54 protein-coding genes and 5 pseudogenes are annotated in these 55,573 nt (G+C 64.8%); 35 read left to right on the top strand and 24 right to left on the bottom strand.

The window, feature by feature from the left end; translation table 11 throughout:
* The first annotated feature begins 161 nt into the window (after positions 1-161).
* Positions 162-719 carry a helix-turn-helix domain-containing protein gene (locus FOM02_RS09265; RefSeq protein WP_265441676.1) on the top strand — a complete coding sequence of 186 codons (558 nt, stop codon included), beginning with the start codon at positions 162-164 and terminating at the stop codon, positions 717-719.
* Between the two features lie 50 nt (positions 720-769).
* Here FOM02_RS09265 and FOM02_RS09260 read toward each other — a convergent pair whose 3' ends face one another.
* Both FOM02_RS09260 and FOM02_RS09255 read right to left on the bottom strand, forming a co-directional pair.
* On the bottom strand, positions 770-1,993 hold the full coding sequence (locus FOM02_RS09260) for a hypothetical protein (RefSeq protein ID WP_265441675.1): 1,224 nt from the start codon (positions 1,991-1,993) through the stop codon (positions 770-772).
* Between the two features lie 2 nt (positions 1,994-1,995).
* On the bottom strand, positions 1,996-3,363 hold the full coding sequence (locus tag FOM02_RS09255; protein ID WP_092213696.1) for an APC family permease: 1,368 nt from the start codon (positions 3,361-3,363) through the stop codon (positions 1,996-1,998).
* Between the two features lie 326 nt (positions 3,364-3,689).
* Between FOM02_RS09255 and FOM02_RS09250 the strand changes: the two genes are divergently transcribed.
* Positions 3,690-5,042, top strand: a complete 1,353-nt coding sequence (locus FOM02_RS09250) for an alpha/beta hydrolase (RefSeq protein WP_265441674.1) — start codon at positions 3,690-3,692, stop codon at positions 5,040-5,042.
* A gap of 234 nt (positions 5,043-5,276) precedes the next feature.
* Positions 5,277-5,603 (top strand): GrlR family regulatory protein, encoded by a 327-nt coding sequence (locus FOM02_RS09245; protein ID WP_265441673.1) that lies wholly within the window; start codon positions 5,277-5,279, stop codon positions 5,601-5,603.
* Between the two features lie 17 nt (positions 5,604-5,620).
* Here the strand turns inward: FOM02_RS09245 and FOM02_RS09240 are convergent, their stop codons facing one another.
* Both FOM02_RS09240 and FOM02_RS09235 read right to left on the bottom strand, forming a co-directional pair.
* The gene (locus FOM02_RS09240; protein ID WP_027560045.1) at positions 5,621-5,998 is read right to left on the bottom strand and encodes a hypothetical protein; all 378 of its coding nucleotides are present in this window, start codon (positions 5,996-5,998) and stop codon (positions 5,621-5,623) included.
* A gap of 92 nt (positions 5,999-6,090) precedes the next feature.
* Positions 6,091-7,260 (bottom strand): MFS transporter, encoded by a 1,170-nt coding sequence (locus FOM02_RS09235; protein WP_265441672.1) that lies wholly within the window; start codon positions 7,258-7,260, stop codon positions 6,091-6,093.
* A gap of 185 nt (positions 7,261-7,445) precedes the next feature.
* Here FOM02_RS09235 and thrS point away from each other — a divergent pair, with 185 nt between their 5' ends.
* The 3 genes from thrS to FOM02_RS09220 all read left to right on the top strand — a co-directional run bounded on the left by thrS (position 7,446) and on the right by FOM02_RS09220 (position 11,484).
* The gene (thrS, locus tag FOM02_RS09230) at positions 7,446-9,488 is read left to right on the top strand and encodes a threonine--tRNA ligase (RefSeq protein ID WP_051377732.1); all 2,043 of its coding nucleotides are present in this window, start codon (positions 7,446-7,448) and stop codon (positions 9,486-9,488) included.
* Positions 9,489-9,585: 97 nt separating this feature from the next.
* A complete protein-coding gene (locus tag FOM02_RS09225) occupies positions 9,586-10,149 on the top strand; it encodes a nitroreductase (protein WP_027560048.1) in 564 nt (187 codons plus the stop codon).
* A gap of 66 nt (positions 10,150-10,215) precedes the next feature.
* A complete protein-coding gene (locus FOM02_RS09220; RefSeq protein WP_027560049.1) occupies positions 10,216-11,484 on the top strand; it encodes a serine hydrolase domain-containing protein in 1,269 nt (422 codons plus the stop codon).
* Here FOM02_RS09220 and FOM02_RS09215 read toward each other — a convergent pair.
* Positions 11,470-13,933 (bottom strand): annotated as a pseudogene (locus tag FOM02_RS09215) (putative bifunctional diguanylate cyclase/phosphodiesterase). The gene FOM02_RS09220 and the pseudogene FOM02_RS09215 overlap by 15 nt on opposite strands.
* Positions 13,934-14,227: 294 nt before the next feature.
* Complete coding sequence (locus FOM02_RS09210; protein ID WP_092213684.1) at positions 14,228-15,076, bottom strand: LysR family transcriptional regulator; 849 nt, start codon at positions 15,074-15,076, stop codon at positions 14,228-14,230.
* Positions 15,077-15,180: 104 nt separating this feature from the next.
* Between FOM02_RS09210 and FOM02_RS09205 the strand changes: the two genes are divergently transcribed.
* The gene (locus FOM02_RS09205; protein WP_265441671.1) at positions 15,181-16,173 is read left to right on the top strand and encodes a zinc-dependent alcohol dehydrogenase family protein; all 993 of its coding nucleotides are present in this window, start codon (positions 15,181-15,183) and stop codon (positions 16,171-16,173) included.
* Between the two features lie 23 nt (positions 16,174-16,196).
* On the opposite strand, the gene FOM02_RS09200 is transcribed toward FOM02_RS09205, so the two are convergent.
* Both FOM02_RS09200 and FOM02_RS09195 read right to left on the bottom strand, forming a co-directional pair.
* Positions 16,197-16,436: a hypothetical protein gene (locus FOM02_RS09200; protein ID WP_231164077.1), complete on the bottom strand. Its 240-nt coding sequence runs from the start codon at positions 16,434-16,436 to the stop codon at positions 16,197-16,199.
* A 380-nt stretch (positions 16,437-16,816) separates the two neighbouring features.
* Positions 16,817-17,887, bottom strand: coding sequence for a hypothetical protein (locus FOM02_RS09195; RefSeq protein ID WP_092213680.1), 1,071 nt, complete (start codon positions 17,885-17,887; stop codon positions 16,817-16,819).
* 233 nt (positions 17,888-18,120) lie between these two features.
* Between FOM02_RS09195 and FOM02_RS09190 the strand changes: the two are divergent.
* Positions 18,121-19,151 (top strand): annotated as a pseudogene (locus FOM02_RS09190) (patatin-like phospholipase family protein).
* 105 nt (positions 19,152-19,256) lie between these two features.
* Here the strand turns inward: FOM02_RS09190 and FOM02_RS09185 are convergent.
* Together FOM02_RS09185 and FOM02_RS09180 are read right to left on the bottom strand one after the other, a co-directional pair.
* Positions 19,257-19,685, bottom strand: a complete 429-nt coding sequence (locus FOM02_RS09185) for a CBS domain-containing protein (RefSeq protein WP_027560055.1) — start codon at positions 19,683-19,685, stop codon at positions 19,257-19,259.
* 188 nt (positions 19,686-19,873) lie between these two features.
* The gene (locus tag FOM02_RS09180; protein ID WP_265441670.1) at positions 19,874-20,692 is read right to left on the bottom strand and encodes a rhomboid family intramembrane serine protease; all 819 of its coding nucleotides are present in this window, start codon (positions 20,690-20,692) and stop codon (positions 19,874-19,876) included.
* 452 nt (positions 20,693-21,144) lie between these two features.
* Here FOM02_RS09180 and FOM02_RS09175 point away from each other — a divergent pair, with 452 nt between their 5' ends.
* Together FOM02_RS09175 and FOM02_RS09170 are read left to right on the top strand one after the other, a co-directional pair.
* Entirely contained in the window at positions 21,145-21,699 is a 555-nt protein-coding gene (locus FOM02_RS09175) for a PAS domain-containing protein (RefSeq protein ID WP_027560057.1), read from the top strand.
* A 169-nt stretch (positions 21,700-21,868) separates the two neighbouring features.
* Complete coding sequence (locus tag FOM02_RS09170; protein WP_027560058.1) at positions 21,869-22,696, top strand: Crp/Fnr family transcriptional regulator; 828 nt, start codon at positions 21,869-21,871, stop codon at positions 22,694-22,696.
* Positions 22,697-22,973: 277 nt separating this feature from the next.
* Here the strand turns inward: FOM02_RS09170 and FOM02_RS09160 are convergent, their stop codons facing one another.
* Positions 22,974-23,459 (bottom strand): phasin, encoded by a 486-nt coding sequence (locus FOM02_RS09160; RefSeq protein WP_027560059.1) that lies wholly within the window; start codon positions 23,457-23,459, stop codon positions 22,974-22,976.
* A gap of 424 nt (positions 23,460-23,883) precedes the next feature.
* On the opposite strand from FOM02_RS09160, the pseudogene FOM02_RS09155 reads away from it, so the two are divergent.
* Positions 23,884-25,006 (top strand): annotated as a pseudogene (locus tag FOM02_RS09155) (DJ-1/PfpI family protein).
* A 54-nt stretch (positions 25,007-25,060) separates the two neighbouring features.
* Here FOM02_RS09155 and FOM02_RS09150 read toward each other — a convergent pair.
* Positions 25,061-25,450 carry a hypothetical protein gene (locus tag FOM02_RS09150; RefSeq protein ID WP_092213670.1) on the bottom strand — a complete coding sequence of 130 codons (390 nt, stop codon included), beginning with the start codon at positions 25,448-25,450 and terminating at the stop codon, positions 25,061-25,063.
* A gap of 146 nt (positions 25,451-25,596) precedes the next feature.
* Between FOM02_RS09150 and FOM02_RS09145 the strand changes: the two genes are divergently transcribed.
* Together FOM02_RS09145 and FOM02_RS09140 are read left to right on the top strand one after the other, a co-directional pair.
* Positions 25,597-26,103, top strand: coding sequence for a GNAT family N-acetyltransferase (locus FOM02_RS09145; RefSeq protein ID WP_092213828.1), 507 nt, complete (start codon positions 25,597-25,599; stop codon positions 26,101-26,103).
* Between the two features lie 126 nt (positions 26,104-26,229).
* Entirely contained in the window at positions 26,230-26,529 is a 300-nt protein-coding gene (locus FOM02_RS09140; protein WP_027560063.1) for a hypothetical protein, read from the top strand.
* A 71-nt stretch (positions 26,530-26,600) separates the two neighbouring features.
* Here the strand turns inward: FOM02_RS09140 and FOM02_RS09135 are convergent, their stop codons facing one another.
* On the bottom strand, positions 26,601-28,535 hold the full coding sequence (locus tag FOM02_RS09135) for a DEAD/DEAH box helicase (protein WP_092213668.1): 1,935 nt from the start codon (positions 28,533-28,535) through the stop codon (positions 26,601-26,603).
* Between the two features lie 179 nt (positions 28,536-28,714).
* Between FOM02_RS09135 and FOM02_RS09130 the strand changes: the two genes are divergently transcribed.
* The 4 genes from FOM02_RS09130 (at position 28,715) to FOM02_RS09115 (ending at position 31,155) form a co-directional block, all read left to right on the top strand.
* Positions 28,715-29,410, top strand: coding sequence for a hypothetical protein (locus FOM02_RS09130; protein ID WP_265441669.1), 696 nt, complete (start codon positions 28,715-28,717; stop codon positions 29,408-29,410).
* Positions 29,410-29,775 (top strand): nuclear transport factor 2 family protein, encoded by a 366-nt coding sequence (locus FOM02_RS09125; protein ID WP_027560065.1) that lies wholly within the window; start codon positions 29,410-29,412, stop codon positions 29,773-29,775. The genes FOM02_RS09130 and FOM02_RS09125 overlap by 1 nt, the downstream gene beginning before the upstream one ends.
* A gap of 222 nt (positions 29,776-29,997) precedes the next feature.
* Entirely contained in the window at positions 29,998-30,738 is a 741-nt protein-coding gene (locus tag FOM02_RS09120) for a metallophosphoesterase family protein (RefSeq protein WP_027560066.1), read from the top strand.
* A 63-nt stretch (positions 30,739-30,801) separates the two neighbouring features.
* A complete protein-coding gene (locus FOM02_RS09115; RefSeq protein WP_265441668.1) occupies positions 30,802-31,155 on the top strand; it encodes a cupin domain-containing protein in 354 nt (117 codons plus the stop codon).
* Positions 31,156-31,174: 19 nt separating this feature from the next.
* Here the strand turns inward: FOM02_RS09115 and FOM02_RS09110 are convergent, their stop codons facing one another.
* The 4 genes from FOM02_RS09110 to FOM02_RS09095 form a co-directional block, all read right to left on the bottom strand.
* Complete coding sequence (locus tag FOM02_RS09110) at positions 31,175-31,687, bottom strand: hypothetical protein (protein ID WP_235545426.1); 513 nt, start codon at positions 31,685-31,687, stop codon at positions 31,175-31,177.
* A gap of 104 nt (positions 31,688-31,791) precedes the next feature.
* Complete coding sequence (locus FOM02_RS09105) at positions 31,792-32,208, bottom strand: VOC family protein (protein ID WP_265441667.1); 417 nt, start codon at positions 32,206-32,208, stop codon at positions 31,792-31,794.
* Between the two features lie 138 nt (positions 32,209-32,346).
* Positions 32,347-33,498 (bottom strand): zinc-binding dehydrogenase, encoded by a 1,152-nt coding sequence (locus tag FOM02_RS09100; protein ID WP_265441666.1) that lies wholly within the window; start codon positions 33,496-33,498, stop codon positions 32,347-32,349.
* A 126-nt stretch (positions 33,499-33,624) separates the two neighbouring features.
* Positions 33,625-34,263: a glyoxalase superfamily protein gene (locus FOM02_RS09095; protein ID WP_265441665.1), complete on the bottom strand. Its 639-nt coding sequence runs from the start codon at positions 34,261-34,263 to the stop codon at positions 33,625-33,627.
* A 381-nt stretch (positions 34,264-34,644) separates the two neighbouring features.
* On the opposite strand from FOM02_RS09095, the gene FOM02_RS09090 reads away from it, so the two are divergent.
* The 7 genes from FOM02_RS09090 (at position 34,645) to FOM02_RS09060 (ending at position 41,058) form a co-directional block, all read left to right on the top strand.
* Positions 34,645-35,583, top strand: a complete 939-nt coding sequence (locus tag FOM02_RS09090) for an acyl-CoA desaturase (RefSeq protein ID WP_265441664.1) — start codon at positions 34,645-34,647, stop codon at positions 35,581-35,583.
* Positions 35,573-36,052: a GNAT family N-acetyltransferase gene (locus FOM02_RS09085; protein ID WP_027560072.1), complete on the top strand. Its 480-nt coding sequence runs from the start codon at positions 35,573-35,575 to the stop codon at positions 36,050-36,052. The genes FOM02_RS09090 and FOM02_RS09085 overlap by 11 nt, the downstream gene beginning before the upstream one ends.
* A gap of 36 nt (positions 36,053-36,088) precedes the next feature.
* Positions 36,089-36,904, top strand: coding sequence for an alpha/beta fold hydrolase (locus tag FOM02_RS09080; RefSeq protein ID WP_265441663.1), 816 nt, complete (start codon positions 36,089-36,091; stop codon positions 36,902-36,904).
* 51 nt (positions 36,905-36,955) lie between these two features.
* Positions 36,956-38,203, top strand: a complete 1,248-nt coding sequence (locus FOM02_RS09075; protein ID WP_027560073.1) for an MFS transporter — start codon at positions 36,956-36,958, stop codon at positions 38,201-38,203.
* Positions 38,204-38,256: 53 nt separating this feature from the next.
* Positions 38,257-39,435 carry a CynX/NimT family MFS transporter gene (locus tag FOM02_RS09070; RefSeq protein WP_265441662.1) on the top strand — a complete coding sequence of 393 codons (1,179 nt, stop codon included), beginning with the start codon at positions 38,257-38,259 and terminating at the stop codon, positions 39,433-39,435.
* A gap of 57 nt (positions 39,436-39,492) precedes the next feature.
* Positions 39,493-40,104, top strand: a complete 612-nt coding sequence (locus FOM02_RS09065; protein WP_027560075.1) for a PilZ domain-containing protein — start codon at positions 39,493-39,495, stop codon at positions 40,102-40,104.
* 330 nt (positions 40,105-40,434) lie between these two features.
* Positions 40,435-41,058 carry a transglutaminase-like cysteine peptidase gene (locus tag FOM02_RS09060; protein ID WP_027560076.1) on the top strand — a complete coding sequence of 208 codons (624 nt, stop codon included), beginning with the start codon at positions 40,435-40,437 and terminating at the stop codon, positions 41,056-41,058.
* 116 nt (positions 41,059-41,174) lie between these two features.
* On the opposite strand, the gene FOM02_RS09055 is transcribed toward FOM02_RS09060, so the two are convergent.
* The 3 genes and pseudogenes from FOM02_RS09055 to FOM02_RS09045 form a co-directional block, all read right to left on the bottom strand.
* Positions 41,175-42,938 (bottom strand): CYTH and CHAD domain-containing protein, encoded by a 1,764-nt coding sequence (locus FOM02_RS09055; RefSeq protein ID WP_265441661.1) that lies wholly within the window; start codon positions 42,936-42,938, stop codon positions 41,175-41,177.
* Between the two features lie 450 nt (positions 42,939-43,388).
* A pseudogene (locus tag FOM02_RS09050) lies at positions 43,389-44,680 on the bottom strand (amidohydrolase family protein).
* Between the two features lie 270 nt (positions 44,681-44,950).
* Entirely contained in the window at positions 44,951-45,658 is a 708-nt protein-coding gene (locus FOM02_RS09045; RefSeq protein WP_092213650.1) for a GntR family transcriptional regulator, read from the bottom strand.
* A 257-nt stretch (positions 45,659-45,915) separates the two neighbouring features.
* On the opposite strand from FOM02_RS09045, the gene FOM02_RS09040 reads away from it, so the two are divergent.
* The 7 genes from FOM02_RS09040 to FOM02_RS09010 all read left to right on the top strand — a co-directional run bounded on the left by FOM02_RS09040 (position 45,916) and on the right by FOM02_RS09010 (position 51,891).
* Positions 45,916-46,902: an ABC transporter ATP-binding protein gene (locus FOM02_RS09040; RefSeq protein WP_027560080.1), complete on the top strand. Its 987-nt coding sequence runs from the start codon at positions 45,916-45,918 to the stop codon at positions 46,900-46,902.
* A gap of 42 nt (positions 46,903-46,944) precedes the next feature.
* The gene (locus FOM02_RS09035; RefSeq protein WP_167380672.1) at positions 46,945-48,231 is read left to right on the top strand and encodes an ABC transporter substrate-binding protein; all 1,287 of its coding nucleotides are present in this window, start codon (positions 46,945-46,947) and stop codon (positions 48,229-48,231) included.
* Positions 48,232-48,236: 5 nt separating this feature from the next.
* Positions 48,237-49,190, top strand: coding sequence for an ABC transporter permease (locus tag FOM02_RS09030; protein WP_092213646.1), 954 nt, complete (start codon positions 48,237-48,239; stop codon positions 49,188-49,190).
* Positions 49,190-50,068: an ABC transporter permease gene (locus tag FOM02_RS09025; RefSeq protein WP_265441660.1), complete on the top strand. Its 879-nt coding sequence runs from the start codon at positions 49,190-49,192 to the stop codon at positions 50,066-50,068. Before FOM02_RS09030 ends, FOM02_RS09025 begins: the two co-directional genes overlap by 1 nt.
* A 5-nt stretch (positions 50,069-50,073) precedes the next feature.
* Positions 50,074-50,805, top strand: a complete 732-nt coding sequence (locus FOM02_RS09020; protein WP_027560084.1) for an aspartate/glutamate racemase family protein — start codon at positions 50,074-50,076, stop codon at positions 50,803-50,805.
* 114 nt (positions 50,806-50,919) lie between these two features.
* On the top strand, positions 50,920-51,111 hold the full coding sequence (locus FOM02_RS09015) for a hypothetical protein (protein WP_027560085.1): 192 nt from the start codon (positions 50,920-50,922) through the stop codon (positions 51,109-51,111).
* 285 nt (positions 51,112-51,396) lie between these two features.
* Positions 51,397-51,891 (top strand): hypothetical protein, encoded by a 495-nt coding sequence (locus tag FOM02_RS09010; protein ID WP_027560086.1) that lies wholly within the window; start codon positions 51,397-51,399, stop codon positions 51,889-51,891.
* A gap of 183 nt (positions 51,892-52,074) precedes the next feature.
* On the opposite strand, the pseudogene FOM02_RS09005 reads toward FOM02_RS09010, so the two are convergent.
* Both FOM02_RS09005 and FOM02_RS09000 read right to left on the bottom strand, forming a co-directional pair.
* Positions 52,075-52,468 (bottom strand): annotated as a pseudogene (locus FOM02_RS09005) (hypothetical protein).
* A gap of 104 nt (positions 52,469-52,572) precedes the next feature.
* Entirely contained in the window at positions 52,573-52,830 is a 258-nt protein-coding gene (locus FOM02_RS09000) for a hypothetical protein (RefSeq protein WP_265442175.1), read from the bottom strand.
* Between FOM02_RS09000 and FOM02_RS08995 the strand changes: the two genes are divergently transcribed.
* Together FOM02_RS08995 and FOM02_RS08990 are read left to right on the top strand one after the other, a co-directional pair.
* Positions 52,742-52,951 carry a hypothetical protein gene (locus tag FOM02_RS08995; RefSeq protein ID WP_265442300.1) on the top strand — a complete coding sequence of 70 codons (210 nt, stop codon included), beginning with the start codon at positions 52,742-52,744 and terminating at the stop codon, positions 52,949-52,951. The genes FOM02_RS09000 and FOM02_RS08995 overlap by 89 nt on opposite strands.
* 87 nt (positions 52,952-53,038) lie before the next feature.
* The gene (locus FOM02_RS08990; RefSeq protein WP_167336492.1) at positions 53,039-53,203 is read left to right on the top strand and encodes a hypothetical protein; all 165 of its coding nucleotides are present in this window, start codon (positions 53,039-53,041) and stop codon (positions 53,201-53,203) included.
* Here FOM02_RS08990 and FOM02_RS08985 read toward each other — a convergent pair.
* Complete coding sequence (locus tag FOM02_RS08985; protein WP_027560089.1) at positions 53,200-53,730, bottom strand: gamma carbonic anhydrase family protein; 531 nt, start codon at positions 53,728-53,730, stop codon at positions 53,200-53,202. The two genes, FOM02_RS08990 and FOM02_RS08985, sit on opposite strands and share 4 nt — an antisense overlap.
* Before the next feature lie 85 nt (positions 53,731-53,815).
* A complete protein-coding gene (locus FOM02_RS08980; RefSeq protein WP_027560090.1) occupies positions 53,816-54,145 on the bottom strand; it encodes a DUF6949 family protein in 330 nt (109 codons plus the stop codon).
* Positions 54,146-54,289: 144 nt separating this feature from the next.
* On the opposite strand from FOM02_RS08980, the gene FOM02_RS08975 reads away from it, so the two are divergent.
* On the top strand, positions 54,290-54,892 hold the full coding sequence (locus FOM02_RS08975; RefSeq protein ID WP_265442174.1) for a hypothetical protein: 603 nt from the start codon (positions 54,290-54,292) through the stop codon (positions 54,890-54,892).
* Between the two features lie 192 nt (positions 54,893-55,084).
* Positions 55,085-55,480, top strand: a complete 396-nt coding sequence (locus tag FOM02_RS08970) for a PaaI family thioesterase (RefSeq protein ID WP_265441658.1) — start codon at positions 55,085-55,087, stop codon at positions 55,478-55,480.
* Positions 55,481-55,573: the final 93 nt, after the last annotated feature.

Genomic DNA, 55,573 nt, shown 5'->3' with positions numbered 1-55,573 from the left:
AGCCTGCTCACATTATCCGCGTCATTGCCTGAAATTTCCGCGCAAGAGTTTTCTATTGGAATACCCTTGCGGGCAGCCGGACCGGCCGATCCGCGCCATCGGGCTGGCAGTTGGGCGGCATCTGTTGCAAAAGAAGCCCTAGCAGTTCGGGAGATTCATGCGTGCTTGACGTCAGCAAAGCGACGGCGGTCGGGGCCAATATCCGCCAGGCGCGGATTGCCAAGGGCCTGACGCTGGACCAGCTTGCCAAGCAGAGCGATCTCACCCGCGGCTACATCTCCCTGGTCGAGCGCAACCTGAAGATCCCTTCCCTCGCCGCGCTGCTGCGGATGGCCGCTGCGCTCGAGGTCAATGTCGCGAACTTCTTCGATCCGAACGCCGAGCCCGCGCCGCGCTATACGCTGTTCCGCCGCGAAGGCAGCAACGTCCCGCTGTTTCAGGACACGTTTGGTGTCGTGCCGCTGGCGACCGGCCGCACCCGCAAGATGATGGAGCCGTTCCTGCTGAGCCCGCCGCACAAGGCGGCAACGCGCGCCTCGCATGCCGGCGAGGAACTACTGTTCGTCATCAACGGCAAGATCGCGATCAAGCTCGACGGCGAGGAGCTGACGCTTGGCAAGGGCGATTGCCTGTATTTTTCAGGAGAGACCCCGCACGAGGTCAGGAGCCTCGGCCGACAGAAAGCGGAAGTGCTCGTCGTCGTGGCCCAGACGCCCTGACGCCTGATTTCAGCAAACAGCCCAAAACGCGATGAGGTTTGGATGAACCGTCATCGCGCTTTAGCTTGTTGTTTACGCATGATCTTTCCGGAAAACCGCTTCGCACTTTTCCGGATCATGGGCCGCTTCGGGCGCGGTGGTCTCGGCGGCGGCTCCGCGGTGGCCTCCGCGGCAGGCACGATTTCGCTGCCCGGCACCTTCACCGACAGCAGCAGATTCGATTCATTCATGCGCCAGCGATAGCCGACGCCGAAGTCGATCGGCTGGGCGCGCGTGAACAATTCGGCGTAGCGCTCCTGATAGCGCCCGGGGAATTCGTCGATCGGTCCGAGATAGCGGCCGAACGGGAAAAACCGCCACTGCCGCGCGCTGTAGTTCGCAAGCGGAATGCCGGAATCGTCCTGGATGATGGTCGCGCTGTTGGCGAGCAGCCAGTCGCGCGTGACAGTGAAATTGCCGGAGTGCAGCAGATACGACGCGCTCTTGAGCAGGCTGTTGCCGGGCCCGAGCGTCTCGCAGAACCTCAGGAAGCCCGCCGCCCGCGCGCTCGCGTTGGAGAGATCGGCGGAGAAATAATACAGCGTGCGTGCCTCGCCGTCGGGGCCTGCAAAGGTGATGCGGACGCCGCGCGTCGCGTTCCGTCCCGGATTGTCGTTGCCGACATGCATTCCGCCCACGTTGTCGAGCGCGACCATCTCGACGTTGCGGATGGTCTTGCCGGAGCGCGCGAGGAAGACATAGAGGATCGGCAAGGTGCCGCTGACCTGGTTGGTGTGCAGGTCGACCTTCATCTGCTTGGTGATGAAGAAGGAGAAGCTCAGGATCGAGCCGAGCGAGCGCTCGACGTTGTAGAGCGCGGCGCCGACCGAACCGCGCGGCAACCGCGTCAAATCCGGCACGGTGCCGACCGGCTCCAGGGCGCCGAGCACATAGGTGCTGGCCTTGGAATAGAAGGCATCAGCGTAGAGGAAGTCAGGTCCGCTGAACAAATAGAACATGGTCGGCCTGGGCGCGGCCAGATTGACGTCGGCCCAGCTCCGGATCTTCGCGAGCTGGCGCTGCTCGAGCTGGGCGAAGGCGCCGTCGAAGAATTTGGCGTGGCGTTGCCAGCCTGGGTCCCTCGTGAGCGGCACCAGCGGCGAATCCGCCGAAGGCTGCATGCCCGCAAGGAAGCGCGCGGTGTCGTCGAAGGTGACCTCGGCCGCACGCGCCGACGCGATGGCCGCAGCCAGGAGGGCAAGAGCGACGGCCGCAACTCTCATGGGTCGAAACATGTCTATTCGCGATTGTGTGACGTGCCAGCGGCGACCGGCCGCCTGCGGAAAATAGCATAAATCAACAAGCCCGAGACCATGACGAGCATCCCGGCGAGCGACTGAATAGGCCGCTCGGTCAACAGGTAGTACATCATGAAGGCGGTCACGAGCAGGAAAACGAGCGGCGTGAACGGGTATCCCCAGGTGCGATAGGGCCGCGGCAGCTCGGGATTGGTGATGCGCAGCTTGATGACGCCGGCAACCGTGAAGAACGAGCAGAACAACAGCGCGAACTGGATGAAGTCGAGGACAGCCTCGAAGCTGCGCGTGAACAGCAGCAGGTTGGCCACCGCGAGCTGAAACAGGATGGCATAGGCCGGCGCGCCGCTGACCGACCGCTTCGAGAACACGCGCAGCGCCGGAATGTCCTCCCCCATCGTCATCATCACGCGCGGGCCGATCCACATCATCGCGCTGATCGAGGAGATCAGGCCGACGCAGATCATGGCACCGACGATGCGGCCGCCGAGGCTGCCGAAGATCGCTGTGCCGGCGACGCTGGCGACGTCGAGCTGGCCGGCGAGCGCGCTGACGGGCGTTGAGTAGAGGAATACGGCGTTGAGCGCGACATACAGCACCAGCACGATCAGCGTGCCCGCGAGCAGCGCGCGCGGCAGGCTCTGCTGCGGCGTGTTCATCTCGCCGATGATGTAGGTCGCGGCGTTCCAGCCCGAGAACGAGTACATCACGAACACGAGCCCGATCGCGAAGGGAGCGCTGACGATATGCACGAGATCGCCCGGCTGCGGCGTGAAGGCAATCGGCTGCGGCACGCCGATGATGAAGCCGGCAACGAGGAAGGCGACGATCAGCACGACCTTCAAAATGGTCGAGATCAGCTGGAAGGTCGAGGAGTGCCTGACGCCGGTCAGCTGCACGAGCGAGACCAGCCACACCACGCCGATGGCGAGCGGGATCGGCTGCAGATCGGGGATGACCGATTTGGCGTATTCGCCGAACGCCATCGCCGCGAGCGCGACGGGCGCCGCAAAGCCCACCGTCGCCGAGACCCAGCCGGCGAGAAAGCCGAAGGCGGGATGATAGGCGCGGCCGAGGAAATTGTACTCGCCGCTCGAGCGCGGAAACATCGCCCCGAGCTCGCTGTAGGAGAATACGCCGCACAACGCGACGACGCCGCCGACTGTCCACAGCAGCAGGATCGAGAAGCCGGACGGGATGTCCTTGACCTGGAAGCCGAGGCTGGTGAACACGCCGACCCCGATCATGTCGGCAACGACGATGGCGGTTGCGACCAGAGCGGAGACCCCCGACCCGCGTCCGGTCAGCCGGCCAGTCCAAGGCGCAGTACCCGCATCTGATGCCGTCATCGGGGTCCTTAAACCTCAGGCGTCGCGCCTCCTCGGAGGCATCGTGCAGATTGGTCCAGTCAATTCAAGCAGGGTTAACAAGGGTTAAATGAGGCGAACGCAATAGGTAAATTAACACCTTTCATGCATGGTCTTGGGCAATAAATCCGCCCAAACACCGGGAAATCCCGTTTTCCTCCCCCACAATCAGGACACGATTGCATGGTCCTTTTGAGCGTTCCGGATGTGGGGAAGTTTCTCCGGACGCTTAACGTTACCTAAACGCCGGTCGGCTCAATTGTCTCAAGCTTGCCGATTGACTTGAAGTGCCTTGGGGTCATGGGTGGATGGTCGGGGCCGTTCCGAACGTGAGAGCTGACACGCGTGCCGATCGGACGAATTCCGGTCGGCACGGCCGTGCGCTCCGGATCGGTCTGGTCTCAGCCTTGGTGCCCCTCGCGCTCGCGCTGGTTCAATGCGGCAAGGCGTCCAATCCGGCAGCGCTCGCGGCGAACTCGCAGGCCAACGTCCAAACCAACGTCCAAGCCAATCAGGTCGTCGCCAAGACCAATCCACAGGCCTCCAACCGGCAGGTTGCGAGCGGCGACAGCTTCGAGGATCGCTTCCCTGCCCCGCAGTTCACGGAGCGCTTCCCGTCGGCGAGCGAGAGTTTTCTGCAACGGCAGATGTCGGACTTCTCGCCAAAGCGCGCGGTGCAGCAACAGCCGGAGCAAGCTCCCTACAAGGTCGCCTCGCTCGAGCCTCAGGTCCCGTTCAAGCGCCCCGCACGTGACGACCTGACGACGCTTGTCAGCATGAAATCGTCGGCGTTCCCCTATTTCGGCAACAATCCCGCCTCCGATGCGCCGTTCCTCAACATCTCCAAGGGCGACCGCCGCGGCCACCGCAGCTATTCGGGGCGCGTCTACTGGCAGGACGAGACCTACAGCGACAGCCGCGTGCTGGTGCACGTGCCCGAGCATTTCGACGTGCACAAGCCGGGCGTGATCGTGGTGTTCTTCCACGGAAATGGCGCAACGTTGGAGCGCGACGTGCGCAACAGGCAGCTGGTGCCGCAGCAGATCACCGATTCCGGCGCCAACGCGATCCTCCTTGCTCCGCAGATGGCGGTCGATGCCGCCGATTCCAGTGCCGGCAAGTTCTGGCAGGCCGGCGGCTTTAAGCGCTTCATGGAGGAATCGGCGAGCCACCTCGCCCGCCTCACCGGCGATCCCAACAGCGCGCGCGCCTTTGCCAACATGCCGATCGTGATCGTCGGCTATAGCGGCGGTTTCCTGCCGACGGCCTGGAGCCTCGAGGTCGGCGGCATCAGCGACCGCGTCCGTGGCGTCGTGCTGCTCGACGCCGTCTATGGCGAAATGGACAAGTTCGCCTCATGGATCGCGAGCCACCGCTCCGGCTTCTTCGTCAGCTCCTACACGCACTACACCGCACGACGCGACCGCGAGCTGATGAGCATGCTCAGGCAGAAGGGCATCAGCGTCTCCGAAGACATGGATGGCCCCTTGCGTCCCGGCAGCGTGGTGTTCGTGGAGACCGGCGAAGGCATCACACATCGTGACTATGTGACGCGCGCCTGGACGCGCGATCCGCTCAAGGACGTGCTGGTGAAGATGTCGGCGACGCCGGCGCTCTCGCTCACGCGGGTGGCCTCCACCAATCCGGCACCGAGCCGCTAGGGCAGCGTTTTCGAGCGAAGTCGATACCGGTTCGCGTCAACAAAACGCATCAAATTGAGAAAGGTGGAGATATTGCGCCAGCCGGCATTTGGCTGCGCTGCCTGCAATTGTCTCAAGCCTGATCAAAATGTGATGTTGACGGCCGACAATTCCCGGGGGTCACCGGATTGCTTCCGCTGGCGACGACCATAATTTGCCGGCCGAGCTGCGATTGGACTCTTGTGGGGACGAGCCGTGCGTCAGGGATTGTACAAGGTCGACTTCCACACCGTTCACGGAACCGGCTGCGGCGTCGTCTATGTGGTGGATGGCAAGATGCGCGGCGGCAATTCCGCCTTCGCCTTCATCGGCACCTATACGGGCGAAGGCGACGGCATCAAGGTCAAGATCGCGACCCAGCGCCACAACGACGACCCGGCCTTCAGGCCGCTGTTCGGCATCGACCGGATCACCCTGACGCTCGCCGGCCGCGAAGACGGCAACACGGCGGAGTTCGAAGGCACCGCGCTGCAAGTGCCGGGCGTTGCCTTCAGGGCCGTCTTGAGCCGCATCAGCGATTAGCCGTCCAGCTTGCGGACTTAGTTCTTGGGCAGCTTCGGAATGCTCTCGGCAAAACCGTTGAAGCAGGCCAGCCGCTCGTCCTCTTCCTTGAAGAAACGGCAATCGGCGTAGCCCTTGGCCTTCGCCGGCTTTGGCTTCGGCGCCGGCGGGATCACCGCGTCGTAGCAGTTGAGGCGGTCCTTGGTGCCGTCGTCGATGTCGAGGCAGGCCTGGAGCCGCGCCGCGACCGATTGCGGCTTGCCCTTCGGCGCCGGCGCGGCCGTGGCGGCCGCCGTCTTGGTCCCTTTGGGCTTGACCTGCACCAGCGGCTTATCCCCCACCATGGGTGGCTTGTCGGTCTGCGCAAACGCGGAGGCTGAATAGAGCACCGCGGCAACCGCCAGAATCATCCTCATCTCAGTCAACTCTCTTTGGTCCCCATGACCGGCCTTCTAGCGCTCCGGCGCGCGGTTTGCCAAGCACCTTGCGCACAGGAAAACGCTGGAATTCAGGCGGTGGCGGCCGCCGCCGGCCGGGTCAGGACCACCAGGATCAGCGCCAGCACGACGAAACCGACCGCGACGAAGCCGAGTGTGTGCAATAGCTCGCGGGCGAACAGCAGCCCGCCGGTGGCGGAGCCGACCGCCTGGCCGATATAGAGAACAGAGGTGTTGAGCGCGACGGTCGCCGATGCCAGCGGCGGCGCGGCCGCGACCAGGCGGACCTGCTGCATCGAATTGGTCGAGGCGAAGCCGAGACCCCAGACCGCCACCGCGACCGCCATCAGCACGAGGCTACCCGCACCGAGCGCCCAGCCGGTTATGCCCGCAAGCAGCAGGCAGGTGAACAGCAGCGAGGTTCGGAACGGCCCCCAGGTATCGACGATGCGGGTTGCAATCACGACGCCGAGGAAACCACAGACGCCATAGACGGCGAACACCATGCCGATCGCATCGGGGCTTGCCCCGGTCAGCTTCTTCAGCAGCGGCCCCATGAAGGTGAACACCACGAACTGCCCGGACATTTGCAGCATGGTGATCGCAAGCAGAAGCAGGATCGCCTTGCTGCGGCCGACCGCAACCCAGGTCTTCAGGTCGACGGGCGCGCCCTTCAAGCCGCCCGGCAGGCGCATCAGCAACAGCACGAAGCTGACGCAGCCGAGCACGCCGATCTCGCCATAGGCCGCACGCCAGCCATAGCGGCTCGCGATGAAGGTGATCAGCGGCAGGCCGACGGCGGCCGCGAGCGACCAGCCGAGAAAGATATAGGCGATGGTGCTGCCACGCCGCTTCACCGGCACGATCATCGCCGCGGTGCCGGCTGCCTGCGGCGTGTAGAGCGCGCCGATCGCGAGCATGACGAGACGGATCACCAGAAGGCTGGTGTAGTCCGGCGCAAAGGCCGAGGCGAGATTGCCAAAGGCGAGCACGGCGAGCGTCGTGGTGAGCAGCGTCCGCCGCTCGATCCGGCTGGTCAGCCACGCCGTCAGCGGCGAGCCGATGCACAGCGTGATCGCGCCGAATGTGATCAGTAGCCCGGCCGCATGGATGGTGACGTCGAGCCCGCTCGCCAATTCCGGCAGCATGCCCGCAGGCGCCAGCACCGAGCAGCCGGTGACGAGATTGCCGAGCATCAGGGCGGTCGGCGCAAAGCGCCGGGCGGCGGGGGCATTTTCCATGCAAACGCATGTAGCGGCGGCTTGTGACGAGTTAAAGGGCGCTGAGCCAAATAGTTGGTGCAAGGCCCCGCTTTTGCGCGCCACTTTCTTGGAATTGCCGGATTGCGCAGGCCGAATCGCCTGATATATCGCTCGTTCCCGCTTACCTGCGCTCGTTCGCAGGAGTGAGCCTCAGGAGAAAAGCAATGTCCGACCAGCCCAAATCCGAGTCTGGCTTCCAGTACAGCCTCTCCAATCTGAAGCCCGTGACCCCCGCCGCCAAAGTCACCCTCACCTTCCCCGACGGCGCCCAGCGCCAATATGACAAGAGCATCACCGGGCTCGAGATCGCCAAGGGCATCTCGCCGTCGCTGGCCAAGCGCACGGTGGCGATGGCGCTCGACGGCGTCGTCGCCGACCTCGACGATCCCATCGAGGCCGACGCCAAGATCGAGCTGATCAACCGCGACGATCCGCGCGCGCTCGAGCTGATCCGCCACGACTGCGCCCACGTGCTGGCCGAGGCCGTGCAGACGCTTTGGCCGGGCACCCAGGTCACCATCGGCCCCGTGATCGAGAACGGCTTCTATTACGACTTCTTCCGCAACGAGCCGTTCACGCCGGAAGACTTCGCCGCGATCGAGAAGAAGATGCGCGAGATCATCGCGCGCGACAAACCCTTCACCAAGGAGGTCTGGGACCGCGAGAAGACCAAGCAGGTGTTCCGCGACAAGGGCGAGGCCTTCAAGGTCGAGCTGGTCGACGCCATTCCCGGCAACGAGCCGATCAAGATCTACTACCAAGGCGACTGGTTCGATCTGTGCCGCGGCCCGCATATGACCTCGACCGGCAAGGTCGGCAACGCCTTCAAGCTGATGAAGGTGGCCGGCGCCTATTGGCGCGGCGACAGCAACAATCCGATGCTGACCCGCATCTACGGCACGGCCTTCGCCAAGCAGGAGGACCTCGACGCCTATCTCAAGCAGATCGAGGAAGCCGAGAAGCGCGACCATCGCAAGCTCGGGCGCGAGCTCGACCTCTTCCATTTCCAGGAGGAAGGTCCGGGCGTGGTGTTCTGGCATCCGAAGGGCTGGACCATCTTCCAGCAGCTGATCGCCTATATGCGCCGCCGCCTCTCCGGCGACTACAACGAGGTCAACGCACCGCAGATCCTCGACAAGGTGCTGTGGGAGACCTCGGGCCATTGGGGCTGGTACCGCGAGAACATGTTCGCGGCGCAGTCGGCCGGCGACGAGGCCGAGGACAAGCGCTGGTTTGCGCTGAAGCCGATGAACTGCCCCGGCCACGTGCAGATCTTCAAGCACGGCCTGAAGAGCTACCGCGACCTGCCGCTGCGCCTCGCCGAGTTCGGCGTGGTGCATCGCTATGAGCCGTCCGGCGCCATGCACGGCTTGATGCGCGTGCGCGGCTTCACCCAGGACGACGCACACATCTTCTGCACCGAGGACCAGCTTGCGGACGAGTGTCTGAAGATCAACGATCTCATCCTGTCGACTTACGCCGACTTCGGCTTTACCGGCGATTTGACGGTGAAGCTGTCGACGCGGCCGGAAAAGCGCGTCGGCACCGATGCGATGTGGGATCACGCCGAGCGCGTGATGGCGACAGTGCTGCGCGAAATCCAGACGCAGAACAACCACATCAAAACCGAGATCAATCCGGGCGAAGGTGCCTTCTACGGGCCGAAGTTTGAATATGTGCTGCGCGACGCCATCGGCCGCGACTGGCAGTGCGGCACCACGCAGGTCGACTTCAACCTGCCGGAGCGGTTCGGCGCGTTCTACATCGACCATGACGGCAGCAAGAAGCCGCCGGTGATGGTGCACCGCGCGATCTGCGGCTCGATGGAACGCTATATCGGCATCCTGATCGAGCACTTTGCCGGCAACTTCCCGCTCTGGCTCTCGCCGGTGCAGGCGGTGGTCACGACCATCACCTCGGAAGGCGACGAATACGCCAAGCAGGTGCTGGAACAGGCGCGGCGCGCCGGGCTGCGGGTCGAGATCGACCTGCGCAACGAGAAGATCAACTACAAGGTCCGCGAGCACTCGCTGGCCAAGATTCCGGCATTGCTCGTGGTCGGCAAGAAGGAGGCCGAGACGCATTCGGTTTCGGTCCGCCGGCTCGGCAGCGACGGCCAGAAGGTGATGACCACTGAGGAGGCCATCGCCGCGCTGGTCGACGAGGCGACCCCGCCGGATGTCAGGCGGGCCCGCGGCGCCGTCTGATCCCTGAAATCGATCTAAACTCGCTTTCGGTTGCGGGCGTGCATCCCTATCTGGGGATTGCACGCCCGAAGACGACCAGCCGATGAGGAAACCCGCTGTGCCCGATGCCATCGAACTCCTGAAGACCCGCCGCTCGGTCAAGCCGCGCGAGATGACCGGCCCGGGTCCCTCCGCGGCCGAGCTCGAGACGATCCTCACCATCGGCGCGCGGGTGCCTGATCATGGCAAGCTCGCGCCCTGGCGCTTCATCGTCTTCGAGGGCGACGCGCGCCAGCGCGCCGGCGAGGTGATTGCCAAGGTCTTTGCGCGGAAGAATCCCGGCGCGCCGGCGGCTGACGTCGAGACCGAGCGCAATCGCCTGATGGACGCCCCGCTGGTGATCGGCATCGTCAGCTTCACAAGGCCGCATCCCAAGGTGCCGGCGTTCGAGCAGGAATTATCGGCGGGCGCGAGCGCCATGAACATCGTCACGGCCGCGACCGCGCTCGGCTACGGCGCCTGCTGGCTGACCGGCTGGTTCTCGTTCGACCGCGACGTGCTCGACGGACTCGGCCTGAAGCCGGACGAGAAGCTCGCCGGCTTCATCCATATCGGCAAGCCGACCAGGCCGAGCGAGGACCGCCCGCGACCGTTCCTTTCGGAAATCGTGACGCGATTTTAATCGAAGGCTTGTTGACGGCTTCGACATCTTGCGGCTTTGATCCCTTCCGCGAGGGAGGAGGCCCGGATGAAACGCCGTGAATTTCTGGTCGGAGCCGCGCTGCTGGCCGGCACGATGGCGCGAGGCCGCGCCGCTGACATCCCCGCTCCCTCGCCCGAGGGGCTCGACCGCATCACCGCGTATTTCGACAACGAGGTCACGAGCGGCCGGCTGCCGGGCGCCGTGATCCTGGTGCAGCAGCACGGCAAGCCGGTGTATCTCAAGACCTTCGGCGTGCGCGACACCAGGACCGGCCTTGCGATGACGCCGGACACGATCTTCGCCATCCACTCCATGACCAAGCCGATCACGTGCCTCGGCGCCATGATGCTGATCGACGAGGGCAAGCTCGCCCTCACCGACCCCGTCTCGAAATACGTCCCCCTCTTTGCCGACACCAAGGTGGGCATCGAGGTCACCGAGCCGGACGGCAAGCTGAAGCTCGATCTGGTGCCGCCGGTCCGCCCCGTCAACATCGAGGATCTGCTGCGGCACACCTCCGGGATCAGCTACGACTATATCGGCGGCAAATGGGTCGAGCAGGCCTACAAGGCCGCCAACATCTTCGAGGGTCAATTCAACAACAGGGAATTCGCCGACCGCATCGCCAGGCTGCCGCTGGCGCGCCAGCCGGGCACGCTGTGGCGCTACGGCCATTCCACCGACGTGCTCGGCGCCGTCATCGAGATCATCTCGGGCCAGACGCTGTATGAATTTTTGAAACAGCGCATCCTCGATCCGCTCGGCATGACCAGCACCAAATTCGCGCTGGCGACGGAAGGCGAATTGGCGAGGATGGCGCGACCACTGCCGAACGATTTCATCCTGCTCGCCGGCGAGCGCGACCGTCTCGACCATCCCGAATGGCAGTCCGGCGGCGGCGGGCTGCTATCGACCATCACCGATTATCAGCGCTTTTCGCAGATGCTGCTCAACGGCGGCGAGTTCGAGGGCAAGCGTTACTTAAGCCCTGCGGCTTTCAAGGCGATGACGACCGATCATGTCGGGCCCGGCTCCGGCGTCGGCCGCGACTATTTCTATTTTCCGGGCGATGGTTTCGGCTATGGCTACGGCCTCGCCGTGCGCACCGATCCAGGCAATGCGAAGCCGCCGCCGCCGGGCTCGCTCGGCGAGTTGAAATGGGACTCAGGCAGCGGCACCTATTTCGGCGTCGATCCCAAGCTCGACATGGTCTACCTCATGATGCAGCAGACCCAGAACGAGCGCAGCCGCATCACGCCGGCGTTCAAGGCGCTGGTCTACGACTGCTATCCGGAGGGGCTACGCCGCCCGTGAGGCGCGCTGGCCGAAATCTGCGAGCAGCTTTGCGATCTCCGCGGCAGGCCGCGCCGCGCTGAACAGGAAGCCCTGCACCTCGTTGCAGCCCTCCGCACGGAGCCAGTCGAGCTGATCCTCGGTCTCGACGCCTTCCGCGGTCGTCGTGATGTTGAGGCTGCGGCCAAGGCCCGAGATCGCGCGCACGATCGCGCCGCAATCGGGCCGCTGCGCCAGATCCTTGACGAAGGAGCGGTCGATCTTGATCTTGTCGAACGGGAAGCTGCGGAGATAGCTGAGGCTGGAATAGCCGGTGCCGAAATCATCCATGGAGATGCCGAACGCCGAGCTCGCGCAGCTGATGCAGGATCGCGAGATTGGCGTCGGTCTCAGCGAGGAAGATCGATTCGGTGATCTCGAGCTCGAGCCGCTTGGGTGACAGGCCGGACTGCGCCAGCGCCGAGATCACGACCTGAACCAGATTGCGGCTGCGAAACTGCGCCGGCGAGAGATTGACGGCGACCTTGACGTCGCTCGGCCATTTCACGGCTTCGGCGCAGGCTTCGCGCAGCACCCACTCGCCGAGCTGGGTGATGAGGCCGATGTCTTCGGCAACGGGGATGAACTCCGCCGGCGAGATCATGCCCTTGTCGGGATGACGCCAGCGCAGCAGCGACTCGAAGCCTGAGATGCGGTCGGAAGCGATCGACACCAGCGGCTGGTAGTGCAGCTCGAACTCGCCATTGGCGAATGCGCGGCGCAGATCGACCTCCATGTCGCGGCGCTTCTGCGCCTGGAGATCCATCTCGCGCTCGAAGAAATGGTGCACGCCGCCGCCGTCGGACTTCGCCCGGTACAGCGCCATGTCGGCGTTGCGCATCAATTCTTCCGACGTCGTGCCGTCGCCCGGCGACAGCGCGATGCCGATGCTGGCGCCGATCACCATCTCCTGGCCGTCGATCTCATAGGGTGCGCGCAGCATGTCGATCAGCAAGGTCGCGCAGGCGCTGGCCTCGTTCGGCGAGACGTCGGCGGCCAGGATCACTGCGAACTCGTCGCCGCCGAGCCGGGCCGCAAGATTGCCCCCGCGGACGGCGGTGGTGAGCCGATCAGCAACCTCCTTCAGCAGGCGGTCGCCCGACGGATGGCCGAAGGAGTCGTTGATGTTCTTGAACAGGTCGAGATCGATATAGAGCACGCCGACGCGCTTGCCGCCGGCCTGGTCGAGCGCCTGCTTCAGGCGCTCCTGGAAATATTCGCGGTTCGGCAGATCGGTGAGCCCGTCATGGTGCGCCATGTGGGCGATCCGCGCCTCGGCCTTGCGCCGCTCGGTGATGTCGACCACTGCGACGAGATAGCCGTCGCGGTCGTCGAAGGTGACGAGACGGCCGAACGTAAGCACCTCGATCTCGCTGCCGTCGGCGCGCAGATGTCGCCAGTTGCGCGAGGAGTGATAAGTGTCGCCGACGCGTTCGAGCGCCTCGGCATGGCTCTCCCATTCGTCCTGCGGCCAGATCTCGTGCAGCTTCATGCGCAGGAAGGTGGCGCGGCTGTAGCCGTAATGCTGGACCGCGGCGTCGTTGACGCCAAGGAACTGCTTGGTCTCGGCGTCGAACACCCACATCGGCATCGGGTTGTTGTCGAACAGCAGGCGGAACGAGGCGTCGCGCCGCTTCAAGGCGGTGACGTCGGAGATCGTCAGCGAGACCACGTCGGCAAAGGCGGTGGCGCTGAGGCGGAGGTATCGGCCCTCGCTCTCGATCTCGAGCTGCTCGCCGCGGCCGCCCGAGACGGCCTTGAGCAGGAATTCCATGATCTCGGGGGCGGCCAGCAGCGTGCTGCCTTCGCCGATCCGCCGCCACAACAGGCTTCCGGTCGCGAGCTTCAGCAGCGCGCCCGCGCTCTTGTTGTGGTGCACGACCTGGAGATCGAACGGCTTGCCTTCGGCATCGCGCAGCGTCGCCAGCGAAACCACCGCATCGTCGGTCGAGGAGAAGATCGCGTCGAGGAGATTGTATTGCGCGCCGCGTTCGTTGACATAGGCGCCGATCAGGGTCGCGCCCCAGCGCGAGGCGGTCGGCAGCGCGAGCACGTCGTAGGTCCGGACCATGCCGTCGCGCACGCAATGCGCGCTCGCCTGGTGAGGCCGGCCGTTCGCGAGCGCACTCGCCACCGCTTCCGACAGCGCCGTGGCGCAATCGGGCGACAGTTCGGCGACCGGGATGTCCCAGCGCTCCTCGCCGAGCCATTTCTGCACGTAACGTCCGCTGCGCGACAGCTCGAGCGCGCCGTCATTCCTCAGCAGCGCAATGTGGTCGGCGAGCCGTCCCAGGCTGCCCAGCATCACGTCCTCGTAGCGCGGCAGCCGGTCCCCCGGCTTCAACGCGGCACGCCATTTGCGTTGAAGCACCGGGATGTCGTCAAACATTTCGGCGGCCGGTTTCCCCGACGCTTTCTTCGCGGCAGTCATTGTAGTCCCCAACGCACATTCCCCGCGCATCCAATGCAGCGGCGCTTAATGGCGTGTAAAAAGGACGCAGATGCGGGTTCCGATTTAGTGATTATGACAGTTTTAAGTCAGGTGTTGGTTAGTGGGCGTTAGAGACTATGACGGGCGTTTGAAATGCGGTGCTTGCAATGACGGAGTGTGGATCGACAGCTCGTAGGGTGGGCAAAGCGAAGCGTGCCCACCATTGCCAGATGTGATCGCTGAGAAATGGTGGGCATGGCGCGCAAAGTGCGCGCCTTTCCCACCTACGGACCGTCATGCCAGCCGCTCAATCACCACATCCAGCAGCGCGCGCAGGCGGGCCAGCCGCCGCAAGTCGCGGTGATAGCCGACATAGGTGTCGCGGCCGGGCGGGCTCACGCCGATATCGAACGCGACGAGCCTTCGATCGCGGTCGCCGAGCGGGCGCGGCAGCACCGCGAGCCCGCTACCGCCGGCGCAGAGCTCGGCCTGCGCCTGCCTGTTGTTGCTGCGCGCGGCGACTTCCGCCTTCGGCAGTGTGCGCTTCAGCCAGACGGCATCGGGCATATCGGCGAATTCGGTATTCATGGTCACGACGCGGACACCACTGCCGTCGCTCGCGTGCGGCGGCTTGCTGCCCTTCCTGCCGTAGAGCGCGTAGGGAATGTGCAGCAGCTTTCGCGAGATCACCTCGGGCTCGCTGAACGGCTTGATGCGGAAGACGAGATCGGCCTCGCGCCGCGGCAGGCTGTAGAGACGCGCATCGGTCAGAAGCTCGACGATCACCTTCGGGTGGCGCTTGCCAAAGGCAGCGATCACCGGCGACAGCATCACCGTGCCGAACCAGTCCGACGACGACAGGCGCAGCATGCCGTCGAGCTGCGTCTCCGCGCCGGAAGCGTGCCGCTCGAGCGCGAGCGCCTCTTCCTCGATCCGCTCGGCATGGCGCAGCACGGCCGTGCCTTCGTCGGTCAGCACGAAACCGTCCGCGGTGCGCTGAAACAGCACCTGCCCCAACGCCGTTTCGAGCGCGCGCAGCCGCCGGCCCATCGTCGGCTGGGTCTGGCCGATCTTTCGCGCGGCAGCACCTAGCGTGCCTTCACGTGCAATCGCCAGGAAGATGCGCAGATCGCTCCAGTCCATCCAAGAACCCATCATACAAAAACGCACGATCATCGTACATCCTTGTTGCTTTCCATGCAAAGATTCATGGGCCTATTGAAGGTCGACAACGGAGCAAGACGATCATGACGAGACCTTTGACGATGCGCGCGGCCGTGCTGGAGACCCACAACGCGCCCTTACGCCTCGCAACGATCTCCACGCCCGCCATCGGCTCGCGCGAGGTGCTGGTGCGGGTGCACGCGAGCGGGGTCAATCCGCTCGACACCAAGATCCATTCCGGCGCAGCCGCACATGCGCGCCATCCTGTCCCGGCGATCCTCGGACTCGATCTCGCCGGCGTGGTCGAACAGACCGGGCGCGAGGTCTCGCGGTTCAAGCCGGGCGACGAAGTCTATGGCATGACCGGAGGCGTCGGCGGCGTGCAGGGCTCGCTGGCCGAATTCGCCGCCGTCGATGCAGACTTGCTGGCATTGAAGCCGGCCAATCTGAGCATGCGCGAAGCGGCCGCCCTGCCCCTGATCTTCATCACGGCGTGGGAAGGCCTGATCGACCGCGCGGCGCTGAAGGCCGGCCAGAAGGTGTTGGTCCATGGCGGCGCAGGCGGTGTCGGCCATGTCGCGATCCAGATCGCGCGTGCGTTCGGAGCAGACGTGTACGCGACGGGCTCGGCGTCGCAGCGCGCCACCATCGAAGGCTTTGGCGCGGTCTTCATCGACCGCAGCACCGCTGTCGACGTCTACGTCGCGAAGCACACCGGCGGCGGCGGGTTCGACATCGTCTACGACACTGTCGGCGGCAAGGTGCTCGATGCCTCCTTCGAAGCCGTGCGCCGTTTCGGTCATGTCGTGAGCGCGCTCGGCTGGGGCACGCATGCGCTGGCGCCGCTGTCGTTCCGCGCCGCCACCTATTCCGGCGTGTTCACGTTGCTCCCGCTGCTGTCAGGCGAAGGCCGCGCGCATCACGGAGCGATCATGGCGGAGGCGACGCGCCTGGTTGAGGCCGGCAAGCTCGTGCCGCTGGTCGATCCCAGGCATTTCACGCTGGAGAGCGTTGACGAGGCCTATGCACTGATCAGGGATCACGCGACGAAGGGCAAGCTAGTCGTGGATATCTGAGATCGAGTTCGCGGCCTGCGCCGCTAATCCTCGCTCGAGGCCGCGGAGCGGTTGCGCAAATGAGCCTGCGACAGCAGGAAGAACAATGCGCGCTCACCATGATATTTGGCGGCCGGCCGGGTGCGGTCGAACCCGTCGGCAAATATCTTGCCGGACTGGTCGCACACCTGCCACCGCCAACCGAACCGTTTGCGCCTGGTGAGGATCACTTCGAACATGCCGACGGGCTTGGTCCCCTGCTCCTGCCGGTCCTGCAGGTTCATCAACCTGCGCCGGCCTCCCCCATTGGACGGATGCCCGACATATCACGCAGCAGGATGGAAAGAGAATAAGTTTGATTATCGGAAATACGCATCTTCCACCGGCACTTGCGCTGGCCGTAACGAAGTCGCGACACGTCTGGAATAAGCCTTTGGCAGTGGTGTTTTCTTAACCCCCGAACCGCAGCTTGGTAGCGCTGACAGCAATATTCAGCGCCGAACACAAGCAAGCGGCTACGATCTGCTTCTGCTCACTTGTGCACACAAGCGCAGAAAGGTAACGGGAGATAGAGCATTGATGCGCCAAGTGAGAAATATTGTGCCGGATCCGAAGCCCAACGGCAGATCGCATACGGACCATGCGGCATCGCCGCAAAAGCGCCTCAGCGCGCCACGACTTCGACTTCGCCGTCGACGCCGTTCACGACGTTGAAGCCGCGCTCGTAGACCTTGCCCTCGTTCTTGGCGATGGCGCGGTATTCGCCCTCGGAGAGCACGACGCGGGGGAAGGCGCCGATCGATTCCTTGATGACGTCGCCGCCGGGGGTCAGCACCGACCAGGCGGTGTTGGCGAGCGCCTCGCCGCCCCGGTCGCTGACGAGCTTCAGCGTGATGACGGCGGCGCGGTGGGTGATGGTGACGTCGGTGAGCTTGCCGGCCTGGACGCGGATGTCCGAGCGCACCACCGAATTGGCGTCGCCATAATTGGAGATGATGTAGTAGGTGCCCTCCGGCAGCAGCACGACGTCGCCGGCGGCGACGTTCGGCACCAGCGAGGCGCGCTCGCCGGATTCGAACTGGCTGCCCTTGTAGATCGCGAACGAGATCTGGTTCTGCGGAATGCGGCTGGTGCCGACGCGGCCCTCGATGCGCAGGCCCCCGGCGGGCAGCACGAAGGATTCGCGGTCGGTCTCGGCCTTCAGGCTGACGGTGCGCACCGCGCTGACGAGGCCGAAGGCGACGTGCACGACGTAGTTGCCGGGCGGCAGCACGATGTTAGGCGTGGCGTTGCGATCTTCCTTGATCAGTTTGAAGGTGCCGTTCTCGTCGGGACGGTCGGCAAACACCCGCCAGACCAGGCCGCTGGTGATCGCGGCCGAGTCCTTGCCGTATTTTGCGGTCAGCGACAGCACGCCCTGGCCGGGCACGGCCGCGTTGAGCGGCGCGGCCGGCGGCACGGTTGCGACCGCGGGCGGTGGCATGCTGGGCGTCACCGGCTGGGTCAGGGTCGGCGGCAGGCTCGGGGGGCCGGCGCCCTGTCCGGACGGCGCCAGCTGGATGGCGTTACCGGGGTCGGGGACCGACGCGGGCGGCACCGGGGGCGGACGATCGGAGAAAAGCTGCGCCTGCGCGGCGTTTTGGCTTGAAGTGACGACGAACGCGGCAAGGATCAGCGCCGGCAGCAGCCTGCCGCTGCGCCGCCATCCGATGATGCCGTCACCCCCGCGTGTCATGTCACCTGCTTTTCACCGAAAACGCGGCAAATTCAAGCCTTGGAACGCCTGGGAAATACGGACTTTGGAACCGGGCTGACGCCTGCGTGATTAGACCAAAGGCAGCCGGCCCTCGCCACACTCCTGCCCCCTGCTTCCCGAACGGTATAAACCATGCTTGGCCCTCGTTCTGGCGGAGCGGATATACGGCGCCTACTCTGGTTGTGGGGGCTGGCCCGGGTAGGAGAGTTTCGGTGCTTGAGATCTTGAAGGGCCGCGGCGCGAACGGCTCCAATGGCGAGAAGGTCGGCCTCGGTAGCATCCGCCGGCCAGTTGTCGGCCTTGCTCTCGGCGGCGGCGCGGCGCGCGGCTTTGCCCATATCGGAATCCTGAGAACCCTTATCGCCAACGGCATCGTGCCTGATGTCGTGGTCGGCACCTCGATCGGCGCCGTCGTCGGCGGTGCCTATGCGGCCGGCCAGCTCGACACGCTGGAAGATTGGGGGCGCAGCCTGCAAGGGGTGCGCACCATCCTCGGCTATCTCGACATCCGCCTCAACGGCTCCGGCCTGATCGGCGGCGAGAAGCTGGCGACCCGGCTCGAGGAGGCGATCGGCCAGACCCTGATCGAGGACCTGCCGATCAAGTTCGCGACCGTCGCGACCGAGGTCCGAACCGGCCACGAGATCTGGCTGACGCGCGGCCGCGTGGTCGATGCGATGCGCGCCTCCTATGCGCTACCCGGCATCTTCTCGCCCGTGCTGATCGGCGACCGCTGGCTGGTCGACGGCGCGCTGGTCAATCCGGTGCCGGTCTCGGCCGCCCGCGCGCTCGGCGCCGAAATCGTCATCGCTGCAAATCTTTCCAGCGACATCTTCACCCATTCCACGACGATCTATGCGCACGGCGCGATGCCGGAGCCGATCGCGCCCGTTGCCGAGGAGCCGGCCGCCAAGCGGCGCTTCCCGCGCTTCTTCTCGCCCGAGAAGACCATGAAGCGGGAGTTCTTCGGCGGCCGGCGGACGGGCCGGGCATCTCCTCGGTGATGGTTGACGCCTTCAACATCATGCAAGACCGCATCACCCGCGCGCGCCTCGCCGGCGATCCGCCGGACATGCTGATCACGCCGCGGGTCGGTCAGTTCGGCTGGTTCGACTTCCATCGCGCCGAAGATCTGATCGCGCACGGCACGCGCGCCACCGAGCGCGCGCTGGAGTCGATCCAGGAGGCGATCGAGGTGCTGGCGCCGGCGCCCGCGGGCAACGCACCCAAAGCGGGCGAGTAAGGCGCGACGCGGCCAAATCCTCATCGCGCTTCATCTTGTTGTTGAGCATGATCTTTCCGGAAGACCGCGACGCGCTTTGCGCCAACGCGGTCCTTCGAGTCCAGATCAGGCCGTCTTGATGTAGTCGCGCAGGGCTTCCTGCTCGTTCTCGTATTCCTGGACGCGCCGCTTGACGATGTCGCCGATCGAGATCAGGCCGACCACCTTGCCGTTGTCGATCACGGGCAGATGGCGGAACTTGCCTGTCGTCATCATCTCCATGAGCTCGGCGACGGTGTCGGTCTCCTTGCAGGTCACGACCTTGCGGGTCATGACCTCCGAGACCGGCGCCTCCAGCACGGCGGCGCCGCGATCGCCGAGCACGCGGACGATGTCGCGTTCCGACAGGATGCCCTCGAGCCGGCTCTGGTTCATCACCAGCACTGCGCCGATCTTCTTCTCGCCGAGCAGCTTGATCGCGGCCGACAGCTTGGCGTCGGGCTCGACGCTCATGATCTGGTGGCCCTTGGTGTTGAGAATGGAACGTACCGTCATTGCTGCCTCCCTGAATCGGAGCCCTCCGCTTTGCGCGGTCCGGACTTGTTCGCGAGTCTTCAACTAACAGTTTTGGCGCGGGTTTCACGCTCGCGCGCTTGTCGAAGCGTTGCCGCTATGGGCTTGTCGCTTCGGAACATTCTTCGCGCAAATGATGGATGAATTCGGGCCGCGCCGCAAGCGCTGCTTCAAATACGGTCTGAAACGTCCTGTGATGACGCATCCGCAGCATCGCTTCGCACGCGCGGCACGGGATCGAACAGCGCGAACAAGAGCAGGCCGGCGAAGAAGCCGCCGATATGCGCCTGCCAGGCGACGCTCGTGGTTTCGGCATCGACGCCGATCGCGCCGACGCCAAAGATGATGTTGACGCCGAACCACACCGCGAGGAAGCCGAGCACCCGCCCGTCGCGCAGCGCGCGCGACAGCGGCAGCGCCGGAACCTTCGCGGCGGTATCGGCGTCCGATCGGCTGAACGACAGGAAGCTGCCGCGGACGAAGGCGAAGCGGATCGCGGCGGCCATCGCGCCGGACACCGAGGCCGAGGCGCCGATCATCGGCGCCACCGCATGCTCATGGGTGACGAGGTGGGCGAGCGCGCCGGCCGCCGCCGTCACCGCCATGAACACGAAGAACCTGACCGCGCCGAAGCGCCGCGCCAGGGCGCTGCCAAACGGCAGCAGCCAGAGCACGTTGAAGCCGAGATGGGTCAAATTGGCGTGCAGCAGCGAATAGGTGACGAAGGTCCAGACCTTGGCGCCGGCGCCGCCCGGAATTTGCAGGTTCAGCAGCGAGGCATCGTAGCGCTTGGGGATGAAGCCGAAGACATCGATGGTCCAGTTCTCAAGCTCCGGCGGCAGCAGCACCCGCAGATGGATCACCGCGAGCAGAACGATATAGGCGGTCAGCGCCACCGGCAGCGTCAGGATCGGCTCACGCGAAGCTTCCCCAGCGGCGTCCGGTACGGCCGGCTGAGAGTCTTGCGGAGAATTTGGCGGGGAATCCAAGGCAGCTTCGCTTTCGGGCGCGATCGGAGCGTTACGCTTGGAGATAGTCGCCTTTGCCGGCCTTGCGCAAGTGCACAAAAGGAAAAGGCAGGGCCCTGGGAAAGCCCTGCCTGTCCGTGTCGACCTTCCGATACCGGGGGAATGAAGGTGTATCCCCACCCCTCCCCGGCCCGTGGCCAAACTGTTTGACGCCTGTGTACAGGCCTCGCCGAGAACCTGGATGAAAGCGGCGAGGCTTGCGACCGCGATCACCATAGCAGGCGAGCAGGCGGCGCAAAGTGCATAGTTAACTTAACGTTAACGCCGCAAAGGCCGGCTGAAGAGCGGCGAAAACGCCGCTCCGGCATGGACGCTGCAAATCCCCTCCTGCACAACAACGAAAGGGATCGCGGGTGCACTGAAGCGGGACAGGACTGTCCCGCGAGGTGGCGCCCCGGGGTAAGCGTTCAGTCATGAAACATCCGTCGAGCCGCGCATTCTTCGCGTATTGGGACAAGAAGCGCGGCGCTGCGCGGGCCCCTGACCGGGCCGACATCGATCCGGCCGCCGTCCGCGGTCTGCTCGGCGACATCTTCGTGCTGTCCTGCGAGCCCAAGCTCGGCTTCCCCTTCCGCGTCGCCGGCACGCGGGTCTGCGCGCTGGCGGGAGCGGACCTCAAGGACGCGAGCTTTTCGGCGCTGTTTGGCGAGGCCAGCCGCGGCGAGATCGAGGAGATCACGACCGTCGTCGCCGACGAGACGCTGGGCGCGATCGCCGGCGTCACCGCCGCGCGCGAGGACGGCAGCAAGGCCCATCTCGAGCTCTTGCTGCTGCCGTTCAACGCCCGTCCGCACACGCCGGTGAGCGTCACCGGCGTGCTCGCGCCGTTCGACGACGAATGCGGCGCGCTCGGCCCCTTCACCCTCACCTCCTGGCGCTATCTGCACCAGCCCGAGAAATTGCTGCCGCGCGCCATCCGCAAATTGCAGATCGCCCGCGGGCTGATGGTGTATGAGGGGCTGCGCTAGGAGCAGCCTTCGCGTCTGACGCGTAGCTTCGCACAGTCCGCGGCCGATCCTGGAAAGTCTGATCGCGCAGGCGCGACCGCGAGCTTGCCAATCCATCACGGGAACCTTAGCTTTGAGGATGCGTTTGGCCATTGCCGTGGCAAGCAACAACGCGGCTCGGTTGGTGAAGATGCGTCTGCCGGGCCTCCGTCGAGGGACGATTCCCGTGATGGAGCACGCGACCAGAGTTGGTAATCGATTGTTAGCTGCGCTACCGCCGGCCGATTTCGCTTTGCTTGCCCCTCATTTGCGAAAAGTGCCACTCGAGCACGACCAGGTCCTGGTGCGATCAGGCGACAAGATCGAGCATCTCTGGTTTCCCTGCAGCGGCGCGATCGCCCTCATCATGGAGCTGCCGAACGGACAGACGGCAGCAACCGCCGTGATCGGCAACGACGGCGGCATCGGGATCATGACCGCGTTCGGCCCGACCCGATCACCCATGACCGCAATCGTCCGCGTTGCCGGGACGGCGCTGCAGATCTCGCCCGCGCGATTTCACGTCGCGCTCGAACGCAGTCCCGCCATCGCAAGTTCGGTACAGCTTCTCACCAGGGCGATGCTGACGCAGGTCCAGCACGTCGCGGCCTGCAATGCGTTGCATTCCGTCGAAGCGCGCCTCGCCCGCTGGCTGCTGCACATCCACGACCGGACGGATGGTGGTGACATCCTGCCCCTGACACAGGAGACGCTGTCGGAATTGCTCGGCGTCCGGCGCACCACGGTCACGCATGTGGTGAGCGCGTTGCGCACATCACGGGCAATCAAATCCAACCGGCGCGGCCAGCTCGAGATCGACAGGCGCCGGCTCGAGGTCATCGCCTGTGAGTGCTACAAGGTGATGAGCCGCAGGATCGATCGGATCGTCTTGCAGGATGCGCCAAGGGTCCTTCACGCCGCGCCGGCGCGGATTGGCTGCCTCCCCCCAGACCCGCCCTTCGCCGAGACCGACTCGTAGACCCAAGCCTCTCTGGCGAACCATTCGTGCGTCGCGGCGCATATCCGGCAATAGGTGCGCGAAAAAAACACCGCACTGCACCGAAACCTTTCACGATCCATCTCGATGCCCGTCGGAATGGCATCTCCCGTTTCCGGGCACTTGATCATCACCATACCCATCCTGATTTCCTCCAGCTTGGCATCACCTCGGCAATGAGGGGGCCGCAATCGGCTGGACGGCGTCTCTTCTTGCGAAGACGCTCGTCCAGCCGATCCGCGCGGCCAACCGCTTCGATTCAAGCAGCCCTACGCAGGACCCGGTTGAAGCTCTGCTTGATCGGCTCGGCCGTTTCGGTCGCGACCTTCTGGGCGAGGTCCCAGAGTTCGCGGTTCTGTGCCGACGTTGCTTCCAAGGTCTTGCGGCTGTGGGCCGTGGAGAGGTTTACGAGATCGGCAAACGACCTCGCATCGACGAGCTGGGAAATGAAATCCAGCGTGGAGCTAGTATTGATATGGGAAATTTCGATCAGCTTGATGCCGTAGTCGGAGGCTCGCTTGGCGTTGGTCGAACAGGCATCGCAGACGGCTGCGGTGATCTCCTCCGACGTCGCCCTCATCTTGGCAAAGTTGGCCTGGGCCCGCGTGGCGCCCTGATCGGCGAGACCGCCGAAGATCGTCTGCATGTTGAAGAAGGGTACGTCGAACCGGAGCTTTGCGCTTCCGTTGGCCCCCACGTCTTGCGGCGCGGCATTCGTTTCGACTTTCACATTGGCATCATTCACGGGCTTTCATCCTTTCAAGCGAAACTAGATAATGGATTGAAGACTCCCCGATGGGGTCGCGGTGCATGCCGCACCGGGACACCAGTACTCCGATTTTCAATGCGGTGGATTGCTGCGGATAACCGCCCCCGCCCCCCTTTACGAAGCCAACTATGCCAGACGAAAGTCGCAGGTTCGGTTCGCTTTCAGACTCTCCGCGTGAATTTATTCACTTCGTGCGACGAAGACGGCGCAGACCGCGTCCTGCATCTTTGAAGTTGTTGCGATCGCATGCGCCAACTTGAGATTAGCGCAGCAATTCCCGTCATGAAGTAAACGATCGCGCTTGCGGCATGACCTTTTTTGCCGGATTTGCGTCATTCCCGATGCCGTCGCCAGCCGATAGCTTCCGCGCCGTATGAGGCAACCGCGATCGGGTGAAATCATGATCTGGCGCATTCTGGCATGGAGCGCCCTCGGAGGCCTGGCGGCGCTCGCGGCGATCGGCGGAACCTGGTTGCTGCTGCTGCCCGGCGCGCCGGCACGGGGAGCCGCACCCGCCATATCGAGCGAGGAGTCCGAGGCGACGCTCGCCGCATTGAAACCGCCGAAGCGAAGGCGTCCCCTCATCGCCATCATCGGCATCAACGACAAGAGCGAGACGACCGATTATCTGATGCCCTACGGCATCCTCGCGCGCGCCGATGTCGCCGACGTCGTGACGCTGGCAACGCAGCCGGGTCCCGTGACCCTCTATCCCGCGCTGAAGGTGCAGCCGCACGCGACCATCGCCGCGTTCGACGCCGCCCATCCCGACGGCGCCGACTATGTCATCGTGCCGGCAATGACGCCGGAAGACGACGCGGCCGCCTTGCAGTGGATCCGGAGCCAGGCCGGCAAGGGCGCAACTGTCATCGCCGTCTGCGTCGGCGCCATGGTCGTTGCCAATACCGGGCTGCTCGACGGCAAGCGAGCCACGACGCACTGGTATTCCGTGGGCGATCTGAAGAAGCATTCCGCGATCCGCTATGCGGCCGACCGCAGGCTCGTGGTCGACCGCGGCGTCGCGACGACGACCGGCATCACGGCATCCATGCCGATGGCGCTCACCCTGATCGAGGCCATCGCCGGCCGCGCCAGGGCCGAAGCGGTCGCCAGCGAGATCGGTCTTGCGGCATGGGATGCACGCCACCGCAGTGACGCGTTCCAGTTCACGCGTCCTTTCGCGCTGACGGCGATCGCAAACACGCTCGCATTCTGGCGCCGAGAGCAGCTCGGGATCGCGCTGACACCAGGCATCGACGAGGTGTCGCTCGCGTTGATCGCCGATGCGTGGTCGCGGACCTATCGCTCCCGCGCCCTCACCTTCGCCGCCGCGGAGCAGGCGCAGACGAGCCGCAGCGGCCCCCGACAGGATCGCGGCCGACTGGCCGGCGGCGCAGACCCCGCCGGCCGCAACCGGATTGCCGCCGGTGCAGGCGCTGGACCACGCGTTGCGCGCCATCGACGCGCGCTACGGGCCGCGTACAGCCGATTTCGTGGCGATGCAGCTCGAATATCCGAGATAACCGGGCCGCACGCGGCCCGGCGCTCTCGCAAAAAGCGACGCAGCGCGCGATTGGTCAGGGCATCGCCAGATGCCAGGCACCGTTCAGAAAGCCGTCGCCGGTGACGTCGCCGGGCTTTGTGTCCTTGGCGAAGGTGTAGAGCGGCTTGCCCTTGTAGGCCCACTGCTTCGAGCCGTCGTCGCGCGTGATGATAGTATAGCCGTTGCCGGCAGCATCGCTGGCCTCGGCCTTCAGCACCGGCCAGTTGGTCGCACAGGGACCATTGCAGGCCGACTTGCCGTCCATATCCTTGTCGAAGGTGTAGAGCGTCATGCCCTTGGCGTCGGTGAGCACGGTGCCCTTGTCGGTCTTGCCGGTCTTGGTCGGCGGCGCAGCGAAGGCCGCGGGGATGATTGCGAGCGAAGCTGCGAGCGCGAGCGCGAAGCGGATCGATGGTGTCGTCATGATGTCTCCTGTCATGCAATTGGCTTGCATGAGTAGGACGCCACGCGACGCCACCTATTCCTGAGAGCGCTGCAAGGATATTTTTCGCTGCGCGCATCGTCGCGGAGGAATAAATTGGGATGATCGAGATGGAACGACGGACCGAGATGAGCAAGCCGCATTGGCGTCCCGCACGTGCATCGGATCTGCCCGCGATCAGCACGATCGCAGCGCGCATCCATCCTGATCTGCCCGAACGCCCCGAGGTGCTCGCCGAGAAGATGCGGCTCTATCCCGACGGCTGCCGCGTGCTGATCGCCGGCGATGCGATCGTCGGCTACGGACTCGCGCATCCCTGGACGCAGCACCACATTCCGCCGCTTGACGGCTTCCTGCAAACATTGCCTGACGGTGCGGACTGTCTCTACGTGCACGATGTCGCCGTGCTGCCCGACTTTCGCGGCGGCGCTGCGCGCGACTACGTCACGACGATCGAAGCGCTGGCACGCGCCTCAGGCCTCACGACGCTCGCGCTGGTCTCGGTCTATGCCACGCGTCCGCTATGGGAACGGCTCGGCTTTCACCCCGTCGCCGCAGATGAGCAATTGCGCATCAAGCTCACATCCTACGGCGAAGCCGCGACCTACATGCTGCGCGACCTCGCTGCGACGTAACGCCTCTCCCCTCCGGCCCGGCTCACGCGGGCGTGAAGCGCCTCGCTCGAACCGGCTTCGATCAGCTCCCGTCGAAAGGCTGTGCGGACCGTTCCGGTCTCGCCGAACCGAGACTGGAGAATGTCCATGAAACTCACATTGTCGAAAGTTGCTTTGATTGCTTTCGCTGCAACGGCCGCATTCAGCGCGACCAGCGCCAACGCCGCGCAGTACCGGACTTATGGCTGCGATACCGCCTTCTTCGAAGGCTGCACGGGCTTCGTTGAAGCGCCGCAGCAGGGCGGACGCCGCGTGGTTCGCATCACCAACGACATCTCCCCCATCTACATGCGGCAGACCGATCCGCGTTACAACACCTCGCTGCGTGATGCCGGCGGCGGAGGTGGTGGCGGCGGGGGTGGTGGCGGTGGCGGCGGCGGCCGTTGAGCTCTCACCAACTTTTCAGATGATGTCGCCGGCACGATCCGGCGGCATCATTCACGCCGAACGGTGTCCGATCAGCCGCGGCGCTTCTTCCTCGCCTTCTTGCCCGGCGCGCCCTTCATGGGCCACGGCGTGACTGACGGCTCTGCGTGCCCCGGCTTGTTCTTGTGCTTCTTTTTCTTTCCGAACGAAGGCGCAGCGTCGAATTGCGGCCCGCGCTCGCCGAGCGCTTTGCCGCGCGGCTTGAACTCACGTGCATCGCGCGGGCGATCGCCTTGACGTTCGCGGTGATCACCGTCCTCCCTCTCTCGCCGCGGCGCGTGTGATCGCTCCTCCGACGGCGCCTGCCGCGCCGGCGCATCCGCCATCGGCTCGATGCGGATGCTGTCCTCCTTGTCCGGACGCTTGATCTTCGCGGCGAAGGCGTCCGCGACCCGCTCGGAGATCTCGAACTCGGTGGTGGTGTCCATGATCTTGATCGCGCCGATGTCGCGCTTGTCGATGCCGCCGCGGCGGCAGATCATCGGCAGCAGCCAGCGCGCCTCTGCATTCTTGCGCCGCCCGATCGCGGCACGGAACCAGACGCTGGCCTCCGCCATGCCGTGCTTCGACGACGATTTGCCGGACTTCGATCGCGGCTTGGCGCGATCCTCGCCGCCTTCAAATCTGTCGCGCCCGCGATCCGGCCGGCCTGTTCGCTCGCCGGGATCGATGATGTCCTCGGGCGACGGCAGCCGCGCGCGATAGAGCCGCGCCAGTGCAGCTGCGATATCCTCAGCCGACCGCTCGGCGAGCAGCGCCTGAGCCAGCGCGAGATCGTCGGCGGTTGTCTCCTCGGTGAACAGCACGTCCTTCATGCGCTCGTGATCGAGCTTGCGGATCTCCTCCGCCTGCGGCGCGGTGCCCCAGGCTGCATCGATGCCGGAGAGATTGAGCAGCAGCTCGGCGCGCCGCCGCCGTGCCGGCGGCACCAAGAGCACGCTGGTCCCCTTGCGCCCGGCGCGCCCGGTGCGGCCCGAGCGATGCTGCATGACCTCGGCGTCGTTGGGCAGGTCGGCATGGATGACGAGGTCGAGGCTCGGCAAGTCGATGCCGCGGGCGGCAACGTCGGTCGCCACGCAGACGCGCGCGCGTCCGTCCCGCAGCGACTGCAGTGCCAGCGTGCGCTCGTTCTGCGTCAGTTCGCCCGACAGCGCGACCACGGCGAAGCCGCGCTCCAGCAGCGCCGCCTGCAAGTGCCTCACGGCATCGCGCGTGCTGCAAAACACCAGCGCGCTCGGCGCCTCGAAGAAACGCAGAACGTTGACGACCGCGTGCTCGACATCGCCGGGCGCGATCCGGATCGCGCGGTAATCGATGTCGGCGTGGCCGCCTTCGTCGCCGGCGACCTCGATCCGAAAGGCGTCGCGCTGATATTGCCGCGCCAGCGCAACGATGCCGCGCGGAAAGGTCGCCGAGAACAGCAGCGTCCGGCGCGTCTCCGGCGTGGTTTCGAGGATGAACTCCATGTCCTCGCGAAAGCCGAGATTGAGCATCTCGTCGGCCTCGTCGAGCACGACCGCGGCGAGTTCGGAGATGTCGAGGCGGCCGCGGCGCAAATGATCGCAGAGACGGCCGGGCGTGCCGACCACGATGTGCGCGCCGGCGGCGAGCTCGCGCTGCTCACGCCGCGGATCCATGCCGCCGACGCAGGAGACGACGCGTCCGCCGGCATGACCGTAGAGCCAGGCCAGCTCGCGCTGGACCTGAAGCGCGAGCTCACGGGTCGGCGCCACGATCAGCGCGAGCGGTGCGGCCGCGGGTGCGAACTGCTCGGCGTCATCGAGGAGATTTTTGGCGATCGCCAATCCATAGGCGACCGTCTTGCCGGAGCCGGTCTGGGCCGAGACCAGAAGGTCGCGGCCGGTGGCTTCGTGGGCGAGCACCGCGAGCTGGACGGGGGTCAGTGAATCATAGTTCCGCTCGGCCAAAGCTCGGGCGAGCGGCGGGGTCAGGGCCGGAAGAGACACGAGATAGGAAACCTTGGTTGATTCAGGCGCGGAATGGTGAGCCGGCGGACCTGAGCTGGCGTGCGCGGCAATCGGCCCGGCCGCACGCTGGCGATGTGATTGAGGGCTCTTTACGCCAAGCGCAGGGAAATCACCATGCCTGTGATGCATGGCTTTTCGACAAGAGCCGCGCCTGAAGGTTGCAGCGGACTTTCGCGGCCACCTCGATTAACCTGAAGCCAACCGGCTCCCAAGGGAACGACCGCGTGACGCCTTCCATCAAACGCGCCTGCGGCGATTGCACGCTTTGCTGCAAGGTGATGGCCATCGAGGCGCTGGCTAAACCGGCGGGAAGCTGGTGCCGGCACTGCAAGCCCGGCCAGGGCTGCGCGATCTACGCCGAACACCCGGCCGAATGCGCGAGCTTCAGCTGCCTCTGGCTCGTCAACGACCTCCTCGACGAGCGCTGGAAGCCGAGCCGGTCAAAATTGGTCCTGACCACGTCCGAGGACGGCATCGAAGTCCGCTGCGACCCCGGCTCTCCGAACGCCTGGCGCAGGGAGCCCTACGCGAGCGAGATCCGCGCCTGGGCGGTAGAAGGCGAGCGCAACGACATGACGGTGGTCGTGATCGCCGGCCAGCGCGTGATCCTCGTCACGCCGGAGCGCGAGTTCGATCTCGGCAGCGTCGGGCCGGATGATCGCATCGTGCGCGAGCTGGAGGGCACGAAGGTCGTGGGCGTGACGGTGAGCAGCGCGGCAGCGAGTGGGCACGGTTCGGCCGAGAGCGAACCGTCGGCTCGGCGCATTGCGTTAGGCTCCGGACACGATCGAGGTGACCCGCAGGCCTGGAACAGTTGGCTTGCACTCGAGCAGGCAAAACAGGTGACCAAATAATGTCCGACAACAAGACAGCAGAGGCCATTTTGGCCGACCTCAATCGCAACTACGTCCGCGCCGTTGACGAGGCCGACGTCGCCTGGTTCGACGCCAATCTCGCGTCGGACTTTCGCAACACCAATCCGGACGGCACGCTGATCGACCGGTCGACATTCCTGGTGCAGATCGGCCGCGGCTCGACGGTGCGCGACATTCGCGAGCACGACGTGATCATCCGTGTTCTTGGAGACTTCGCCATCATTCACGCTCGCACCAGCTATCGTAAGCCTGACGGCAGCGAAGGAGCCGGCCGGTACACGGATGATTGGCAATTCCGGGACGGACGTTGGCAGTGCGTCTCCGCTCACGTGTCGCGCGCATAGGCAAGACGGCCGCAGGCGCCCGGCCTCACGTTCGGGCTGGAGCGGACACGCCGGCGGCCGGCCTTGCCACATCCGCCATTCGATCCCAAATCGTACCGCACGAAAGCCGGGATGATCGCGATCAGCCGTGGCTAATTAGTGAATGTCCTATCAGCCGATGCTAGATAAGTCCGGTGACCTGGCGCAGTTGAATTCAGGCAACACGGCATGGGGAGCACGACGATGCGATTGGCAGTCATTTCCGATATCCACGGCAATCTTGCTGCGTTGGAAGCGGTGCTGGCCGACATCAAGGCGCGCGGTGTCGATCGTACGGTCAACCTCGGCGATTGCGTCACCAGCCCGTTGTGGCCAAGGGAAACTTTCGAAGCGCTCCAGTCGCTATCGGTGCCGACCGTGCGCGGAAACCATGATCGCTGGATCGAGGAGTTTCCAGACAACAAGCTCTCGCCGGCAGGTCTGTTTGCGCGCAACGCATTGACTGCGGAGCAGCGTCGCGCACTCCACAGCCTCCCCTCCCGAATATGGCTGGATGACGGGATCCTGGCCTGCCACGGCACGCCCAACGACGACATGACCTGCCTGTTGGAAGAAGCACTCGAGGACGGCCGTTTCGTGCCGGCACGTCGCGACGTGCTAACCGCGCGCCTTTCGAGCGAGCCAACGGCGCGCGTGGTCCTTTGCGGTCACAGCCACCGCCAGGCGGCCGTTCAAGGGCCGGGCGACTGTCTGGTTCTTAATCCCGGGAGTGTTGGTTGCCCCGTGTTCGCGGACATTCCCTTTGCCGCAAACCTGGAACACCGCTCGCCCCACGCCCGTTACGCGATCCTCACGAAGCGAACAAGAGGCTGGCAAGTCGAACTGCTAGCCCTGGAATACGACTGGGAAGCCGCCTCCGCACAGGCGCTTGCCAACGGCCGTCCGGACTGGGCGCAAGCCATGTTGACCGGACATGTCAAATAGCCGGCCTTGCCGCACCGTCCATTCGATCTCAAATCTTGTCTCATGAGAGAGCAACAGGGAAACATGGCTGACAGCATATCGCTTGCCGACAAGCTCGCGACCTTCGAGGATTTCTGGTCGCCGCGCACGGTCACGACCTTCAACGGTTGCGACGTGATGGTGGTGAAGGTGAAGGGCGAGTTCACCTGGCACAAGCACGACGACACCGACGATTTCTTTCTCGTCCTGAAAGGCCAGCTGGACATCGAATTGCGCGATCGCACCGTGACGCTCGGACCGGGCGAGCTCTACGTCGTGCCCAAAGGTGTCGAGCATCGCCCGGTGGCGCGCGAGGAGGTTCACCTGATGCTGATCGAGCCGACCGGCACGCCGAACACGGGCGACAAGGCAACCGCCGCAGCACGCAAGCTCGCCTAAAGCACCGTCCGTCGCCGCCTCAATCCTTGGAGGTCACCAGTCTGTTGAAGCTGCCGACCAGCCTTGCCCGTGCCCGCACGACATAGTCTTTTGCCGCGCGGCTCAAGGCGCGGACCATGCGCCAGGCCTCGGTCGCCTGCAGCCACGCCCGCATCTCGGCGAACTTGCCATACGCCCAGGCGAACGCCGGAATCCGCATCAGCTTGTCACGGGTGAGATGGAACAGGCGCTCGACCAGCACGAGCTTGAGCAGCTCGCCGATGATGAACGTCACAGCGCCGCTCACGATCTGGCCGGTTGCCGCGAGGTAAGCTGCCACCGGCTTGATCGGTTCCAGGATGATCACCGGCACGGAAAACAAGGCCAGCGACGGGTAAGGGGGCAACGATTTGATCCACTCCCGCAGCCGCCTGAATTCGAAATGACGCCCGATCCAGCGCGCGATCGGCCTCGCCACGGCGATGAAGACCGCATCCACCAGGAAGTAGATGGCGGCCAGGATGTAAGTGACGGGTTTCAGGATTCGCTTCACTGGACCTCTCCCGCGAAGTGAAAGCCGGAACTTGGGCCTAAGTTTCACAGCTGCGCGGATAAGTCGCGGATATTGCATGGAACTTTCTGGGCATCCGCTTCCGCTCAGATCTCCGCATAGACCTCCAACAGATTACCATCGGGATCGCGGAAGAACAGCGTGCGATGGCCGAACGACTGATCCGTCGGCGGCGACAAAAGCGTCACGCCCTGGCGCACGAGCTCGTCGGCGCATTGATCGACCTCGGCCGCGGACACCTTGAAGGCCAGTTGCAGCGAGGCAGTCCCCGCCGGCACCGGCGCATCGGCCGCGGTCCGGCTCGATCGTGCCAGAGCCAGTGTGTTGCTGCCGAGGCCGTATTCGATCCAGTTCGGCGAGAGCTCGCGCAGCAGGGACAAGGCCAGGACACCCTCGTAGAAGCGCCGCATCGCCGCCATGTCGCGCACGAAGATGACGGTGTAGTCGATCGCGCGGATGGCACGGAAGGGCGAGCTGGCGGGTGGAGTGGGTTCGGCTGTCATCTCGTTCTTCATTCGAAACTCTGACTTGTAGCTCGCATGAAGCTAACGGGTCGGCGCAAAGCACCGCCCGATGACAGGCTCCGCGGAATGCGGGACCGGCGCCCCGGAATACGCTGCGCTCGATCCGGGCTACAGATCCTATTCCACCAGCTCCGGCCACGGCACGATGGTCGACTTCACCGTCTTCATCGCCATCGCGTCCCTCACCGCCTGTGCGACGCCGTCTTCCGTGAATGGATAGATCGTCTGCATCTTCAGCCAGGGATATTTGCCCGCCGTGCGATAGAGCATGTCGACGCCGAGCGGCAGATCGTTGCCGGTAAAGCCCCAGGATCCCAGCACGTTGAGGTCCTTGGTGCAGATCCGGTGCCAGGACGTATCGATCGAGCCGGCATCGGTGAACTGGCCCATCTCGACATAGGTGCCGCCGTCGCGCAGCATCTCGATGCCTTCGGGGCCGGCGGTCGGATGGCCCGAGCAATCCATCACGAGATCGGCGCCGAAGCCGCCGACAATCTCGCGCACACGCGCGATGCGCGCCTCGGGCGATTTGATCTCCTCGATGTTCACCGTCGCCTCGGCGCCGAACTCGCGCGCGAGCTTGAGCCGCGGCTCCTCCGGCGCACCGACGCAGATCACGCGCCCTGCCCCCATCTCCTTGGCGGCCGCGACCGCCAGAATGCCGATCGGGCCCGAGCCCTGGATCACCACCGTGTCGCCCCAGGAAAAGCCGCCGGCACGGGTCGCGCGGTTGAAGGCGCGGATGCAGGAGGTGAGCGGCTCGGACAGCGCGCCGAGCCGCAGCGACATGTCGTCGGGCAGCTTGTAGATCTTGGTGCCCGGCAGCATGTCGAGATCGACATAGACATACTCCGCCCAGCCGCCCCACATGTGCGGCGCCTTGTCGAAGCCGAGATAGCGGCCGTAATAGACCGGTGTCAGGCACTTGTTGGCCGTCTGCGGGTAGTGAATGCAGTAGTAGCAGCGTCCGCACGGCATCAGCGGCGGGATCATCACCTTTGATCCGACCTTGAGCGGCTTGCTCATGAAGTCCTCGGTGAACTCGTCGCCGCATTCGACGATGATTCCGCCGAGCTCGTGGCCGAGCGTGAACGGCCAGGGCAGCGGCTTCGGCCAATGCCCTTTCAGGATATGCAGATCGGTGCCGCAGACGCCGCAGGCGCCGACCTTGATCAGCGCGGCCTTGCGGCCGACTTGCGGCCACGGCACTGTTTTGATGACGGGCTCGCTGCCGGGGCCTGCGTGGGTGCAGACGCGGATCTGGTCCATGGCGGTTTCCTTGCTGCCCGCTTGTTATGATTGATGGTGCGGGTCTGTGATCAGCCTATGACAGCCGTGCGATCTTGGAAATACGCGAACGCGTGCCTCAAAGCGCCCGAGCAGGTCGTGCTCCGCTCAATTTGTGCGTGGAGGCGCGCTCTCAAGACGTTCGACGGTCATGCCCTGCTCGCTCAGGAGCCAGACCGCAGGGCTTGCACTTTCACCGAACATGGTGGTCAGCACATCCAATCCGCTCGTTTCTCGTTTCAGGCCGCGGACCTGGGCACGATGCACCACGCGTCGAAATGCGACCGTCGGCGTCGTATCGCGCCCATCCTTGATCATCACCCAAGTGCTCAATTTGTCGTCGACATAGGCGGTTGTGGTTCGCCTCAGGGCTTCGAGATCGACGTCGTTGGCCTTCATCACCCCCAAGGCATCCGGATCGTCCAGCAGCGCCAGCAGGAGGTGTTCCAGCGTCGCGAACTCGTGCTTTCGCGCAGTGGCGTAAGTGATAGCCCTGTCCAGAGTCTGCTCAAGCTCGCGCGTAAATCCCGAAGGCCATTTGATGCTTGCGCGCGGCGGCTGCACCGACGCTGGCTCGGACGCTGACGATCCGCGTCGAATGGCGGCAGCAAGCGTGTTCCAATCAGCCAAGCCGAACAGCTCGGCAGTTAGTTCAAGGCTTTCGGCAACCGAAATCTTGAGGCCTTTGGAGACGAGAGAGGCGCGCAGCGTTTGCGCCATGGCTTTGGCATCGCGGAAGTCGCGCATGGCTTACTCCTTTGCTTGAACAATTCGGAAAAGCCAGTGCTTGCGTTGCTGGCCCGTTGTTCAACAAAGGGGCCAAGACGATGCGTGCGATACGTTCACCGTCCCCGAAGGGTGCAAGCGGCAGGTCGTATCTACCGGAGAGAAAGGTGCGCGCCGAACGAAAGGTGTCAATAGTGACAGCATGAGCAACCGCAAATAGGCATGCGAAGCTATTGATCTCGTAGTCCGCATGGAGCAACGCGGAATGCGGGGCCGGCTCCGCAGGATTGCGCTACGCTCCATCCGGGCTACGGTCTCCACCGAGATAGGCGTTGACACGCCTCAGTTGTGTCCGCAGGCTGTTTGTGCCGGAGCGCGGCCTGCTTCGGCTGGGATCAGACCATGGACGTGCGACCGGGCTCCGAACGCATCTTCGTCACACCGGACACTGATCCGCTGGACGGACACGTGCAATGGGCGCCGGCAAAGTCGCTGTGGCTCGCGGGCATGACGGCCGCCGCAATCGTCCTCGGACCGGTTTGTTTCTCGGCGTCGGCGTTCGTGCTCTTCCTCGCGACCAGCGCCGTCACGCTGTGCTGTGGACATTCCGTCGGCATGCATCGCAAGCTGATCCATGCAAACTTCGACTGTCCGTTCTGGCTCGAACGCCTTCTCGTCTATCTCGGCACGCTTGTCGGCATGGCCGGTCCTTATGGCATGATCCGCCTGCACGATTTCCGCGACTGGGCGCAACGCCAGGCGGCGTGCCACGACTATTCCTGCCACCGCGCCGGCTTCTGGCGCGATGCGTGGTGGCAATTGCACTGCCGGCTGGTCTTGCGCCATCCCCCTCGCTTCAGGCTGGAGCCGCGACTGGCCAATGACCGCTTCTACGCCTTCGTCGAGCGCACCTGGATGTTGCAGCAATTGCCATGGGCCGCGCTGTTCTTCGCGATCGGCGGGATGGACTGGCTGGTGTGGGGCATTTGCGTGCGGGTCAGCGTCTGCGTGACCGGGCACTGGCTGGTCGGCCATTTCTCCCACACCAGGGGCGAGCAGGTCTGGATCATCGATGGCGTCGGCGCGCAGGGCTACAATGTCCGCCTCGCGGCGCTGATCCGCATGGGCGAGAACTGGCACAACAACCATCACGCCTATCCCGGCTCGGCGAAGATGGGACTGTTGCCGGGACAGATCGATCCGGGCTGGTGGCTGATCCGACTGCTCGAAGCTATCGGATTGGTCTGGAACGTCCGGACGCCGCACAATCTCCCGGAGCGGCCCGGCCTGCGGCGGCTGGCGGGCGCGACGTTGCGCGACGGGGTCGCCGATGCTGCGTGACTATCAGGCAACGGATGCCGAAGCGATCGTGCGCGTCGCGCTCGCCGCATTCGCGGAATTCGAGCCGCACTTTTCCGACTGGCCGCTGTTTAACGCCAATGTCGCGAAGATGCCGGGGCTTGCCCAGACCGGCGAGATCATCGTCGCCGAAGATGACGGACGCATCGTCGGTGCCGTCGCCTACATCGGGCCGAAAGCGAAGAAGCCTGCGTTCTTCGATCCGGCGTGGCCGGTCATCCGCATGCTGGTGGTCGATCCCGCCGCGCGCGGCAAGGGCGTCGGCCGCCAACTGACGGAAGAGTGCCTGCGCCGCGCCGAGCGCGACCAGGCTCAGGTCATCGCCCTGCACACGACGCCGATCATGACCGTCGCGCTGCCGATGTATCTGCGCATGGGATTTGTGAAGACCGGCGAGGCACCGGATATTCTGGGCGTGCCCTATGCAGTCTATGTCAAGACGCTGGCGTAAGATGATGTCGGGATCGATTCTTTGACAGTCGGTTGAATGACAAGCTGGACTAGCAGAACCTGCGCAGCAAATGGCATCGACATCCATTATCTGCGAACCGGCGGCAACAAGCCCGCCCTGATTGCGCTGCATGGACTGACCGGAAGCGGCGCCTGCTGGACGCTACTGGCCCGCGCGCTCCAGGATCGCTACGACCTCATCATGCCGGACGCGCGGGGCCACGGCGCGTCGAGCGCTCCGCGACTCGGATATCTGTACCACGACCTCGCAGACGACGTCATTGGGCTCATCGCGATGCTCGGGCTCGAAGCACCGGTGCTGCTCGGCCATTCCATGGGCGGCATGACGGCGGCTGTCGTTGCGAGCAGAATGGGCGCGGCCATTCGCGGCGTCGTCCTTGCCGACCCAACCTTCCTCAGCGCCGAGCGCCAGCGCGAAGTCTACGAAAGCGACGTTGCCGAGCAGCATCGGCGGCTGCTCGGTCGGGACAAGGATGAGGTGCTGGCCGAAGCACGGCAGCGGCAACCGCACCGGTCGGGCGAATTGCTCGAGCTGATCATCGACGCGCGGCTACGGACCGAGACGCGTGCCTTCGAGGTTCTCACGCCGCCGAATCCGGACTATCGCGAGTTGGTCCAAGCGATTGCGGCCCCGAGCCTGCTTGTCGTCGGAGACAATGGCGTTGTCTCCGTCGAGACGGCGCGGGAGCTGCAGGAGCTCAATCCACGCCTTCGCCATGAGGTGATCGCGAACGCAGGCCACGGGCTGCCGTATGACAGGCCGGTTGAGTTTGCGGCGGTGGTCAGGTCGTTTCTGGAGACGGTGGATGTCCCACACACCCAATTGTCTTGAGCGGCCGCCAGCGAACGTGTAAGGCCCGAGCAGTCCCATCCTGGTGATCGCTTGAACCCCCTGCCCCAAAATCCCGTCGCTGCGTCCGGATCGTTCGCGGCGATGAGGTCCGTGCCGTACCGGCTCCAGTTCATCGCCTACGTGCTGGCGATGATGGCCGACAATATCGAGCATGTGATCAGCTATTGGGTGGTGTTCCAGAAATTCCACTCGCCAACGCTGGGCGGCTTTGCGGTGCTCTCGCACTGGCTGCCGTTCCTGCTGTTCTCGGTCGCGGTCGGCGGGCTCGCCGACCGGTTCGATCCGCGCCGCATCATCCAGTGCGGCATGCTGCTGTTCATCGCGGCCTCCGCCGGCTGGGGCTTCTTCTTCATCACCGACACGATCCAGATGTGGCACGCGATGCTGCTGCTGGTGATCCACGGCTGCGCCGGAGTCCTTTGGCAAACACCGAACCAGCTGTTGCTCTACGACCTCGTCGGCCCCGCCGACCTGCCGAGCGCGGTGCGGCTGAACGCGATGGCGCGCTATCTCGGCATCCTGGTCGGGCCCGCCGTCGGCGGCATCATCATGCTGACGCTCGGCACCTCGCACGGCATCATCTTCAACACGCTGTTCTACCTGCCGATGCTGCTGTGGCTGTTCTGGGCGCCGGTCCGCGACAGCAGCGTGGCGGTGCGACGCTTCGCCGTGCGCGGCTTCGCCGACATCCTGCTCACCATCCGCGCCATCGGCACCCAGCCGGTGCTGACGGCGATGACATGGCTTGCCGGCCTCACCTCCTTCATGATCGGCAACGCCTATCACGCCCAGATGCCCGGCTTTGCCGGCGATCTCGGTCATGGCGATCCCGGCGTCTCCTACAGCGTGCTGCTCGCCGCCGATGCCGCCGGCGCGCTGCTCGCCGGCATCGCGCTGGAATCCTGGGGACGCCTCAAGGGCACACCGCGCACGGCGATCACGCTCGCGATGCTCTGGAGCGTTGCACTGCTCGGCTTCGCCGCGGTGCGGATCTATCCGCTCGCGATCGTGCTGCTGTTCTTTGCCGGCTTCTTCGAATTGTCGTTCAACACCATGGCGCAGGCACTGGTGCAGCTGAACGCGCCGCACGACATCCGCGGCCGCGTCGTCGGCCTCTACAATATGGCTGGGCTCGGCATGCGGGCCTTCAGCGGCATCACCGTCGGCGTATTCGGCGCTGCGATCGGCATTCACTGGTCGCTCGGCCTCTCGGCCGCCGTGCTGCTGGCATTACTGTGCCTGCTCTACGGGCGCGCGACGAGGAAGCCAGCCGGTTGACTCCAGCCTCTCCCGACCGCACCCTCGGCTGAGGGGCATGGGGAGATGAGCCGTTGCGCAATCGCTGGGGCATTCTTGCGATCCTGTTCCTGGTTCGCCTCACCATCGCGTTCCAATTCCAAAGCGTGGCCGCGGTCGCGCCGCTGCTGCAACAGAGCTTTGGCGTCGGCATCGCCGATATCGGCATCCTGATCGGACTCTATTTCACCCCCGGTATCGTCCTGGCGCTGCCGGGCGGCGCGATCGGCCGATTTCTCGGCGACAAGCCGACGACGATTGCCGCGCTGCTGCTGATGACAGTGGGCAGCCTCGTCATGGCGGCCACCGATGTCTGGGGCTGGCAGATGGCGGGCCGGCTTACCTCCGGCGCCGGCGGCGTGCTGCTCACAGTGCAGCTCACCAAGATGGCCGCCGACTGGTTCGCAGGAAAGGAGATCGCCACCGCCATGGCGATCTTCGTCAATTCCTGGCCGGCCGGCGTTGGGATCTCTCTGCTGCTATTGCCGGCGCTCGGCACCGCCTATGGCGCAAGCAGCGTATTCCTTGCCGCAGCCGCGCTGACCGCGATCGGCGTTGTGCTGATCGCATTCTACCAGCCGCCGCCCGCAGCAATAGCCGGCCCGGCGGGCTCGGGCCGGCTCGATCCCCTGGCGCTGCTGGCGGTGATCGTCGCGGGCGCGATCTGGGGCCTCTATAATGTCGGCTTCGCCATGATCTTCTCGTTCGGCCCGTCCCTCCTCGCCGAGCGCGGCTGGAGCATCGCCGCCGCAGGCTCGGCGATCAGCGTCGTGATGTGGCTCTCGGTGATCTCGGTGCCGGCCGGCGGCTATCTCGCCGATCGCTTCAAGCGACCCTTTATACTGGCGATCGCGGCCAGCCTCGTCGTGGCCCTGCTGCTGGCCTGGCTACCGAGATCGGACGCCGTCATCACCATCCTCGTTCTGATTGGCCTGATCGGCGGCCATCCGGCCGGCCCGATCATGAGCCTGGCCGCGCGCGTGCTCGCCCCCCGAGACCAGGGCGATCGGGATGGGCGTGTTCTACACGCTCTTCTATGCCGCGATGATGCTGGGGCCGGCCATTGCAGGCCGGCTCGCCAAATCGGCCGGCACCGCCGCGGTCGCGCTCGACCTCGGCGCGCTCGCAGTATTGGCCTGCCCGCCCCTGATGTGGCTTTTCGAGCGCATTGTTTCTGTCCGTCATCGCCGCGCGCAATCCTAACGCGGCATTAACCCTATGCACCTTAGGGTCGTCCCGGACTCCGCCAGGCGGGGGGTCGGGTTGTGAAAATGGCGTTGGCGAACAAAAAATTTCTTCCGGCCGCCGAGGAACGTCGGCGTTTTCAGCGGGTGAAGGTTCACCTGCTCGGTCGCTACATGCTGCCGGACCGCCGTGAATTCCCCTGCCAGGTGATCAACATGTCGCCGGGGGGTCTTGCGCTGCTCGCGCCCGGCATCGGCAATGTCGGTGACCGCGTGGTCGCCTATCTCGACCATATCGGCCGCGTCGAGGGCAAGATCACCCGCATCATCGACAATGGCTTTGCCATGACGATCGGCGCGACGCCGCGCAAGCGCGACAAGCTCGCGGCGCAGCTGACCTGGCTCGCCAACCGCGACATTCTCAATCTGCCCGAGGATCGCCGCCACGACCGTATCGTGCCGCGCAACCCGATCGCGGTGCTGACGCTCGAGGACGGCACCAAGATGACCTGCCGCATCATCGACCTGTCACTGTCCGGCGCGGCGATCGCCGCGGAGAACCGGCCGCCGCTGAAATCGACGGTTTTCCTCGGCCGGGTCCAGGGCCGCGTGGTCCGCAACCTCGAAGACGGCTTCGCGCTGGAGTTCATGCACGAGCAGCCGGCCGAGACACTCGAAGAGAGCGTTACCGCGCGGTAAAGCGCAACCGCACCAAAACCACTGTTTTTCCAGACCAAGAGGCGGCCTCCGCGATGCGGACGCCGCCTTTTTCATGCGGCCTGACCAGCCTAGCGCGGGTTAACGCCGGCGCGCTTGCGCGCGGAAACGGCGGTTCCGCCAGCGTTTCCGCGTTAATCCCTAAAATTTGAATCAATTGCAGTATTCTCAAATTTTATTCGAATTTGGCTCAAGTATAGATCGAATTCTCCGCCAGTTTTACTTGCATTCGTCTCGACTTGACTTGGCCGACTTAGCGGCAACTCAAAAGCTCCATGCGAAACGTGGTCCCAACAAGAAACGGGGGCCGCAATGTTGGACTTCAGGGGACAGGGGAAAGGCTTGGCGATCGCCGCCATGCTCTTCGGGATCAGCGCGACAGCGCAGGCCGGCGAAGGCCGTCTGCTCTACGCGAGCCTCGGCGACACCACGCGTGCGCCGATCGGCTGGGTCGAGTTCTGTGCGGACAATGCCGCGCAGTGCCAGAGCGGGCCGACGCAGCCGCGCGACATCGTGATGTCGCAGACGGCTTGGCGCGACCTCGTCAAGGTCAATCGCTGGGTCAACGAGACCGTCAAGCCTTTGACCGACCAGGAGCACTGGGGCGTGATCGAGAAGTGGTCGCTGCCGACCGACGGCTACGGCGACTGTGAAGACTACGTGCTGCTGAAGCGCAAGATGCTGATGGATGCCGGATGGCCGCGCGAGGCCCTGCTCATCACCGTCGTGCGCGACAAGAAGGGCGAAGGACACGCGGTGCTGACGGTGAAGACCGACAAGGGCGAGTTCGTTCTCGACAATCAGAACGAGAACGTCGTGGCCTGGACGGAGACCGGCTACCGCTTCGTCAAGCGCCAGTCGCAGAGCGATCCCAACGTCTGGGTCTCGCTGGGCGACACCAAGCCGGCGGTCTCCACCGCCAGCGCGCGAGATTAGGAACGAGACAACGAGTTACGCGACCCGGTCACATCCCCACCCCTCCCCGTCCCAGACCGGTTCGCGCGCGGCCAGCCATCCCCCAATGGCTGGCCGCAACTTTTTTTGGGATGCGATCAGTTCTGCGACACCCACGGCACGCGCGCGGTGGTGAAATCGCGCCACGTGCTTTGCAGGGCGGGCTGCACGCCGACCGAGGCGCGCGCCTGCCAGCCGGCGATCGCGGCAGCCGCGATGGCGCTGTCGGAGGACTCGCCACCGAGCCTATCGAGCAGCGAGGCCGTGACCGCCATGTCGTTGAAGGCGCCGAGCTCCTCCTGCAGGCCGGCGAGCCGGCGCGAGTAGCGCCTGGCGGATTTGCGATCGGCAAACAGCGGCAGCAGGAACTCGCTGAGATAGCGCAGCCGCTTGGCCGCGAGCCGCACCCGGTGCACCTGCTCAGGCGACAGCGACTTGAACCGGCGCCCGCGCTTGAGCACCTTGGCGTGCTGCTCCGACAGGATGCGCTGCGCGAAATTGACCGCCGGCTCGGCGAGCTGGCCGAGGTCTTCGGCGGCGACGTCGTTGCGCCAGCCGCGCGTCTCGATCCAGCCGCCGAGGCCGATCAGGAACAGCGCGCAGCGGCGATCGCCGAGCGCGCGATGCGCTTTGCGATAAGCCTCGGACTGGCGCCTGGCCGCGGCTCGGCCGAGCGTATCGAAGCCAGCGACCGCAGGACAGGCCGAGGCGATCGTCGGCAAGGTGTCGAGCTGGAACACATCCCAGTCGCGCGCAGCCGAAAGGTCCTGCGCCAGCCATTTGGTTTCAGCCCGCAGCGCATCGAGATTGCTGAGCGCGCCGACCGACGCCATCAGATCGAGCGCCGAGCGAAGCCTCCGCAGCGAGACGCGCAGCTGATGCACGCCTTCCGGATTGCGACCGTCCTCGGCCGCCGGCAGCGATTGCAGCAAATGGTGGAAGCAGGACCGCAGGATGGTCTCGAAGGCCTCGTCGAGCGTGACTGACGGATCGAGCTGAAGCTTGCGCGGCCGGCGCGCCGCCGGCGGCTTGTCGGCGGCAAGATCGAAGCCGCGCGCCGACTTGCTGCGGATCGACGGCTTCACCGCGCCGTGCTCGGCAAGACGCAGCGCGATCTCGTAGATCGTGCTGGCGCTGCCGCTCTTCAGCTCAAGCTCGATCTCGCTCACCGGCAGCGACCGCTCGCCGGCAATCAGCTCGCCCTGATCGAAGGCGATCTCGACGGTGCCGGACGGCAGGTCGATCATTCGCGCGTGGCGATGGATGTCGGCGGTGAAGACGGGTTCAAGCGGCTGCGTCTCGAGCTGCTCGCGGAGCTTCTCCGGAATGAAAGGCATCGCCAGAGCGAGATCCGGCGCGAGCGAGGGAACGCTCGCCTCCCACTCGCCACGGCGCAGCGGATCGTCCGCGGCGTCGGTCTTCACGGTCTGCACGAAGCGCGCGCCGTTCTGGCGCACGCGCAAGCTGAGGCCGCTCTTCCGAAGCGCGCGCTCGGGCGTGTCGTAGTAGACCGATTTGAGATGCTTGCGTGCCCCCTTGTTGCGCGCGTTGCTCGCGATGATCGGCGCGGCATTGAAATGCGCCATGCGCTCGGCATCGACGAGAAGCTTGAGCTCGATCTCGGCCGAGACGCGCGCGGCGACAGTCGATTGGGTTGGCTCCGGCGCGGGCGTCGCATCTTGCGACGGCGTCTGATCACTCACAGCGCCCTCGACGGTCTTTGGTTCCGCGCCGGCCTCGGCCAGATCAATCTGCCTGAGGAAGCCGGCGGCGACTTGCGTTCTCTTGTTGTCCTTTGGGACAGGATTCCCATCCGGCGCGCCCGGAGTCTTGCGGGCCGGCGTTGCGTCTGACTTTAGCATTTTACGATGACATGACAGTTCGATGACAGAACGTCAGCATATAGCGGGTGCGGTGCGCGAGGAATAGTAACGTTACGCTGCGGCGCATGATCGTCCACACGACGTTCAGGCGCAAAAGTCAGGCAAAGCTTGTCACAATCGGCTTGACGCCGACGAATTAAATTGCCGCGGGGCCCGGCAAGTGATCGAATTGACAGCGAATCTCGTCGCTCTCGAAAGCGAGATGAACGCGTCAGCGAGCTTGACTCAATGCTAGCCGAGAAATTCTTCCTGGTTCTGGAAACGCTTAGAAGTCACGCATCCGATGACCGGCCCGAAATTGTGACAAGTCCTGCGAGGCCGCCTGCGATCCCGGAGATTGCATCCACCTCGCCGCGCAAGAAGCCGGCATCTGACGATCGCAACTAGAAGCGTTCCAATGTCGCAAGGCCGCGCGACGCGCCATACGCGTCAATGTGCAAGACTGTTCTTGTAGATCCTGCCGCCCTTCATGATCACGACAAAACTCTTCGCGGGATCTTCGACGAGCGCGATGTTGTCGAGCGGATTGCCGTCGACGAGCAGGAGATCGGCGAGTGCGCCCTCCTCCACCACGCCGAGCTTGCCGGGATAGGGATTGCGCAGGCCCGAGAGGCTCAACAGTTCCGCATTGGCCGAGGTCGCCATGGCCAGTGCTTCGGCCGGCGTGTACCAGCGCGTCAGCGCAGCCAGCATCGAGCCCTGCTTCTCCGCCAGTGCCTGCGAGAACAGCACGTCGGTGCCGAACGCGGTCTTGATCTTGTACTTCTTCGCCAGCGCGTAGACGCGATCGGTGCCGGCGACCACTTGCCGCATCTTGTCCTGCTCCGCAGGCCCGAGCGCAGCGGCACCGGACAGATCGAGGAACGGCTGCGTGCTGAGCCAGATGCCCTTCTCTGCGATCAGTTTCGCATTCGCCTCGTCCATGAGATGACCGTGCTCGATGCATCTCACGCCGGCCGCGATCGAGCGCTGGATCGCGACCGCGTGTAGGCGTGCGTCGCAACGTAAGTGCCCCAATTGTCGGCGGCTTCGACTGCCGCGCGCAACTCGGGCTCGGTGAAGGTGGAGACGTCGAGCGGGCTGAACGGCGAAGCGACGCCGCCGCCGGCGGTGAGCTTGACTTGCGAGGCGCCCTGCATCAGCTGCTCGCGGGCGCGGACGCGCACCTCGTCGGGACTGTCGGCGACCATGCTGCCGCCGATCTGCTCCATACGGCTGAGCATGCCGCCGATGGTCCGCGGCAGGTCGGAGAGCTGGCGGAAATCGCCGTGTCCGCCAGTGATGGTGATGATGGCACCGGATGGATAGATGCGCGGGCCAGCAACGAGGTCCTCGTCGATGGCCTGCTTGAGGCCGAAGGTCGGCCCGCCCATGTCGCGAATGGTGGTGAAGCCGCGCATCAGCGTCGCGGTCGCTTCGCTCGCGGCAACCAGATTGTTGTAGCCAATGTCGCCCGCGAGCGCCGCCATCGGCGTCGGACGCACCAGCATCGCGTGCCAGTGCGCGTCGATCAGCCCCGGCATCAGAACGCGTCCGCCTCCGTCGATGATTTGTGCGGCTACCGTCGCGTCTCCCGTCGCAATCTTCTCGATGGCACCGTTCCTGACGAGGACGCTGGATGGCGCCGAGAGCGCGCTGGCCTTGCCGTCGAAGATCCGGACATTGCGGAACAGCACCGCGGAGTCCTCGGCCGCTGCTGACGAGGGGCCGCCGAGCCCCATTGCAGTGCCGACAAGCCATGCTGCGAACGCGAAAACTTTGGCCGACATCCTCAAACCCGACATATCCAGCCTTCCACTGAGGTCTAGGGCTACGCGAGGGGCGATGGCAGGCACGCAACGTCTGGTCGGCAGTTGACCCCGACGTTTAGCTTCCGTCAACGTACAACCATGGCGGCAAGATGCAGCCCTGCTATCTGCGATGACGGGGATCGGCGCGATCAGCCGCAATTGAATCAAAGAGGTCGCGCGTGACGTCCGGCCGCGTCCCGCTCAGGCGCCAAGCACGTCCGCGAGCCGCAGCTCGTCGGCCGCGGGATCCTTCAGGAACAGCTCGGCCTCGATCTCTCGCAGATGCGACAGCATCTGCGCCCGCGCGGCCTCCCGGTCGCGCTTGCGGATTGCGGCGACGATGCCGGCGTGATGATCGGTGCCGCAGGCCGGCGTGTCGTGGCGGCGATAGAGCAGGATGATCAGCGAGGAGCGCGCGATCAGCTCCTTGAGGAAGCCGAGATAGATGCTGTGGCCGCTCATCTCGGCAACAAGCCGGTGAAACTCGCCGGAGAGCCGCACGGAGGCGCGGGCATCGCCGCGCAGCTCGGCCTCGCGCTCTTCGGCGAGATGTTGCTGGAGACGATCGATCCAGACCGGTGACGCCGCATCGATCGCATGATCGACGATCGTCGGTTCGATCAGGCGGCGCGCCTCGAACACTTCGCGAGCATCGGCCGGCGTCGGCCGCGCGACGAAGGCGCCGCGGTTCTTCTCGATGTTGACGATTCCCTCATGTGCAAGCTGTTGCAGCGCGGTGCGCACCAGCGTGCGGCTCGCGCCGTAGATCTCGCCGATCTCGTCTTCGCCGAGCTTCGTGCCCGGCAGCAGGCGATGCTCGAGGATCGCGGCGGTCACGCCTTCCCTGATCCGGCTGACGCGATCGCTCGCATCTGGCGCGTCGGATTTCTGGCGGGTCTTGGCAGCCATGGGGTTGAGGGCTCGATCGGCGAATATCGGGCCAAATGTTAGTCGACGAGCTGTATCCAATCACACGCGAAACTTTATACAATTTGCGCCTGTTTTGTGTGCAGGTGGCTGCGCGCGCGCCGGGCAGCCCGGATGCGCCGAATTCGATCTAACGATCTGACTCCGCAGCACACTTTCTGGGATTTGACGGACCGAAGCCTGTTGGCACGGACCTTGCGGAGAGAGGCGGAAAGCATCGCCCTCCCCCTGGACACGCCATGGCCACTCCCGCCGCTCTCGAACTGGTCGCCGTCACCAAGCGCTACGACACGACGCTGGCGGTCGACAACGTCAACCTGAAGATCCCGGCCGGCACCTATTGCTGCCTGCTCGGCCCCTCCGGCTGCGGCAAGACCTCGACCTTGCGCATGATCGCAGGCCATGAGGCGGTCAGCGCGGGCGACATCATTCTCGGCGCGCAGAACGTCACTGATCTCGAGCCCGCCAAGCGCGGCACGGCGATGATGTTCCAGTCCTACGCGCTGTTTCCGCACCTGACCGTGCTCGACAACGTGGCGTTTGCCCTGAAAATGCGCGGCGTCGATCGCGCGACGCGGCACAAGCGCGCAGGCGAGCTGCTCGAGCTCGTGGCCATGAGCCCCTATGCCGGCCGGCTGCCGGCGCAGCTCTCCGGCGGCCAGCAGCAGCGCGTGGCGCTCGCCCGCGCGCTGATCACCGAGCCGCAGATCCTGCTGCTCGACGAGCCGCTCTCAGCGCTCGACCCGTTCCTGCGGGTCAAGATGCGTGGCGAGCTCAGGCGCCTCCAGCGCGAGCTCGGCATCAGCTTCATCCAGGTCACCCACGGCCAGGAGGAGGCGATGGCGCTCGCCGACCACATCGTGGTGATGAACCACGGCAGGATCGAGCAGCAGGGCCCGGCCCGCGACATCTTCCACCATCCCCGCACCGAATTCGTGGCGCGCTTCATCGGCGGCCACAACGTCCTCAGCGACGCCGGCAACCTCATCGCCGTGCGCGCCGATCAGCTCGGCATCGTGCCGTTCGCCGACGGCGCGTTCGGCGCGCCGGCGCTGCTGACCCAGACCGAGTACCAGGGCTCCTACATCGCCGTCTCGCTCACGCTCGACGACGGCACCGCCCTGTTCTCCCACGTTCCGGAAGCCACCTTCGACGTTCACCCGTTCCGTCCGGGCGATCGCGTGCTGGCCACCTGGGATCCCGCCAAGGCGCAGCGCCTGCAATAGCGCCGATCAATCAGTGGAATGCGCAACAGAGGAGTGACTGATATGACCGAGACGACCAAGAAGGGTTTTAGCCGCCGCACCCTGCTCAAGGGCAGCGCGGGTCTCGCCGGCCTTGCCGCCGGCTCCGGCGCGATCACCGGCTTTCCCTATGTGCATTCGGCCGAGCCGAAGGTGCTGCGCTATCTCGGCACCGCCGTGAACGAGGGCGACGACATCTCCAAGCAGTGCCTGAAGGACACCGGCATCAAGATCGAATACATCACCGCGACCACCGACGACGTCACCAAGCGCGTGATGACCCAGCCGAACTCCTTCGACGTGCTGGACACCGAATATTTCTCGCTGAAGAAGATCGTGCCGTCGGGCAACATCCTTGCCCTCGACGCCAAGAAGATCAAGGAATTCGACAACATCACGCCGGTCTTCACCAAGGGCGAGACGCCCGGCGGTAAGAAGATCGGTGGCCAGGGCACCGCGCCGTGGAAGGTGCTCTATCTCGAAGGCAAGGACTCCAAGAAGTTCGCGACGTCGGCGACCGAATTCGTCACGCTGATCCCGACCGTCTACAATGCCGACACCCTCGGCATCCGCCCCGATTTGATCAAGCGTCCGATCAGCACCTGGGCCGAGCTGCTCAACCCCGAGTTCAAGGGCAAGGCCTCGATCCTCAACATTCCCTCGATCGGCATCATGGACGCCGCGATGGTCGTCGAAGCCAGCGGCAAATACAAATATGCCGACAAGGGCAACATGACCAAGGAAGAGATCGATCTCACCATGAAGGTGATGACCGAGGCGAAGAGGGCCGGCCAGTTCCGCGCCTTCTGGAAAGATTTCAACGAGAGCGTCAACCTGATGGCATCAGGTGAAACGGTCATCCAGTCGATGTGGTCGCCAGCGGTGACGAAGGTGCGCTCGATGGGGATCGCCTGCACCTTCCAGCCGCTGAAGGAAGGCTATCGCTCCTGGGCCTCGGGCTTCTGCGTGTCGAAGGGCGTGTCGGGCGCGAAGCTCGACTGGGCCTATGAGTTCGTGAACTGGTTCCTGTCCGGCTATGCCGGCGCCTATCTCAACCGCCAGGGCTACTACTCCGCCGTGCTCTCCACCGCGAAGGCGCACATGGAGCCGTATGAGTGGGCGTACTGGATGGAAGGCAAGCCGGCCGAGAAGGACATCAAGGCGCCCGACGGCTCTCTGCTCGAAAAGGCCGGCGCGGTGCGCGACGGTGGCTCCTATGAAGATCGCATGGGCGCGGTCGCGTGCTGGAACGCGGTGATGGACGAGAACGACTACATGGTCCGCAAGTGGAACGAGTTCATCGCGGCGTGACGGACATGTCGGAAGAGGTTTTGCAACAGGCAACCCCGGGCTTGATCCCGGGGTCGGGCACAGCGCGCGCCGCAAAAGCGACGCGGCTGTCGCCCTCCTTCATCTCCTGGCTCCAGGCCGGGCCGATGATGCTGGTGTTTCTTGCCTTCTTCCTCATTCCACTCGTCTTCGTCGTCATCGTCTCCTTCTGGGACTATAACGAATACCAGCTGCTCCCGGCCTTCTCGGGCCGCGGCTACACCGACACGTTCGAGGGCTGCATCGCGCAGCTCCCCGATCTCTGCACCATCGGCAAGACCTATCTGAAGACGCTGAAGTTGTGCTTCCTGGTGTGGGCGATCACGCTCTTCATCGGCTTCTGGGTCGCCTACTTCCTCGCCTTCCACGTGAAGTCCAAGACCTGGCAGATGGGATTGTCGTTGCTCTGCACGATCCCGTTCTGGACCTCCAACGTCATCCGCATGATCGCCTGGATCCCGCTGCTCGGCCGCAACGGCCTCGTCAACTCCGGCCTGATCAAGACCGGCTTGATCAACCACCCCGTGGAATGGCTGCTGTTCTCCGAATTCTCCGTCGTGCTCGCGCTCGTCCACCTCTTCACCTTCTTCATGGTGGTGCCGATCTTCAATTCGATGATCCGCATCGACAAGTCGCTGATCGAGGCCGCCTATGACGCCGGCGCCACCGGCCTCCAGACGCTGGTCAATGTCATCATTCCCCTTGCAAAACCCGGCATCGTGATCGGCTCGATCTTCGTCATCACCATCGTGATGGGCGACTTCATCACCATCGGCGTGATGGGCGGCCAGCAGATCGCCGCCGCCGGCAAGATCATCGAGACGCGGCTGAACGCGCTGCAATTCCCGGCAGCGGCGGCGAATGCCGTAATCCTGCTCGCAATCACTTTCCTGATCATCACCATGATGTCGCGCATCGTCGACATCCGGAAGGAGCTGTGATGAAGGAAGGACGCCCGCGCTCTTTCTACGTGCTCGCGATCTTCTTCGCGGCCTATGTGCTGTTCCTCTACGGGCCGATGATCGCGATCTACGTGCTGTCGTTCCAGGGGCCGCAGGGCGGCCTCACCTTTCCGATGAACGGCGTCTCGACCTTCTGGCTTGCAAAGCTGTTCGAGGGCACCGGCATCGTCGATCTCGGCGCCGCCTTCCGCCGCTCGCTGCTGCTCGGCCTCGTGGTGATGGCCGTCACCGTCGTGCTGTCGGTTGCCGCCGGCATGGCGTTCCGCAGGAAATTCAGGGCGCAAAGCATCCTGTTCTACTCGGCGATCGCGAGCCTCATCGTGCCCTCGATCATCACCTCGCTCGGCATCTCCCTGGAATTCCGCATCATCGACGATCTGATCAAGGCGCATTGGAACGAGAATTTCGAGACCTCGATGGGCCTACTCACCTCGGGTCTCGGCGCGCACCTGACCTGGACGTTGCCGTTCGGCCTGCTCATCATGTTCGCGATCTTCAACCGCTTCGACCCGCGCCTCGAGGAAGCCGCGCGCGACCTCGGCGCGACGCCGTGGCAGACCTTCCGCTACGTCGTGCTGCCGATCATCCTGCCGTCGGTGATCGGCATCGGCCTGTTTGGCTTCACGCTGTCCTGGGACGAGCTCGCCCGCTCCAGCCAGGCGATCGGCCCGGTGAATACGCTGCCGCTCGATCTGCAGGGCCTCACCACCACCGTGACCAAGCCCGACATCTACGCGCTCGGCACCGTGATCTCGGCGGTGTCGTTCGCGGTGATCGCGCTTGCGCTCGGCACCATCCACATGCTCAACAAGCGGCAGGCGGCCAAGGGCTCGGACGCCGGCAAAGGGCTCGTCTGATCGCGATGCGGCTGCACATCGTCAATCCCAACACGACCGCGTCGATGACGGCGAAGATCGCCGCTGCGGCGCGCAGCGTTGCGCTGCCCGACACCGTGATCGATGCGCGCCAGCCGTCGATGGGCCCGGTCTCGATCGAAGGCTTTTACGACGAGGCATTTGCGGTGCCCGGCATGCTCGGCTGCATCCGCGAGGCCGACCGCGACGGTGCGGATGCGCACATCATCGCCTGCTTCGATGACACCGGCATCGACGCTGCGCGTGCGGCCGCAAAGACGCCGGTGATCGGCATCGGCGAAGCCGGCTTCCACATGGCGAGCCTGATCGCAGCGCGCTTTGCCGTGGTGACGACGCTCGGTGTCTCCATCGTTCCGATCGAGCATAACTTACGGAAATACGGCCTCGCCGAGCGCTGCGCCCGCGTCCGCGCAGCCGAGGTGCCGGTGCTCGCACTCGAGGAGCGCAACACTGATGCGCTTGGAAAAATCTCCGCGGAGATCACCGCCGCGATCCGCGACGATCGTGCCGAGGCCATCGTGCTCGGCTGTGCCGGCATGGCCGACTTCGCCGCTGAACTCGCCGCCACGCACGGCCTCCCCGTGATCGACGGCGTCGCAGCGGCCGTGACGCTGGCGGAAGGATTGGTGCGGCTCGGACTGCAGACGTCGCGGCTCGGGCCCTACGCCGCGCCGCGATCGAAGACCTATTCCGGTCCGTTTGCGCCGTTCCAGCCATGAGCCCTAACCGGCGACCGGCAATCCCGATCAACTTTTATGTTTCTGTCATAGAGCGCACTGTTTTCGCGCCAACCCCGTGCTAGGAAGCCGCACCAGTATTTCTACGGGGCTACTATGAAAAAGAACGACGTGACGTGTTCCGCGTGCGGGGCCGGCTTTCGGCGACTGGAACTGTCGACACCGCCGGCCAACAAGGGCGAGTACCGCTGTCCCGCCTGTGACGAGGTCGTGGAGACCTTCGACGGCAGCGCGTTCATCGCCTATCGCATGACGATTCAGCCTTCGATGAAGGCTGCCCGTCCCTAGCGGATTCGTTGCATGAACACGGGGCCGTCCCCGGATCGCTCATCGTACCTCAATACCCGCTCATGCCGAATTCGGCGTGGGCGGGTATTTTTTGGGCACACCGATCCCGGTCACGGGAAGCCGCCGGGCTTGTGATAATTACGTTTTCCGGCACACGGCCTCTTTTTGGTCCCATTCCTTGCGGAAACGTAACGTTTTCGGGACATCCCCGGCCGCCTCTTGTTCTGCGTTCTTGGGTTGCCGGTCTTCGCCACTCACCAAGTTTCAATTTGGGTTTTGTCAGCGATGATCGATCTCGCAGAGAACACATCATCAAACCCTCTCCTTCGGCTCGGCGCCCAGCCTATCGCGCTGACCGCCGCCGCCCTCCTCCTGCTCATCGTCGGCGTGACCTCGATTGCGATGTGGCGCGCCTATACCGGCGCAGCACCCGAGACCGACCGGGTGGTGGCGTCGCGGCAACTCCAGGTCCGCACGGCCCAGGCGTCCGAGCAGCTGGTCGAGAAGACCAAGGGGCTGGAGGCTACCCAGCAGGAATCGATCGACCAGCTCCAGGTCGTGCAGGACCAGCTCCAGACCATGAAGCGGCTGATGGCGGCGCAGCAGGCCGACACCAAGCGCCTCTCCGAGCAGGTCGCAACGCTCAACGAGTCGATCGACGGTTTGCGGCAATCCTTCGCCAGCGCGCGGGCGACAGAGGCGGAGACGCCCTCGGTTACCCGCAGGAAACCGGCACGGTACCGCGTGCACGCCAGCGGCCGCAAACGCTCGCGCGGCTGAGCAACCACGGCGCGACTTTATTTTCGGCACTTGTGAACTGGATCACATTCCCCCGTATGATTCCGCGCCATGCTGGCCGTCACCGGATGGCGTGAGCCGATTTCAATATCCGGGGCTGGCAAGGTCGTTGACGGTATACTGCGTCAACGGCCTTGTTTTTTCAGGGTCCGGCCGGTCACCCGGCTATTCGCAGACGTCGACGCGGCGGTATCGCCATCCCGCGGGCGTCATCACGCGCTTGCGCACGACGTAGCAGCCGCCATAGCCACCGTCGTCGTAACCGGTCCCATAATAGTAGGGGTCGCCGTAATAGGGGGATCCGTAGCCGTAGCCATAGTAGCCGCCGTAAAGGCCGGCGCCGGCAATTCCCGCCCCGATGGCGACGCCGGGCCAGAAGCCGCCGCCATGCCAGTGGCCGCCATGGCCCCAGCCGGCCCCAGCCGCCGCCACCGTGCCAGCCGCCACCGCCGTGGAAGCCGCCGCCATGTCCGAAACCGCCCCTCGCCTCAGCTGCCTGCGGCGCCGACAGCCCGACTGCCGCGACGGCCAGCGCCGCCATGATCATCTTGCGTAACATTCACTTGATCCTCCGCGTGGACACGCTCCACGCTTCAAAGCGGGATCAAGCTAGCGTCCCTTCCGCATTCCCGACAGCCACACTGTCTCACTTCCGCGCGAGCATCAGCAGCCGCGGCAGATGCTCTTGAGCTTCTTGTCCAGCATGCGGTTCTCGGCGTTCACGGCGGCATCGGTCGACCCACCGTTGCCGGTGCCGGTGGTGGCTCCCGAGCCCGGGCCGGATGATTGAGCCGTCCCCAAACTATTGGTCCCGGGCGGCGGAGCTGGAGAATTGGCGACACCGCCGGTCGATCCGCTTGATCCGGTCGATCCGGCAGAACCCGCGCCGCCGGTTGCTTGCGCGAACGATGCAGCGGGCATCACCGCAAGACTGAGGATCACGATCAAGCTCTTCATTGAAACGGTTGGCGATCTGGCCATCGGACATGCTCCTTTGGTTGACCAACCGCCCCGGCAAAGACCGGTTCCGGAACAAATGTAGCCCCACCAGCTTGAACCGGGCAGACAGACGCGCTCATGCGCGAGCTGATGACCGCGACCTCGCAATCATGGGAAGGCAAAGTTCACGATGACCGATCGCGATCCTTTTGCAGAAGGCGAACGCGCCGCGCGCGACAACATTCCACCTGAAGCCAATCCTTATTCAGACGGCAGCGACGAGCATGCGCTGTGGTCGGCGGGACACGAGAAAGTCGCAAGCGCCATGGAGGCCCGCGAGTCCGAAGGCAGCTAGCCGATCCGCTTCAGGCCTTTCTTGAAGCGCGGACCGTTGGCGACGTAGAACCTGGCCGCGCTTCCCATCTTCTGGACCTGGGCGTCGTCGAGCGTGCGGATCACGCGCGCCGGCGAGCCGATGATCAGCGAGCGTTCCGGAAATTCCTTGCCCTCGGTGATGACCGAGCCGGCGCCGACGATGCTGTTGCGGCCGATCTTCGCACCGTTCATCACGATCGAGCCCATGCCGATCAGCGCGCCCTCCTCGATCGTGCAGCCGTGCAGGATGACGTTGTGGCCGACGGTGCAGTTTCGGCCGATCACCATGGGAAAACCAAGATCGGTATGGCAGGTCGAGCCGTCCTGCACATTGGCGCCCTCGCCGATCTCGATCCACTCATTGTCGCCGCGCAGCACCGCGCCGAACCAGACGCTGGCGCCCGGCTTCAGGCGCACGCGGCCGATCACGGTCGCGGTCTCCGCGATGAAGTAATTGCCGTCAGCCGGAAGATCGGGCGCCTGCCCGTCGAGCTCGTAGATCGCCATGAAGGTCTCCTGTCGCGTTGACCTCAGGCATAGCGAAACGGCGGCGCGGAGGCAAAGGGCCGCCGCGCAGCCCTGCAGAACGGCGTCAGACCAGCACGCCGGCCGCGCGCAGCGTCATCAGGAAGAAGGTGCCGCTCATCATGCTCCAGAAGCCGGCGATGAGGGTCGCCATCATCACGAACTCGAAGCGGCGGCTTTCCAGCCGCATGCCGCGCAAGGTGTTGCGCATGATGATGAAGGGCGCCGCGAACACCAGGAACGGCACGGCCGCGAAGGTCGTCGGCGCGACGCCGGCCTGCAACAGGCCGAACCCGGCGGGCCGCTGCGTGGCGGCCTGGTATCCGTTCACGAGGGCGCCGGCGAGGGCGAAACCGATGCAGATCGAGAAGAAGGTATTGAGAGCTTCAGGTGTCATCGGAACAGTCCGCCCTTACGCAACGCGAGGAGCCTTCCTGTGACAAAAAGTGCTGGTTAGCGCTACATTATCCTTAAGGGAAGGTTAACGCCGCCGGCCGGCCCGCGCCAGGGCCCGTTTCCCCGTTCCCCGAGGTGCGGGACGCTGCGCGCCTATCTGCTGTGGCCGACCTGGGGCGTGACCGGCGCCAACGCGCCGGACAAGCTGCCGGTGAGCGTCGGCGGCACGCTGTTCAATCTGCCGGCGGCGGCGATCCGCATGAAGATCCAGCGGCACACAGGGCCGCAGGAGCGCATCGATCTCGACTTCCTCTATCCCTCACTTGAGCCGCCCGGCGCGCCGAAGCACGTCACCGCCGACACCGTGGAGGTGGCGGTGCACTCGATCGACCGCATCTTCCTGTCGATCGCGGCCCATCACGATGCGCTCTCGCCCGAGCAGCGCACCGCCACGATCTATCCGCGCTATCTCGACCAGGCTGCAACCCAGCCGGAGGACGGGCTGACGATGCGGATGTTCCGCGCTGACACGCCTTACGGCAGCGAGGATCTCTACTCTGCCGCAAATCCCGCGCTGACCGCGCGCTGTACCCGCGATGCGGCGACGCCGGGCATGTGCCTCTCCGAACGCCGCGTCGGCGGCGCCGACCTCACCTTCCGCTTCCCGCGCAGCTGGCTGTCACAATGGCGCGACGTGGCCGAGGCGATGGACCGGCTGACCGCGCAGCTCCGCGGGCCGAAGGGCTGAGCGCCCTCTCCGCTGCGGGATCGGCTTGCAGGGACGCACCCGGAGCCTCCCGACAAAAAATCGAAAACAACCCCATGCACAGTAGCCAAGCGTCTTGTCACGGCTTTCGCATTTTCAAAATTCGTCTTTTTCGAAATCGCGCTTGACCCGTCGGGCAAAACAGTGGCATGATGTCAGCATGGGGCGATCGACATGAACGATGCGGCAACACCTCTCCCACCCGGCGCCCAGCTGCTCGGACGCGAATGGCTTGGCTTCGACGAGAGCGGGCGTGCGCTGATCCGCTTTAGGGCTCAGCAGGCATTCACCAACAGGCACGGGACGATCCAGGGCGGATTTCTCGCGGCCATGCTGGACTCCGCCACCGGAATTTGCGCACTGGCGGCGCTCTCGTCCGAACTGACCGTCGTCACAAGAAATCTCGATACGCGCTTCCTGAAGCCCGCATCGGTCGGGCCGATCACGGCACGTGCGCGCATTGTCGAACGGACGGAGCGCGACATGGTCGTGCACGCCGAGCTCGTCGATACGAGCGGCATCATCGTCGCCGATGCCACGGCGCGGCTGCGCATTCTCGCGGGGAAATAGAGCTATCGAGCCGTAGCGCTGATGCTCGTCATTGTGGAGAGAGCGCGCCCCGATCTCCGATGCGTGCCCCGGACGCAGCGCAGCGTCACTTCG

The organism is Bradyrhizobium sp. SEMIA, assembly GCF_014844175.1.
GTDB lineage: Bacteria > Pseudomonadota > Alphaproteobacteria > Rhizobiales > Xanthobacteraceae > Bradyrhizobium > Bradyrhizobium arachidis.
This window is presented reverse-complemented; position numbering and strand designations above follow the sequence as displayed.

What these genes read in the sequence shown, in the direction of transcription:
- FOM02_RS09000 (WP_265442175.1), bottom strand. Translation starts at nt 52,830, where the DNA reads ATGCCCGCTGCATCGTTCGCGCAAGCAACCGGCGGCGCGGGTTCTGCC.
- FOM02_RS09120 (WP_027560066.1), top strand. Translation starts at nt 29,998, where the DNA reads ATGCGATTGGCAGTCATTTCCGATATCCACGGCAATCTTGCTGCGTTG.
- FOM02_RS09195 (WP_092213680.1), bottom strand. Translation starts at nt 17,887, where the DNA reads ATGACACGCGGGGGTGACGGCATCATCGGATGGCGGCGCAGCGGCAGG.
- FOM02_RS09080 (WP_265441663.1), top strand. Translation starts at nt 36,089, where the DNA reads ATGACAAGCTGGACTAGCAGAACCTGCGCAGCAAATGGCATCGACATC.
- FOM02_RS08970 (WP_265441658.1), top strand. Translation starts at nt 55,085, where the DNA reads ATGAACGATGCGGCAACACCTCTCCCACCCGGCGCCCAGCTGCTCGGA.
- FOM02_RS09060 (WP_027560076.1), top strand. Translation starts at nt 40,435, where the DNA reads ATGTTGGACTTCAGGGGACAGGGGAAAGGCTTGGCGATCGCCGCCATG.
- FOM02_RS09140 (WP_027560063.1), top strand. Translation starts at nt 26,230, where the DNA reads ATGAAACTCACATTGTCGAAAGTTGCTTTGATTGCTTTCGCTGCAACG.
- FOM02_RS09115 (WP_265441668.1), top strand. Translation starts at nt 30,802, where the DNA reads ATGGCTGACAGCATATCGCTTGCCGACAAGCTCGCGACCTTCGAGGAT.
- FOM02_RS09220 (WP_027560049.1), top strand. Translation starts at nt 10,216, where the DNA reads ATGAAACGCCGTGAATTTCTGGTCGGAGCCGCGCTGCTGGCCGGCACG.
- FOM02_RS09250 (WP_265441674.1), top strand. Translation starts at nt 3,690, where the DNA reads ATGGTCGGGGCCGTTCCGAACGTGAGAGCTGACACGCGTGCCGATCGG.
- FOM02_RS09085 (WP_027560072.1), top strand. Translation starts at nt 35,573, where the DNA reads ATGCTGCGTGACTATCAGGCAACGGATGCCGAAGCGATCGTGCGCGTC.
- FOM02_RS09235 (WP_265441672.1), bottom strand. Translation starts at nt 7,260, where the DNA reads ATGGAAAATGCCCCCGCCGCCCGGCGCTTTGCGCCGACCGCCCTGATG.
- FOM02_RS09020 (WP_027560084.1), top strand. Translation starts at nt 50,074, where the DNA reads ATGCGGCTGCACATCGTCAATCCCAACACGACCGCGTCGATGACGGCG.
- FOM02_RS09025 (WP_265441660.1), top strand. Translation starts at nt 49,190, where the DNA reads ATGAAGGAAGGACGCCCGCGCTCTTTCTACGTGCTCGCGATCTTCTTC.
- FOM02_RS09145 (WP_092213828.1), top strand. Translation starts at nt 25,597, where the DNA reads ATGAGCAAGCCGCATTGGCGTCCCGCACGTGCATCGGATCTGCCCGCG.
- FOM02_RS09010 (WP_027560086.1), top strand. Translation starts at nt 51,397, where the DNA reads ATGATCGATCTCGCAGAGAACACATCATCAAACCCTCTCCTTCGGCTC.
- FOM02_RS09170 (WP_027560058.1), top strand. Translation starts at nt 21,869, where the DNA reads ATGCGTCTGCCGGGCCTCCGTCGAGGGACGATTCCCGTGATGGAGCAC.
- FOM02_RS09260 (WP_265441675.1), bottom strand. Translation starts at nt 1,993, where the DNA reads ATGTTTCGACCCATGAGAGTTGCGGCCGTCGCTCTTGCCCTCCTGGCT.
- FOM02_RS09090 (WP_265441664.1), top strand. Translation starts at nt 34,645, where the DNA reads ATGGACGTGCGACCGGGCTCCGAACGCATCTTCGTCACACCGGACACT.
- FOM02_RS09150 (WP_092213670.1), bottom strand. Translation starts at nt 25,450, where the DNA reads ATGACGACACCATCGATCCGCTTCGCGCTCGCGCTCGCAGCTTCGCTC.
- FOM02_RS08980 (WP_027560090.1), bottom strand. Translation starts at nt 54,145, where the DNA reads ATGACACCTGAAGCTCTCAATACCTTCTTCTCGATCTGCATCGGTTTC.
- FOM02_RS09030 (WP_092213646.1), top strand. Translation starts at nt 48,237, where the DNA reads ATGTCGGAAGAGGTTTTGCAACAGGCAACCCCGGGCTTGATCCCGGGG.
- FOM02_RS09255 (WP_092213696.1), bottom strand. Translation starts at nt 3,363, where the DNA reads ATGACGGCATCAGATGCGGGTACTGCGCCTTGGACTGGCCGGCTGACC.
- FOM02_RS09065 (WP_027560075.1), top strand. Translation starts at nt 39,493, where the DNA reads ATGGCGTTGGCGAACAAAAAATTTCTTCCGGCCGCCGAGGAACGTCGG.
- FOM02_RS09095 (WP_265441665.1), bottom strand. Translation starts at nt 34,263, where the DNA reads ATGCGCGACTTCCGCGATGCCAAAGCCATGGCGCAAACGCTGCGCGCC.
- FOM02_RS09175 (WP_027560057.1), top strand. Translation starts at nt 21,145, where the DNA reads ATGAAACATCCGTCGAGCCGCGCATTCTTCGCGTATTGGGACAAGAAG.
- FOM02_RS09125 (WP_027560065.1), top strand. Translation starts at nt 29,410, where the DNA reads ATGTCCGACAACAAGACAGCAGAGGCCATTTTGGCCGACCTCAATCGC.
- FOM02_RS09210 (WP_092213684.1), bottom strand. Translation starts at nt 15,076, where the DNA reads ATGGACTGGAGCGATCTGCGCATCTTCCTGGCGATTGCACGTGAAGGC.
- FOM02_RS09200 (WP_231164077.1), bottom strand. Translation starts at nt 16,436, where the DNA reads ATGAACCTGCAGGACCGGCAGGAGCAGGGGACCAAGCCCGTCGGCATG.
- FOM02_RS09040 (WP_027560080.1), top strand. Translation starts at nt 45,916, where the DNA reads ATGGCCACTCCCGCCGCTCTCGAACTGGTCGCCGTCACCAAGCGCTAC.
- FOM02_RS08990 (WP_167336492.1), top strand. Translation starts at nt 53,039, where the DNA reads ATGACCGATCGCGATCCTTTTGCAGAAGGCGAACGCGCCGCGCGCGAC.
- FOM02_RS09055 (WP_265441661.1), bottom strand. Translation starts at nt 42,938, where the DNA reads ATGCTAAAGTCAGACGCAACGCCGGCCCGCAAGACTCCGGGCGCGCCG.
- FOM02_RS09035 (WP_167380672.1), top strand. Translation starts at nt 46,945, where the DNA reads ATGACCGAGACGACCAAGAAGGGTTTTAGCCGCCGCACCCTGCTCAAG.
- FOM02_RS08985 (WP_027560089.1), bottom strand. Translation starts at nt 53,730, where the DNA reads ATGGCGATCTACGAGCTCGACGGGCAGGCGCCCGATCTTCCGGCTGAC.
- FOM02_RS09015 (WP_027560085.1), top strand. Translation starts at nt 50,920, where the DNA reads ATGAAAAAGAACGACGTGACGTGTTCCGCGTGCGGGGCCGGCTTTCGG.
- FOM02_RS09205 (WP_265441671.1), top strand. Translation starts at nt 15,181, where the DNA reads ATGACGAGACCTTTGACGATGCGCGCGGCCGTGCTGGAGACCCACAAC.
- FOM02_RS09240 (WP_027560045.1), bottom strand. Translation starts at nt 5,998, where the DNA reads ATGAGGATGATTCTGGCGGTTGCCGCGGTGCTCTATTCAGCCTCCGCG.
- FOM02_RS09045 (WP_092213650.1), bottom strand. Translation starts at nt 45,658, where the DNA reads ATGGCTGCCAAGACCCGCCAGAAATCCGACGCGCCAGATGCGAGCGAT.
- FOM02_RS09105 (WP_265441667.1), bottom strand. Translation starts at nt 32,208, where the DNA reads ATGACAGCCGAACCCACTCCACCCGCCAGCTCGCCCTTCCGTGCCATC.
- thrS (WP_051377732.1), top strand. Translation starts at nt 7,446, where the DNA reads ATGTCCGACCAGCCCAAATCCGAGTCTGGCTTCCAGTACAGCCTCTCC.
- FOM02_RS09100 (WP_265441666.1), bottom strand. Translation starts at nt 33,498, where the DNA reads ATGGACCAGATCCGCGTCTGCACCCACGCAGGCCCCGGCAGCGAGCCC.
- FOM02_RS09185 (WP_027560055.1), bottom strand. Translation starts at nt 19,685, where the DNA reads ATGACGGTACGTTCCATTCTCAACACCAAGGGCCACCAGATCATGAGC.